The organism is Streptosporangium vulgare (assembly GCF_042428775.1).
Lineage (GTDB): Bacteria > Actinomycetota > Actinomycetes > Streptosporangiales > Streptosporangiaceae > Streptosporangium > Streptosporangium vulgare.
In genome coordinates this window covers 170,987-218,132 of the sequence record NZ_JBHMBS010000014.1, presented here as the reverse complement: position 1 = coordinate 218,132, position 47,146 = coordinate 170,987, and the positions used below count along the sequence as shown (strand labels likewise).

Below are 47,146 nucleotides of genomic sequence, written 5' to 3'. Positions count from 1 at the left end.
GCCGATGGTACTGCACCGGGGACGGTGTGGGAGAGTAGGTCACCGCCGGACAATCTTTTGAGGGCCCCCACCTTTCGGTGGGGGCCTTCGTGTTTTCGTGGTGTCACGAGGGGCTTTTGATGTCACGAGGGAAGGGCCTCCACCGCTGGTGGGGGCCCTTTTCGCGTTGGCCGTCAGGTCGCTCGTTTCGCGTCATCCCTCAGGCGGCTCACCGGCACATGAGTCTTCCCGCCGCCGTGATCGCCTGCCCGGCCGCCGGGGAGTTGAGCTGCACCACCACCTGGCGTCGGCCGTCCTCGCTGCTCATCGCGACCCCCGAGTATCCGTAGATCATCCCGGAGTGGTTCCACACCCGGGTGCCGCACGGCAGCCTGTCGGCGAAGATGCCCAGGCCTTCCGCGCGCTTCAGCGCGTCCCCCTCGGGTAATCGCCTCGGCGCCGACCCCTTGGGTTCACCGCCGGACACGGCCCGCTTCCCGCCGAACAGTGCCTCGTAGAAGGCACCCACGTCCCCAGCGGTCGACACCAGCCCGCCCGCGGACCAGAAGATCGAGGAGTTCACGACCGTCGCTCCGGGACCGTCGCCCTGCCTGCCCGTGGCGAGCCCGGGTGGTCGTAGATCTCGTGGTAGTTCGGTGTCGCGCAGTTTCAGGGGCTCGGTGACGCGCTCGCGGAGCGCCTCCGCGTAACTCTGGCCGGTGACCTTCTCGATGATGAGACCGAGAAGGATGAAGTTGCCGTTGGAGTAGCGGTTCACCCCGCTCTTTCCCGGCCTGCCGCCGTAGCCGAGCAGTTCTCGCGGTGGCCAGTGGCGTGCGTACATGCCGCCGTCGACGATGGCGTCCGTGAAGCGGGAGTCGGTGAGATAGTCCGGTATCCCGCTGGTGTGGTTGAGCAGTTGCTCCACGGTGACCCGGTCGGCCCCGGGAAGGACGCCGGGGAGCAGCTTGCCGAGCGTGTCGCGAAGGGCCAGCCGCCGCTCGCGTACCAGCTGGAGCGTGATCGCCGCGGTGAACGTCTTGGTGATGCTGGCGATCCGGAAGCGGTGGTCGACCCGCATCGGGGTGCGCGTCGCCGGGTCGGCGAACCCGGCGGCGGCCTCCTGGATCTTTCCGTCGTCACGGACGTGTACGACGGCTCCGGAGGATCCGGCCGCCGCCACCAGGTCGTCCGCGATCACCTGGAGGGCGGAGGCCGAGGCGGCCGGGCCAGGTGTCGTCGGGGACCCGGGCCGCTCATCCAGGGAAGAGGACGAACTGGAGGAAGAGGGAGTCGGGGACGCGGGCGCGGGATTCGCCGACCGGGGAGAGGTCGATGAGGGAGAGGCCGGCGGGGCGGCGTTGGGAGCCGGGGTGCAGGCGGTCAGTGCGATCACCAGCGAGACGACTCCGAGTCCGGCCGCGCGCATTCGGCGTTTCCCTTCTCGTTCCTCGTGTTCCTCGCCGGGATCATCGCTTCTCCTTGAGCGCGGAAACCTCCGCCTCCGGGCGGGAAGGATGTCAAGACGCTACAAGCGGCGTGGCGAATGGGGAAGCCCGCCTGGTGGAGGCCCGGCTCTCCGGAGGAGGTCCGGTCCTCGGGGTGAGGTTCGGTTTTGGGAGGAGTCCGGTGTCGGTTGTCCCGGCCTCGCCGGTGGGCGAGATGTTCATCGGCCTGTTGTCGCCCGACGCGTCGGCTCGGTGTGTGACCCAACGCGTCACCCGAGATGTGTCGCCCGGTGTGCCATCCGAGACCTGCCCCGGAGAACGAGACCTGCCCCGGAGACGAGAGACATGCCTCCGGAGAGGTTGTCCTGGAGACGTGTCCCGCAGACATGTCACCCGAGACACACCGGCCGGCGCGTCCTCGATGCTTCTGCCGATTATGGGCGAAAGTTTTAGGTTCTTCAACCAAAGTGCCCCCGGATAGGCCCCTGACGGTTCGTGGCGAGGGGGCTCGCCCGTCGATCTGCGAGCTCGCAGGTCCGGTCCAGTTGGGCGTCGTGGAGGGGCGCCTGGGGGCGCTATCTGCTCATATCGTTACAAACCCAGCTTATTGCGACGTCCTGGAGGGCGGTCACCCCGCCTCACCAGGGAAGATCCCCCCGTCGGAGGGTCCCGGAGGCCCGGTGGACAGGGTCGTACGCGGGGGTGACTTTGGTCGCTGACCGTAGAAAGTTAAATTGATCATGACAAAAGTTCTTCCTAAAACGGCAGAAGACGCGTAACTTCCACGCCAAGTTCTCTGCACAACATCAAGAGGGCGTAGTGAGTCGGCCGGTGGCGTTCGTGGGCGGATCTCCTCGGAGAGGTGACCCGCCGGACGGGGCCCCGGTCTGCGGCGGAAGGAGTCGGCGGTCACTCGGCTGAGGTGTCGAGGACCACGAGGCTCCCTCCACCCACACGAAGGTAGGAAAGCATGAGTGCACACCAAGAAGAGACCGACGAGGTCGCGGGCGCGCTGCGCCGCAGGCTCGGGCTGAACCGCCGTCAGTTCCTCGCGGCCACGACAGGAGTCACCGCGGTGGCCGCCGTCTCGGCGGTGGGCCCGCTCGCGTCGGCCGCGTACGCCTCCCCCGGTGGCGACCAGGAGCGCGGTCAGGGCCACGGTCACGGCGACAGGAACGCCCTGGTGCCCGAGGCCAAGCGGGGCATCATCCTCTACACCGTCCGCGACGTGATCTCCCGCGACCCGGCGGCGAACACGAGCCTGCCGGCCGGCTTCCGGCGCGTGTTCGAGGAGCTCTCGCGGATCGGCTACAAGCAGGTGGAGTTCGCCGGCTACCGCCAGCACGCGAACGCCGAGGGCGGGGCCGACCTGGAGACCGTCGAGGGGGCCAGGCTGCTGCGCCGGTGGCTCGACGACAACGGGCTCAAGGCCCAAGGCAACCACGGCTTCATCCCCGGCTCGTGGCCGCTCACCCAGGCCGACCTCGACCGCTTCAAGCTGACCCTGGAGATCGCCAACATCCTCGGCATGGAGCACGTGGGCACCGGCGGCGACCCGACCGGCAGCGCCTACAAGGCGGACTGGGACCTCGCCGCCCAGAAGTGGAACGGTCTCGGCTCGATCGCCTCGGCCGCCGGGCTCAAGCTGTACACGCACAACCACGACGCGGCGTACGGCTTCCTCCTCGACACGGGCCCGCTCGACGAGCTCGGCCGGCCCACCCGCTCGTCGGGCGTCCGGAAGCTGGAGTACTTCCTCGACATCACCAGCCGCAGGCACGTCTACCTCGAGATGGACATCTTCTGGGCGCACGTGGCGCAGTACAGGTTCCGCACGTACGTCGCGCGCAACGGCTCCACCCAGACCGACGTCTTCGACCCGCTGAAGCTCGTACGACAGAACGAGAAGCGGTTCCCGCTGTTCCACGCCAAGGACGGCAAGTCCAACACGGCGACCGGCAACGGCTACGACATGGTGCCGTTCGGCACCGGTGACATCGACTACCGCGCCTTCTTCTCCAAGCTGGACATCGAGAAGCGCCACAACCCGATGTACGAGCAGGACAACGCGCCCGGAGGGGCTGCGGAGCCGGGCCGCTCGCTCCAGTACGCCGACCTCAGCTACAAGAACCTGGCCGCCCTGCGCCGCCGCTGAGAGCGGCGGACGACAAGGCGGATCCCCCGGAGACCTCTCAGAAACCCCTCGAAGAGCACCCAGAAAAGAACCCGGAAACGGGTCCGGCGGATCGCCACGTGATCGAAGCCGTTGCCGCGGCACGCGTGGCGACCCGCCCTGTCCTGACACCCCCCTGAAGAAGAGGCTCAGGAAGTTGAAGAGTACCCGCGCCATGCTCGGTGGAGCACTGGCCGCCCTGTTGTTGCCCCTGGTGGTGCCCGGCACCGCCCCCGTCCAAGCCCAGGCCAACGTCCTGGACGCACCCACCGACTGGTCGAACTACGAGAAGATCACGCTGACCAAGAACGTCGGCGAGCCGATCGACCTGGCGGTCCTGCCCGACAAGCGGGTCCTGCACACCGCCCGCAACGGCGACATCCGGCTGACCGACGGCAGCACCGGCGTCACCAAGGTCATCAACACGATCCCCGTCTACGCGAACTCCGAGGACGGTCTCCAGACGATCGCGATCGACCCGAAGTTCGCCGAGAACAAGTGGGTCTACGTCTACTACGCGCCCAAGACGATGACGGCGCCGTACCCGGAGACGACCCCCACCGGTTCGGCGCCCAACTCGCTGCCCGCGGGCGCGAACGAGTCGTACTGGAACCAGTGGAAGGGCTACAACCAGCTGTCGCGGTTCAAGTGGACCGGTGACGCGCTGGACCTCTCCACCGAGCAGGTCATCATCAAGGTCGAGACGCAGCGCGGGCAGTGCTGCCACGTCGCGGGCGACATGGACTGGGACGCCGCGGGCAACCTTTACCTCGTCACCGGTGACAACACCCCCGCGGGCACGCCCGGGGCCAACGGCATGGCGCCCAACAACGACGCGCCCGGGATGAACCCCGGGTTCGACGCGCGGCGCGGCGCGGGCAACAGCAACGACCTGCGCGGCAAGATCCTGCGGATCTCGGTGAAGGAGGACGGCACCTACACCGTCCCGGCCGGCAACCTGTTCCCGCCGGGAACGGCCAAGACGCGCCCCGAGATCTTCGTGACGGGCGTGCGGAACGCCTTCCGGATGGACGTCGACGACGTGACCGGCACGGTCTCCTGGGGCGACTACGGTCCCGACGCCGGAGCGGCCGACCCCGCCCGCGGGCCCCTGGGCTACGTCGAGTGGAACGTCACCCCCATCGACAAGCCGATGAACAGCGGCTGGCCCTACTGCACCGGGAACAACTTCAACTACAACGACTGGAACTTCGCGACCTCGACGCCGCGCGCGTGGTTCGACTGCGCGGGAGGGCCGACGAACACCTCCCGTTGGAACACCGGCGTCGACAAGCTGCCGGCCGCGACCCCCGCGGACCTCTACTACGGTGACAACGCCACCCACCAGCCCGCGGAGTGGGCCGGGCTCACCGACTTCGAGCCGGCGGGCGGCCAGGGGCCGATGGGCGGTCCCGTCTACCACTACGACGCGGCGAACCCGTCGACGACGAAGTTCCCGGCGTACTGGGACAAGAAGTTCTTCTTCGGCGAGTTCTCCCAGGACTACCTCGCGGCGTTCACCGTGACGGGTTCGGACGGGCCGGTGACCAAGCTCGAACACTTCCTGCCCAACAGCGCGCTGACCACGGCGGCGATGCCGATCACCGACAGCCCGATGGACATCGAGTTCGGTCCCGACGGATCGCTCTACGTGCTCGACTACGGCGACGGCTTCTTCCGCGCCAACCCCGACGCGGGCCTGTACCGCATCGACTACGCCGAGGGGAACAAGGCGCCGCAGGCGAAGATCGTCGCCAAGCCGGTATCGGGCAGCGCCGCGCCGCTCACCGTCGCGTTCAGCGCGGAGACGTCGACCGACGCCGAGCCGGGCGCGCTGAAGTACGAGTGGGACTTCGACGGCAACGGCAGCTTCGACGCCACCGGCGTGACGGCCTCGCACACCTACCCGGCGCTCGGGCAGTACGCCGCCAGGCTCCGCGTGACCGACGCGCAGGGCAAGTTCGGGCTCACCTCGACCGAGATCACCGTGGGCAACACCGCGCCCGAGGTGACCATCCAGACACCGGGCAACGGCTCCTTCTTCAACTGGGGCGACGCGGTGCCGTTCCAGATCAAGGTCTCCGACAAGGAGGACGGCGACAACCCGGTGTGCAGCCGGGTGCAGTGGACCTTCGGCCTCGGCCACGACGCGCACGCCCACCCCGAGACCCTCGGTTCGGGATGCTCGGGCGCCTGGCCGACCCCCGCCGACGCCCCCGAGCACGGCGAGACCGAGAACATCTTCGGCGTCGTCGTCGTGAGCTACCGGGACAACGGCGCCGGTGACATCCCCGGGGCGCTCGGCGACGCCACGCTCATCCTCAACCCCAAGGACCTGCAGGCCGAGCACGCGGACACCAGCAGCGGCGTCACCAGGACGGAGGACGAGAGCGCGTCCGGCCTGGCGAAGGTCACCTCGTTCGACGCCGGTGACTGGATCGCGTACGACCCGGTGAACTTCGCCGGAGTCACCGGTGTGAAGACCCGCGCCTCCGGGGCGGGAACGCTGTCCCTGCGCTGGAACTCGGAGACGGCGGCGCCGTTCGCCACCGTCACCGTGCCCGCCGGATCGGGCTGGCAGACCGTGGACACCTCGCTCACCGGTGCCCCGGCGGGCAGTGGGAAGCTCTACGTCACCTCGACCGGCGGCGTGGAGGTCGACGGGTTCACCTTCCAGGGCGACGGGGTCTCCGACGAGACGCCTCCGACCGTGTCGGCCACGCTCGCCCCGGCGGCGCCGGGCGGGGAGAACGGCTGGTACACCGGCAACGTCACGCTGACGGTCACCGCGACCGACAACGGCACGGTGTCGAGCCGCCAGTACTCGCTCAACGGCGGCACGACGTGGCTGAACGCCAACAACCCGGTCACCCTGACCGCCGACGGGACGGCCACCGTGAGCTACCGGGCGACCGACAACGCGGGCAACGTCTCGCCGGTCGGTACCGTCACGGCGAAGATCGACAAGACCGCCCCGGTCCTGTCCGTGAGCGGGGTGGAGCCTGGCAAGTACGGTGACTCCGCTTCCATCACGCCCGTCTTCTCTGCGGCCGACGCGACGTCGGGGGTGGCGAGCGTGACGGCGGCCATCGGCGACCTGCAGGTGGTCTCCGGCAAGCCGCTCGCCCTGTGGGAGCTGGCGCTCGGCGCGCACACGCTGACCGTCACCGCGAAGGACAAGGCGGGTCACGTCACGAAGCAGACCGTCGCGTTCGAGGTCACGACCTCTGTCGCCGACGTGAAGAGGCTCATCGACCTCTTCGAGGCGGCCGGGCAGCTGTCGGCCTCCGGCGCCGCGAAGCTCCAGGACAAGATCTCCAAGGTCATGGTGTCCGAGGACAAGGAGCGCGAGCGCGACAAGAAGAAGATCGTCAAGAAGCTTGAGCGCTTCATCGAAGCGGTCAACGACCCGAAGGTCGTCTCCAACCCGGCGGTGAAGGCCACGCTCCTGCGTGACGCCAACGCCCTGATCGCGCAGTTTAGCGCTCCGGCCGCCGGATAACGCCGACGCGCTGATGCCGACACGTTGACGGCGACGCGCTGACGACGACGCGGGGGGAGAGCCTGACAAGCTCTCCCCCCGCGCTCGTTTCCGGGACCCGGTGGTGTGCCGGGAGGCTCGTGGCCACGTCGCCCGGGACCGGGATCCCGGACCCGGGGTGGTACGTCCGGGTGCCGGGGGATTCCGGAGCCTAGGGCTTGGGGTCCGGGGCCGGATCCGTCCGGTGGGCTCCGTGGGGGGCGAGGTCGAGATCCTTGATCCTGGGGTCGCCCTCGTCGGCGAAGTAGTGGTCGGGCTGGGTGGTGTCGACACCCTCGACTGTCTTCATGGCGCGGGCGATGACCGTGCCGAGCGCGGCGACGGCCAGGTTGACCGCGAGCGCGAGGACGCCCGCGTAGATCGTCATCTTGGTGTCCAGGCCCAGCTTCTCCAGCGGGAACGCGGACCCGGCGAAGTGCAGCTTGCCGGTGACCGGATTGCCGATGTTGTAGAGCAGGAGCATCCCGGCCCCCATGCCGGCGACCCATCCGGCGATCAGGCCGCTGCGGTGGAACCAGCGGGTGTAGAGGCCGAGCGCCACCGACGGGAGCGTCTGCAGGATGATGACGCCGCCGATGAGCTGCAGGTCGATGGAGAAGCCGGTATCGAGGAACAGGATGCACAGCACCGCGCCGACCTTGACGAGCAGTGAGGTGATCTTGGAGACGCGGGCCTCGTCGGCGTCGCTCGCGTGCGGCTTCAGGTACTCCTTGTAGATGTTGCGGGTGAACAGGTTCGCCGCGGCGATCGACATGATGGCCGCCGGGACCAGCGCGCCGATGCCGATCGCGGCGTACGCGACGCCGGTGAACCAGTCGGGGAACATCTTGTCGAACAGCTGCGGCACGATCGTGTTGTTGTCGGTGCCGATGGGCTTGATCCCGGCCGCGATGGCCATGAAGCCGAGCAGCGCGATCAGGCCGAGCAGCAGGCTGTAGGCGGGCAGCGCCGACATGTTCCGCTTGATCACGTCGCGGTTCCTGGACGCGAGCACGCCGGTGATGCTGTGCGGGTAGAGGAACAGCGCGAGCGCCGAGCCCAGGGCCAGCGTGACGTACTGCAGCTGGTTGTTCGCGTTGAGCAGGTTGCCGTCTCCGGGCGCGGGGCTGGCGTCGAACTTGGCCTGGGCGGCGTCGAAGATGCCCGACCAGCCGCCCTCGATCTGGGCGGGGATCGCGAAGATCGCCACCAGGATCACGATGTAGATCAGCGTGTCCTTGACGAACGCGATCAGCGCGGGGGCACGCAGGCCCGACTGGTAGGTGTACGCGGCGAGGATCGCGAACGCGATGATGATCGGCAGGTGGCCGGTCACGCCCATCGACTTCAGCACGGCCTCGATGCCGACGAGCTGGAGCGCGATGTAGGGCATCGTCGCGACGATGCCGGTGATCGCGATCAGCAGCGCCAGCGTGGGGGAGCCGAACCTGGCCCGGACGAAGTCGGCCGGGGTCACGAAGCCGTGCACGTGCGAGACCGACCAGAGGCGGATCAGCACCAGGAAGACGATCGGGTAGACCACGATCGTGTAGGGCACCGCGAAGAAGCCCATCGCGCCCGCGCCCCAGAGCAGGGCGGGCACGGCCACGAAGGTGTAGGCGGTGTAGAGGTCGCCGCCGACCAGGAACCAGGTGACCCACGAGCCGAAGTTGCGGCCGCCGAGTCCCCACTCGTCGAGGCTCGCCAGGTTCTCCGGGCGGCGCCAGCGCGCGGCCACGAATCCCATGCCGCTGACCAGCAGGAACAGTGCGGAGAAGATGATGATCTCTGTCAGGTGAGCGTCCATCGGGTCACCGCCGCCGCTTCGTCATCCGGTACACGATCGTGGTGCACGTGACACCGACCGCGATGAAGGCGAGCTGGAGCCAGTAGAACAGCGGGAAGCCGAAAAGCCGGGGCTCATCGGAATTGTAGAGAAACGGGAGCAAAGGTAGGATGATCGGTACGATGAGCAGCCAGTTCCATGGGCTGCGATCGCTCCGGTTCCCGTTTGGAGTGGTCAACACGGTCTCCTTGAGCTGGAGAAGGGACGTCCGGGCAGGATCGTCCCCTTCGGCTGACCGGCAGCGTAATTACACGGCCGTTTCATTCAGGTCACCGAGCGCCTAGCGGCACGGGTGGCGCGACGAACGGTAGCCCGGCTCCGTGATTGAGGTTTTTGTCCAGGTCGCGGGCGTCATGCCTTCCGAGCGGACCCACTTCGCCGACGAGCTCCCGCCGGTCACCGAATCCCCGGCGCGGCTTCCTTGACAAGGTCGAGCAAGCTCTCGTAAAGGCGTGTCGCGTGAGGGCGTGTCACGTGGTGGGAGGTGCGGCACACGGTGACGTGGTGGGAGGCGCGGCACACGGTGCGGGACCTGTCGCGCAGCACGGGGTCTGTCGCGCAGCGCGGGACATGTTCATGGCGCGGGGTCTGTCGCATGGTGTTGTGGGGCTTGCTCATGGCGTGGGGTCTGTCGCGCGGCGCGGGACGTGTTCATGGCGCGAGGTTTGTCAGATAGCGCGGGACATGTTCGCGGCGCGCCGGTCCGCCGGTCCGCCGATCTGACGGCGCGTGGGCTCAGACGGTCCTGTCGGCGGCGGTCCTCGGCTCGTGCCGTACGTCCTCCGGCAGGCCGAGGTCCCTGGTCCAGGCGGCGAACTCCACCAGGATGCCGTCGGGGTCCTTGAAGTAGATCGACCGGACGAACACGCCCTCTCCCATGGCGGGCGCTATCCCGAACTCGCTGTCGTCGTGGTTGAGGATCACCCCGACGTCCACGCCCTTGGCGATGAGCTTGTCGCGGTACTCCTCGATCCGGTCCGGGGCGACGTCGAGGGCGATGTGGTTCATCGAGCCGACCGCGGAGAGCAGCTCACCCCGGTCGGGCAGGTTCTTCGGCGCCGAGACGCCGGGAACGCCCTCGGGCGCGTCGGGGAACCAGAAGAACGCCAGCGCGTTGCCGCCGCCGCAGTCGAAGAAGAAGTGCTGCCCCCAGCCCATCGGCAGCTCGATCGTCTTGATCAGGGGCATGCCCAGGACGCCGGAGTAGAAGTCGACCGTCTGCTTCATGTCCGAGCACACCAGTGCGAGGTGGTTGATCCCGCGCAGCTCGAACTCGGTGTTGTCCGCCATGTTCTCCTCGCTTCCTCCGGTAATGAACTGCTTATCACAGGGGGCGGCGGGGGGCGGCACGACCGGCCCCGGTGGTCACCAGGCGACCTTCAGTGACGACAGGCCGTACACGAAGCTGAAGGAACGGAAGTGCGCCTCGGGTTCGACCTCGCGCAGTTCGGGGAAGCGCCTGAGCAACGCGGGGAAGGCGACGCGCATCTCCATCCGCGCCAGCGGCGCCCCCAGGCAGTGGTGCACGCCGTGACCGAAGGCCAGGTGGCCGGGCGCCCCCCGGGCGATGTCCAGCGTCTCCGGGTCGGACAGGAACGCGGGGTCGCGGTTGGCGCCGAGCAGCGCGCATATCACCGGCTCGCCGGGCCCGATCTCCTGCCCGGCGATCTCGGCCTTCGTGGTGGTCGTCCTGAAGGTGCTGGAGTGGACGACGCTGAGCCAGCGCAGCAGCTCCTCCACGGCGGCGTCGACGCGATCGGGCTCCTTCTTGAGCAGCTCCAGCTGGTCGGGGTGGCGCAGCAGGGCCAGGGTGCCCAGCCCGAGCATGTTGGAGGTGGTCTCGTGACCGGCCACCAGCAGCAGGCCGCCGATGCCGATGAGCTCGTCCGTCGTCAGGTCGCCGTGCTCGCGCACCAGCGTGCCGAGCAGTTCCTCACCCGGGTCGGCCTGGGCACGGGCGACCAGCTCGGCCATGTAGGCGCGCGACTCCAACTGCGCCGCCCTGCGCTCCTCGGTGGACGCCGACACGTCGAGCAACCGGGCGGTCCTGCGCTGGAAGCCCACCCTGTCGGCGTACGGCACGCCCAGCAGCTCGCAGATCACCAGGGAGGGGATCGGCAGCGCGAACGACGACACCAGGTCGGCGGGGGATCCCGCGCGCTCCATCGCGTCCAGGTGGTCTTCGACGATGCACATGATCCGCGGTTCCAGCCGGCGTATCCGGCGCAGGGTGAACTCCGGTGTGAGAATCCGGCGCAGCCGGGTGTGCTCGGGAGGATCGAAGGCGAGCAGGTTGCCCGCGCGGAGCGTGGCGATCTCCTCCGCGCTGCTCCGGACACCGGGCAGCTGGAAGGTGATCGTCTGGGCGCTGCTGAACCGCTCCGCGTCGCCCAGCACCGCGCGCACGTCCTCGTAGCGGGTCACCAGCCAGGCGTCGATGCCCGGCGGCGTCCTGACGAGCCTCACGCCCTCCCCGTCCCGCAGCGCCTCCAGCTCCGGATCGGGATCGAAACCCGCTCGCCGCATGTGCGGCGGCAGCGCCGGAGACTCGCTCATGGGACCCCCTGGATGACTCGCCGTTCTGACTTCTCTTCTTGACTACTCCGAAAAAACGCTAGCAACCCATCGATTACGCGCATAGGACCCCGGTGGCCGTCCGAGGTCCGTGTCGTGCCGCTGACCAGCAGCTACTCGCCTCGGCTCGCGCTGTCTCGCGCCGTCCTGCCTCGGGTCGCTTCGGCGGCGTCGTGTGCGACGGAGCCCTCGGCCTGGGACCGGAACGCCCGCCGCGAAAACATGACAGTAGATGTCCTGTTTTCGCGGCACGCTCGCCTCATGACAAGAACGCTGGAAGGAAAGGTCGCCCTGGTCGCGGGGGCGACGAGGGGGACCGGCCGGGGAATCGCGGTGGAGCTGGGCGCGGCCGGCGCCACGGTCTACTGCACCGGCAGGAGCACGCGGGAGCGGCGCTCGGAGATGAACCGGCCGGAGACCATCGAGGAGACGGCCGAGCTGGTGACCCGCGGGGGCGGACACGGCATCGCGGTCCGGGTGGACCATCTGGACCCGGAGCAGGTGCGCGGCCTGGTGGAACGGATCAGGAAAGAGCAGGGCAGGCTCGACATCCTCGTCAACGACGTCTGGGGCTCCGACCCGCTCACCGAGTGGCACGTCCCCGTCTGGAAGCACTCCCTCGACGACGGCCTGCGCATCCTCCGGCTCGCGGTGGACACCCACCTCATCACCAGCCACCACGCCCTGCCCCTGCTGGTCGAGAATCCCGGGGGCATGGTGATCGAGGTGACCGACGGCACCCTGGAGTACAACACCGTCAACTACCGGCTCTCGGCCTTCTACGACCTGGCCAAGATCTCGGTGAACCGCCTGGCGTTCAGCCAGGCCCACGAGCTACGCCCGTACGGCTGCGCCGCGATCTCACTGACCCCCGGCTGGCTCAGGTCGGAGAGCATGCTGGAGACCTTCGGCGTCACCGAGGAGAACTGGCAGGACGCCACCGCGAAACAGCCGCACTTCGTGATCTCCGAGACGCCCGCCTACACCGGCCGCGCGGTCGTCGCCCTCGCCGGCGACGAGGACCGGATGCGCTGGTCGGGCCAGTCGGTGTCCAGCGGGCAGCTCGCCCAGGTGTACGGCTTCACCGACGTCGACGGCAGCAGGCCCGACGCCTGGCGCTACATCGAGGAGGTCGAGAGCAAGGGCAAACCCGCCGACGCCACCGGCTACCGCTGACCACCACCGGGACCGGTACCGGCATCACCGGGACCGGTCCCGATGGTGGCGCCTCAGACCAGGCCGGGCTAGGTCAGACCGGGATGGACCGGGGCAGACAGGGCCAGGTCAGACCGGGTTAGGCCGGGTCGGGACCGCCGACAGGGAAGGCCGGTCGAGACCCCGGCCGGGGTCAGCGGTCTGGCGTGCCGGTGCCGTCGGTGCCAGGGATGCCCAGGGGGTCGCCGGCGTCAGGGGGGCCCTGGGGGGCGGAGGGGGAGGCGTACAGGTCGCGCAGGCGGGTGGCCGCTTCGGCGAGGCGGGTACGGAGGCCGGGCGGGTCGACGACCTCGGCCTCCGGGCCGAAGCGGAGGATCTGGCTGTAGGCGACCTCCGGTGACTCGACGGGCAGGCGGAACGTGACCCACCCCTGCCCGTCGGGCTCACCGGCGGAGGCCAGGGCGGAGGCGAGGGCCGCGGGGTCGGCGACGGAGGGGAGCGCGCGACGCCCTGCCGGGCTGAGCCGTACGGTGACGTGCGTGGTGAGCAGGGAACCGGCGAACTGCGCCGCCCTCTCGCTCCAGAAGGCGGCCAGGTCGAAGGTCTCGTCGCGTTCGAAATGCAGGCCGGAGTGGATCTCGACCTCGTCGAAGCGGTCGACCCGGTAGATGGCGAACCGGGTCGCCAGATACCAGACCCCCGCCTTCAGCACGAGCCCGTACGGCTCCAGGCGCCGCGCCGCCCCGGCCTGCTCGGGCCGCCCGCTCTCCCCGGCCTGTCCGGTCGTCCCGGTTAGTCCGTCACGCTCTGTCCGCCCGTTACGTTCGGCCTGTTCGGTCTGTTCGGTCTGTTTCACCTGGCCGGTTCCTTCGGCCCGCCCGGTTTCCCGGGTTTCGCCGGGCCTGCCGGTCTGTTCGCCCGGCCGGGTGCGTGTGGCACGCCGGTAGAGGGCGGTGACCGGGTGGTCGCCCCACACCGCCCTGGCCAGGGGTGCCAGCGCCGCCGGCGGGGGCCGCTCGCTCGCGAACCAGCCGGGGGCGTCCAGGTGGAAGCGCTGAGCCGCGGTCGCGGGGGCGTCGCGGAGGCCGGGGGAGAGCGCGGCGGAGGCCTTCAGCCGTGCCGTGGCCGCCACCTCGCTCAGTCCCATCTCCCGCAGCGCCTCCGGTACGCCCGACAGGAACAGCGCCTCCGCCTCGGCGCGGTCCAGCCCGGTGAGGCGGGTGCGGTATCCGTCCAGCAGCCGGTAGCCCCCGCCTCGCCCGCGGTCGGCGTACACGGGCACTCCGGCCTCCGAGAGGGCGAGCACGTCACGGTGGACCGTCCGCTCGGACACCTCCAGCTCCCTGGAGAGCTCCGCCGCGGTCATCCCGCCCCGGGCCTGGAGCAGCAGCACCAACGACATCAACCTGGCCGCACGCACTCCCCGACCCTAGCCCCATCGCACCCGTGACCGTGGCCGGGCGGGAACAGGACGGGCCGGGACGACGTCGCGGGTGATGCTTGGAGGCGGCCGGGTGACCGGGGTGGAACGGGACCCGGCGCGGCCGAAACGGAGACCGCGCGGGCGGGGGTGGAACAGGATCCGGCGGCGGCGAAACAGAGACCGCGCGGGCGCGGCCGAAACGGGGATCGGCGGGGGCGAACCGGGGGCCGCGCGGGTGAGGGGAGGGTGAGGGGTGGAACGGAGCCGTGCGGGCGGGGCCCGACGGGGGTCAGGAAGGGACGAGGGGCAGCACGACCGCGGACGGGTGGGACGGGTCATGGAAGATCTCGTGGTCGGTCGTGACCATCGCGCTGCCCGTGCCCAGCGGCTCACCGGTGCCGAGGTTGCGGGCGATCCGGGGGTACGCGCCTCCGGCGACGTGCACGCGGATCCGGTGGCCGCGCCGGAAACGGTGCCCGATCGGCCACAGGTCCACCCGCACCCGGCGGATCCCGTCGTCCCCGGCGGGCGGATCACCGGGGACCAGGCGGCGCACGCCCTCGCACACGTTGTAGGAGGCGCCGTTCGGGTGCACGTCGCAGACCCGGACCACCACGTCGGCGTGTCCGGTGCCCGAGCGTACGTACAGGTCGGCGAAGACCGGGCCGATCATCTCCGTGTCCCGCCGCAGCTCGGGGCCGGTGTAGACGAGCACGTCCCGCCGGGCCTCCAGCCTGCGGTTGTCGCGCGGTTCCGAGTTGCCCAGCAGGACCGGGCCGCCCAGCGCGGGCGTCGGGTGCGCGGGGTCGTAGCGGAAGCGGTCGGGCTCGGCGTCGTCCGAACCGTCGGGGCCGTCGGGGCCGTCGGGGACGACAGGGGTGTCAGGGCCGCCGGGGTCGGCGGGCGCGTCGGGGGAGAGGGCGAAGCCGGGGCGCAGGCGCCAGCGCTGCTCCCGCACTCCGGGCACCGGCCAGTCGGAGTAGTCGCGCCACTCGTCCGCCCCCGTCACGTACAGCCTCACCGGCTGCTCGCGCAGCCCCGACGGGTCGCCGAGCAGGTGCGCGCGGAACCAGGCGAGCGCCTCGGCGTTGGCCACCCGGCCGTGCCGCACGTCCGCGTGGTACCAGGGGCCGATCGTCAGGTACGGGCGCCGCCCCGCGGCCCGCATCGCCGCGTAGTCCTTGACCTGCCAGGGCAGGAAGACGTCGTACCAGCCGCCGACCATGGTGACCGCGGCCTCCACCTCGCCCACGGAGGCGGAGAAGTCGCGCCTGCCCCAGTAGGCGGCGGGTTCGGCGTGGTGGGTGAGCAGGTCCTGGAAGAACGGCATGCCCCTGCCCGCCGACAGCGTGTCCAGCTCCCCGAGCGGGCGCCCCGACAGGGCCGCGCGACGTGTTCTGCGCGGGATGAACAGGGCGCTCGCCCCGCCGAACGGCCGCTCCATGGAGGCGGTCAGCGTGGTCCACATCAGCGACGACTCCAGCGCGAACGCCCCGCCCACGTAGGCGGCGTCCCGGAACTGGGAGGCGGTCACCGAGGTGGACATGGCCTTGAGGTCCGGCCCGGCGAACGGGGCGACGGCCCACTGCGCGTACCCCAGGTAGGAGGGGCCGTGCATGGCGAGGCTCCCGCCGTACCAGTCCTGGTCGCGCAGCCAGGCCAGGGTGGCCAGCCCGTCGTCGTGCTCGTCGCCGAGCGGGTCGAGCAGGCCGCCCGAGCCGAAACCGCCCCGGCAGCTCTGTATCACGACCTGGAACCCGTGCTTGGCGAACCCGCGCCCGAAGGTCCGCCCGAACATGCCGCGCCTTCCGTAGGGGGAGCGGACCAGGATCGTGGGCGGGCGCACGGCGCCGACCGGCGCGTAGTGGTCGGCCAGCAGGGTGACCCCGTCGAGCATCGGCACCGGCAGGTCGCGCTCGACCGTGACCCGGTGGACGGCCGCCCGCGGCCAAGTGATCATCCCCATGTGCTCTCCTCGTGCGGCCCCGTGATTGCCCACTGGTAACAGAACATGGCCCGCGATGGCCAGAGCCCGCCGGTGTGAGGCTCGCCATCCTCCGGTCCCCTCGACTCCTCCGATCCCGCCGGTTTCGTCGGTCCCAGCGTTTCCATCGGTCCCGCCCGTTCTGTTGGTTCCGCCGGTCCTGTTTCTCGCCGGGAACCACCAGGAATCACTAAAACCATCTGAAACAATCAGGAATCACCGGGAAACCCTGGAAGCGGGGCGTCCGGCGGGTCCTCTCCCGCCCGGGATCGCGGGGATTCCCACGGTCCCGGGCGGGCCGGGCCGGGTGTGGTGTCACGTTGCATGATCGCGGTCGCCGCCGGTACTCTGGCCACATGCGACACCCGATTACCCTTCAGTGGTGGCGCCGCTTCTGAGCGGCGCAGGTTTCGCATTCGCGAGCAGACAGGCGGCCGCCCGGGGAGGCGGCCTTTTCTGTGTCCGCTCCCTCAGGGCATCAGGGAAACAAGAGGGGCGATACCACAGTGGAGACGAGCCGATATACCACCGCCGGCGGCATAGGGGTCGAGGTCACCGCGTCCGACGTGCCCGAGACGGTGCTTGAGGACGTCGTCACGACGCTCGGCGAGCGCCGTGGCGGAGTGCTCTCCTCCGGGATGGAGTATCCCGGCCGCTACAGCCGATGGCACCTCGCCTACGTCGACCCCTGCCTGGAGATCGTGGCCAGGGGGCGCAGGATCTCCGCCCGCGCGCTGAACGCCCGGGGCAGGGTGGTCCTGCCCGCCATCGTGTCCTGCCTGCTGGCGGCGGGCAAGCCCGTCGAGGAGCCGACGGCAGACCTCGTCGAGGTCCACGTGGCCGAGTCCGAGGACATCCTCCCCGAGGAGATGCGCAGCCGCCGTCCCACGGTCTTCACCGCGATCCGCGAGGTCATCGCCGCGTTCAAGGGCGAGAACGAGCACCTGGGCCTGTACGGCTCCTTCGGCTACGACCTGGCCTTCCAGTTCGAGCCGATCAGGCAGGTCCTGACGCGGGCCGCCGACCAGCGCGACCTCGTGCTGCACCTGCCCGACCGGGTGATGGTGATCGACCGCAAGCGGGAGACCAGCAAGGAGTTCCGCTACGAGTTCACCGTGGACGGCGTCTCCACCCACGGGCTCGCCCGCGAGGGGGAGGTCGTGCCGCTCACCCCGCCGCCGTCCGAGCTCCCGGCCGACCCCGAGAAGGGCTCCTACGCCCAGGTGGTGGCCGCGGCCAAGGAGAAGTTCGTCCGAGGCGACCTGTTCGAGGTCGTCCCCGGCCAGGTCTTCCACGCGCCCTGCACCGACCCGGCCGCCTTCTACCGGGGGCTGCGCAAGGTCAATCCGGCGCCGTACGAGTTCCTGTTCAACCTCGGTGAGGGCGAGCACCTGGTCGGCGCCTCCCCGGAGATGTACGTCCGGGTCAGCGGCGACCGCGTCGAGACCTGTCCCATCTCCGGCACCATCGCCCGCGGCGGCAACCCCATCGAGGACGCCGACGCGATCCGGACCCTCCTGTCCAGCGTCAAGGAGGAGTCGGAGCTGACCATGTGCACCGACGTGGACCGCAACGACAAGTCCCGCATCTGCGTGCCGGGGACGGTCCAGGTGATCGGCCGCCGCCAGATCGAGATGTACTCCCGGCTCATCCACACCGTCGACCACATCGAGGGCCGGCTGCGTCCTGAGTTCGACGCCCTCGACGCCTTCCTCACCCACATGTGGGCCGTCACCGTCACCGGCGCCCCCAAGACCTGGGCGATGCAGTTCATCGAGGACCACGAGGCCACCACCCGGCGCTGGTACGGCGGGGCGGTCGGCTACATCGGCTTCGACGGCTCGATGAACACCGGCCTGACCCTGCGCACCGCGCAGATCCGCGGCGGGGTCGCCACCGTCAGGGCCGGGGCCACGCTGCTGTTCGACTCCGACCCCGAGGCCGAGGAGCGGGAGACCGAGCTCAAGGCCAGCGCCCTGCTGGGCGCCCTGGCGGCGGTCGGCGCGGCCCCGCAGGAGCGGGCCGAGGCGGTGGTGGCCGCCACGCCGCCGGGAGAGGGGATGAAGGTGCTGCTCGTCGACCACGAGGACTCCTTCGTCAACACCCTCGCCGACTACTTCCGCCAGCAGGGCGCCGAGGTCGTCACGCTCAGGCACGGCTTCCCCGTCACGATGATCGACGAGATCGCGCCCTCCCTGGTGGTGCTGTCGCCCGGCCCCGGCTGGCCCTCCGACTTCGGGCTGCCCGCCCTGGTCGGCGCCCTCTACGAGCGCGACCTGCCGGTGTTCGGCGTCTGCCTCGGCCTGCAGGGCATGGTGGAGCAGGCGGGCGGCACGCTCGAACTGCTCTCCTACCCCGAGCACGGCAAGCGCGGCCGGGTGCGGCGGCTGGGCGCCAGCGCCCTGCTCGACGGGCTCCCCGAGGAGTTCACCGCCGCGCGCTACCACTCGGTCCACGCCAAGGAGGCGGGCGTCGCCGGGTTCACCGCCACCGCGCTCACCCCTGACGGCGCGGTGATGGCGATCGAGGACGTGGAGCGACGCCGCTTCGCCGTGCAGTTCCACCCCGAGTCGATCCTCACCGCCGAGGGGGGCGCGGGAGCGAAGATCATCGCCAACGTTCTCCGGCTCTGCCGCAAGAGCGGGTAAAGAACCCGTGTTCCCCGCCCGGCGCTCACGCCGGGCGACCCTAGAGTTCTCCCCGTCGTGGTCGTGGAGATCGCCGGGCGTACCGGGCCGGGATCGGCCGGTACGCCCGGCGGCGGGGGGGGGGAGGAGCGGGCATGAGGTCGGACGGCGTGCTGCCCGTCGAGCTGCCCGACGCCGTACGGGAGGCGCTGCTGGCGCCGCTGATCGACCACAACTGCCGGGGCGTACGCCGCGACGACCTGACCCGGGCCAGGTTCGAGACGCTGCTCACCGACGCGGGAACCCCCGCGCCGCCGGGCACCACCCACTTCGACACCCCCGCGGGCGCCGCGGTCCGCCGCTGGTGCGCGCCCGTTCTCGGCCTCGCCCCGCACGTGCCGCCCGCCGTCTATCTGGCCCGCAGGTCGGAGCTCGGCGCGGCGGAGGTGAACCGGCGGCTGCTGGGCGCCGCGGGGATCTCCACCTTCCTGCTCGACGGGTCCGGCGACTCCGACGACTCCGAGGGTTTCGACGGCTCTGACGGCTTCGATGGCTCTGACGGCTCCGACGGCCTCCACGGTCCGATGGGACACGCGGACGGCGCGGACACCGTGCGGGTCGTCCACATCGAACGGGCCGAGGAGGAGGTCGCCGGGACCGCCGTCTCGGGGGTCTCCTACATCTCCGCCCTCGCCCAGAGACTCGCCGAGCGGGCCGTCCACGCCGTCGCCCTGAAGTCGGCCGCCGCCCACCGCTCCGGCCGGCCCCTCGATCCGGCCAGGCCGAGCCGGGGAGCGGTGATCGCGGCGGCCACCCGGCGGCTGGCCTGCCCGGGGGAGAGGCTCACCGACCAGGTGTTGCTGCGCCACCTGCTCTGGACCGCGGTCGACGTGGCCAGGGAGTACGGGCGGCCGCTGCAGTTCCACACCGGTCTCGCCCGCTACACCGGCGGTGCGCGCCCCGGTGCCCACCCGGGGCGCGGTGGCAGCCCCACCCTCGGCGGCCGCGGCGGCCACCAGATCTACGGAGGGCGCGGTCACGGCCGCCTCGCCGGAGGTTCCGGCCCCTCCGCAGGGCACGCCGGTTCCGGCTGGGGCCCGGACTCCGGCCCGCACGGCGCGGGCCCGGCACCGGTGACCGGCTTCATCGTGGCGGCGCAGCCGGTGGGCGTTCCCGTCGTCCTGCTGCACTCCCACCCGTTCCACCGCCAGGCCGCCCATCTGGCCGGTGCCCTCCCGCACGTCTACGTCGACGTGGGGGCGGCCCTGACCCGCAGCGCCACGGGGTCGGCCGCGGTCATGGCGGAGCTTTTGGAGCTCGTGCCGTTCCACAAGCAGCTGTTCGGTTCCGGCGGCCACGGCGTGGCCGAGACCTGCCATCTCGGCGCCCTGCACTACCGGCGCGGCCTGGCCGGGGCACTCGCCGCGCGGCTGGCCGACGGCGAGTGGAGCGCCGCGGACGCCGCCCGGGTGGCCCAGATGATCGGATCGGGAAACGCCCGCCGGATATACCGGTTGTGACGGTGACGGGTGCCGGGAGCCGGGACGGCTGAGCCTCCTGGAATAATGTGGCGACCGCTGGTGCGACGAGGGGGAGCAAGTTGACGGACGACGGGACAGAGGCACGTTTTCTCAACGACGTGACCGTGGAGTTGGTCAAGCACAGCGCCTCCGACACCGACGTGCTCTGGGCCGCGCGGGTGTCGACCGCCGGGGAGCAGTCCCTGGAGGAGGTCGGCAAGGACCCCGAGCGTTCCAAGGGGCTGCTCAACTTCCTGATGCGCGACCGGCACGGCAGCCCGTTCGAGCACAACTCGATGACCTTCCTCGTCAGCGCGCCGATCTTCGTCTTCCGCGAATTTCACCGCCACAGGGTTGGATGGTCATATAACGAGGAAAGTGGGCGTTATCGGGAGCTTCAGCCCAATTTTTATGTGCCGGGGCCGGAGCGGAAGCTGGTCCAGGAGGGCCGTCCGGGCAAGTACGTCTTCGCCGAGGGCAGTGCCGAGCAGCACAAGATCGTCACTGAGGTGATGGAGGCGTCGTACCGGCAGTCCTACGCCGCCTACCAGGAGATGCTGGAGGCCGGGATCGCCAGGGAGGTGGCGAGGGCGGTGCTGCCCGTCGGTCTCTTCTCGTCGATGTACGCCACCTGCAACGCGCGCTCGCTCATGCACTTCCTCTCCCTGCGCACCAAGAACGAGCAGGCCAGGGTGCCCTCGTTCCCGCAGCGCGAGATCGAGATGGTGGCGGAGAAGATGGAGGCGGCCTGGGCCGGGCTGATGCCCCTCACGCACGCGGCCTTCGTCGCCGCGGGCAGGGTCGCCCCCTAGCGTCCCGGTCCTTTCCGGGCGGCGGGATCGGACGTGCCGTCAGGGCCCGGGGGTGTCAGGTCTCGGCCACACCGGGTTCCGGGACCTCTGCCCGGCGAGGCGGTCCGCTTCGAATTCGCCGGCCGACGTCTTGCCGGGCGGCCCGGTGTTCGTTCGCGCGGGACGTCGTCCCCACGCCGGCGCTCACAGCCAGTCGTGTTCACGCGCGTACCGCGCCGCCTCGTGCCGGGTCCGGGTCTGGGTCTTCTGCATCGCGTTCGAGAGGTAGTTGCGTACCGTGCCCTCCGCCAGGTGGAGCCGGGCGGCGATGTCGGCGACCGAGTACCCTTCGCGGGTCGCTCGCAGCACGTCGATCTCGCGGTCGGTGAGCGGGCAGTCGTCGACGACGGCGAGGGCGGAGACATCCGGGTCGATCCATCGCCTGCCCTCGTGCAGGGTCGCGATGACCGAGACGATGTGCGCCGGCTCCGCGGACTTGCTGACGAAGCCCTGGACGCCGAGCCTCAGCGCCTTGCGCAGCACTCCGGGCCTGGCATGGCGGGTCAGCATGAGGATCACCTGTTCCGGTCGCGCGCGGCGGATCTCCGCGACGGCGTCGAGCCCGTCCATGCCGGGCATCTCCAGATCGATGACGAGCACGTCGGGCAGGTGCCGCAGTGTGGTCTCGACGGCCGCCTCACCCTCTTCCGCCTCGGCGAGCACGGTGATCTCGCCCTCGAGCGGGAGCAGCGCCGCCAGCGCCTTGCGGAGGAGTGCCTCGTCGTCGGCGAGCACCACGGTGGTCATCGGTAGTCCTTCCCGTTCCAAGGCCCTGTCCCAAGGCGTTCCAAGGCTTCGTTCCAAGGCCCCGTTCCAAAGGGCGGTGTTTCAAAAGGGCGGCGTCCGCTTCAGCGGGCGGTGTCCGAACGACCGTGCGGGAATGCCGCGGCCGTCAGGAACCGCCCGTCTTCCTGTTCCACCGTCAGCTCGCCTCCGTTGCCCGCCACGCGTTCCCTGAGCGTGGCGAGCCCCCGCAGCTCGGGAGGCGGAGCCTCCCGTGCGCCGTCGTTGACGATGGTGATGCCCGACTCCGACAGGGTGATGCGCACCTGTGCGGCCTGCGCGTGCCGCAGGATGTTGGTCGTCGTCTCCCGCAGGACCTGGCCGAGCAGCTCGCCCGCGTGCGCGTCGACCTCGGCCTCACGGTCGACGCGCACGCGGATGCCCGCGGCCTCGAAGAGGTTCTTCGCGTTCTCCAGCTCCGCGGACAGGTTGAGCCTCCGCTGCGCGTAGGCGAGCTCCTTGGTCTGGGTGATGGTGTCGCTGACCAGGGCGTGCACCTCGCGCAGTTCCTGCTCCACCCGTCCGGTGTCGCTGTGCACCAGCTTCTGGGCCAGCGCGATCTTCAGCTTCACCACGTGCAGCGTGTGGCCCTGGATATCGTGCAGATCGCTGGCGAAACGCATGCGCTCCCGGATGACGGCCAGCTCGGCTTCACGTTCGCGTGCCTCCTCCAGCTCCACCACGAGGCCGTAGAACCTCTGGTTGGGGAACATGAGGCCGGTCAGCACCGCGGTGGCGCCCGCGGGGACGATGACGTACGAGATCAGCACGTCGGAGAGAGGTTCCTGTGTCACCAGCAGCCTCGCCGCGCCCACCGCGGCGACGTAGGCGGTCACCGCCAGGGCGGCCCGGCCTCGGTGGCGCGGTAACTGGGGGACGGTCAGGGGACCCACGATCGAGATGCCGTAGAACGCCGTGTCGGTGCCCATCACCAGCGCTCCGAAGGCCCACACGGCCGCGGTGACGATCAGGCAGGGGAGCGCGACGCGGGAGACGTCGCGCGCCGCCCATCGTACGAAGGCCACCAGGGCCGCGACCACGCCCAGACCGAGGACGGCGGCCTGCCACCAGGTCTCGGCGTCCGTCGCCACCAGCAGCGCCCCCACGGCGGCGAGCAGCGGGAGGAACATGACGAGATTGAGCCTGCTCAGTCGTCCCCGCGTGGTCCCGGTGTAGTCGGACAGCGTGAGTGCCCCCGTCCGGGCCGGCCTCGCCGGGTCTCGCCCGGCCGCGGAGCCGTCGGGCCGATCGGCGGGGGCGCCGGAGCGCTCGCCACGGTGAGGACCGTGATCGTCCACCTCGGTCACTGTTCGCGCTCCGGCCACGACTCCACGCCGCCGGGCGGGAGAACGCCGCGCGGACCACGCGGCCCATGACCCGTGGCCCATGAGGAGGTACGCGGCCCATGGCCCATGAGGAGGGCGGTCATGTCGACCTTCAGCGGGACGCGCGGGGGTCTGGTGTCCATGGGTGGCTCTCCGGGGTCGAACAGGGCAGGGTATGTCAGTATTCTGCGGATTTCGTGGTGGCGTTAGTGACACTGCGTCATATGTTCACCCAAGAAATGTCATGGCGAGGTCATGACGTGGTCGCACTGCCCGGCGGGCGCGGCGGCTGCTGGGATCGGCCGCATGTCCTCCACACCAGTCATCGACGTTGAACGTCTGAACCTCACCTACGGCGACTTCCACGCCGTGAAGGACCTGTCCTTCCAGGTGGAGCGCGGGGAACTCTACGCGCTGCTCGGCACGAACGGGGCGGGCAAGACCTCGACCCTGGAGACCGTCGAAGGCCACCGCGCCGCAACCTCGGGCACCGTGCGGGTCTTCGGGAAGGACCCGCGCGACCGGCGCGCGGTGCGGCCCAGGATGGGCATCATGCTGCAGGAGAGCGGATTCTCGCCGGACCTGACGGTGAGGGAGTCGGTCCGGCTGATCGGAAAGCTCACGCGGCGCACCGACCGGGTCGAACGCGTGCTCGGCGCCGTCGACCTCACCCGCAAGGCCGGGACCAAGGTGTCCCAGCTCTCCGGCGGTGAGAAACGGCGCCTGGACTTCGCCACAGCCGTGTACGGAACGCCTGAGCTGATCTTCCTGGACGAGCCCACCACCGGTCTGGACATCCAGTCCCGGGACGATCTGTGGGACGTCGTGGACAGGCTGCGCGAAGACGGCTCCACCGTCGTTCTCACCACCCACTACCTGGAAGAGGCGCAGCAGCGCGCCGACCGCGTCGGCCTCATGCACAAGGGCGCCTTCCACCGGGAGGGGACCGTCTCCGAGCTGACGCGGATGCTGCCGGCCGCCATCCGCTTCTCCCTCGCGGCACCCGCACCCGCCCCCGCGCTACCGCTGCAGGCCACGCGCGGAAGTGACGGGAGGTTCCTCATCGAGACCTTCGGCCTGCAGAAGGACCTGCACACCTTGCTCCGCTGGGCGCAGGACCACGCGGTGGAGCTGCGGGAACTCCAGGCCGGGCCGACCCGGCTCGACGACGTCTTCCGTGCCCTCGGCGGCGACTAGACCACTCCCGGCCCTTCCCACGAACCCGGAACCCCCGAGGTACCGGGACTTCGAGGTACCGGAATCCCCGGGCCGCGCGAGGACGCGAGACCCGCGCGACGAGGAGAACCGGAAACCCCCGGGGTAACCGGAACCCCCAGGGAACCGGAGTCCGAGGAACCGGAACCCTCCCAAGGAAAACCCTCCCACGGAAAAGGACCTTCGCCATGCTCTCGATCGCTCTCAGTGAGCTGATCCAGATCTTCCGGAACCGGTTGGTTCTGGTCACCAGTCTCGTCATGCCCGCGGCGGTCAGCGCGGTCTTCGTCTACCAGCACGAGGGCTTCGCGGCCCTGGGCAGCCTCGGATACATCGCAGCGGTGATCATGTTCACCGTCGGGGCGTTCGGGCTCTACACCACCACGGTCACCACCCTGGCCTCACGCCGGCAGAACCTCTTCCTCAAGCGGCTGCGCTCCACCGCGGCGGGCGACGCAGGCATCCTCGCCGGGCTGCTCCTCCCGATCACCGTCATCTCGCTGGTCCAGGTGGCCGTGATCATGACAGTGCTGGCCGCGGTCACCGGCGAACCGGACAACGTCCTCCTTCTGACGGCCGCCGCCCTCTCGATGGTGGTCATGATGCTCGGCCTGGGCCTGGCCACGGCCGGAGTGACGAACTCCCCCGAGCACGCCCAGGTGACCACGCTGCCCGTCAGCCTCGGCACCATCGCCGTGACCAGCTGGGTAGGGCTCTCCGGCACCGGGGAGCTCACCCTGCTCAAGCGGCTGCTTCCGGGCGGCTCGGCCACCGAACTGGTCCTCAACGCCTGGAACGGCGGCGTTCCCGTCGCGGACTCCCTGATCCTCCTGGCGCCCACGCTGGGCTGGGTCGTCGTCGCCGTCGCGCTGGCCTCCCGGATCTTCCGCTGGGAGCCACGCCGATGACGGCCGGGATGACGGCCGAGGTGAAGGCCGGGATGACGGCGGAAGTGAAGGGGGTCGGCGAGGCCGCCCCGGCGCGTTCTCGGCCTCGGCCTCGCCCCAGCCCGCTGTCCTCCGGCTGCCGTCTCGCGGGTGGTCAGCTCGTGGTCTCCTGGCGGCGGGAGAGGGCGGGCAGGACGAAGATCTCGGCGCCCGGAGGCAGCGCGCAGTCGAGGCCGCCGAGGTGCCGGGCGTTCTCACCGCAGACGAACATGCTGATGTGGCGGCGGATGCACCCGTAGTCGTCGCGGAGCCGCTGCTCCAGGGACGGGTGCGTGCGGCGGAGCATGTCGAGGGCGGAGCCCAGCGTGGGGTGGCCGTCGTCGTGGTCGGCGATGGCGAAGACGCGGATCTCGGTGGTCTCGCCCGCCCAGTGCCGCAGCGTGGCGGGAAGCATGAAGGTCACGAGGGTGACTGGTCTGGCCATCGGCTCAGAGCACCGTGTCGCGAGGGGCGGGGCACGACAGGGGACCTGGACGGCGGGTGCCGTGGCGGGCCGGGGGGCGCGGACGGGCGTCGCCCCGGCTTCCGGGGGACCGCCTCCGGTGGAGGGGACCGGGGACGGCTTCGTGCGGGTGGACGGCTCCGGCCGGGGAACCGGACGGATGACGATGATGACGGACGGGGTCGTGCGGGTGGCGGTCGAGAGGTGGGCACGGGCTGGGAGGGGGGCCGTCGTGCATGACCATCTCCTTTCGGATTGGGCCTCATGCTGCCATGCCACGCGGTGTCCCGCCGTGCTCTATGAAATTTGCGCGATCGGTTCGGGTGGTTAGTCCCGATTGTCGTTCAGGGCTCGCCCTGCACGATGTCCCGATGGATGCGGGACAGCGGCATTCCACCCCGCTGGAGCCTGCGGACCGTCTCGTTGACCATGGCGGCCGGGCCGCAGACGTAGGCCTCGTGGTCGGCCCACGAGTGGAACCGCTCCATCACCTCGGCCACCTGGCCCCGCATGCCGTCGTACCCCGGTTCGCCGGAGACCACGGGCAGCACCCGCAGCCACGGGAAGGCCGACTCCATCCGCACCAGGTCGGTGAGGTCGTAGAGTTCGGCGGTGGTGCGGGCCCCGTGGAGCAGGTGGACGTTGGGGCGGCGCCCGGAGGCGATCACGTGCTCCAGGATCGCCTTGATCGGGGCGAGGCCGGTGCCACCCGCCACGCACAGGATGTCGTGCCCCGAGTCGGCGGGCACCATGGTGCCCATCGGCGGGCCCAGCGTCAGGGTGTCGCCGATCCGGGTGTGCTGGACCAGCGTGGTGGACACCCAGCCACCGGTGACCGCGCGGACGTGCAGGCGGACGGTGTTGTCATCCCTGGGCGCGTTCGCGATGGAGAACGTGCGCCAGACACGCGGCCAGCGCGCGGTCTGCACGTTGACGTACTGGCCGGGCGCGTACGGCAGGTGCTGGTCGAGCCGCAGGGTGATCACCGCGATGTCCGGCGTGCGGAGCTCGTGGTCGATCACCTCCGCCAGCCACCAGGCGGGTGACACCCCCGCGTCCGACTCGGCTGATTCGATCATGAGATTGGCGGCGGCGGTGTACGCGGCGACCCACGCCGCCTCTATCTCGTTGTCCCACGTCTCGGCGGCGAAGCGCCTGATCGTGGCGAGGAGCGCGTTGCCGACCGCGGTGTAGTGCTCGGCGAGGACCCCGTACTTGCGGTGGTCGCGGCCGAGCTGCCCGAGGAACGACGCCAGGCTGCCCGGGCTGTCCAGGCTCCAGACGATCCTGGTCAGCGCGCTGAACAGCCGTTCGCGCTGGACGTCCATCGCCGGGGGGAACATCGCCCGCAGGTGCGGGTTCTCGGCGAACAGGCGTCCGTAGAAGTACGCCGCGGCCTTGTCCGCGACGGGTTCGACGACGGCGAAACTTTCCTTGACAAGACGCGGATTCAAAGACATTTAACGAACCCACCCTAATTGACCGGCTCAAAGTCCGATCATGCAGATCCACCTCCCTGACGGCTCCGGGTGATGAGCGACCGGGGGCCCCGGCTCACCTGGTCACTCGAATTTTGAGTCTTCCATCACCATGTAGGCGTCACAACCGTTTCTCGGCAATATGGTGGGAAATCTAACTATCCGTAATTGGAAAGTTATTTTGTGTGGCCAATTAATTGAGGGTGAACGGAATAAGCGAATAATAATCACGTTCGATTTGAATGACAATCTTGCCGGCCGTAAGACTTGTGGTCATGGGGGAGTTCCGGGTCGCCGGTGGTGTGAACCGTCCCCGCGGTGAGAGTTGGGGGCTCCTGGCGAGACGACACTGATACCTCGGATGTGTGACATGACCGAAATGGAGTGCGTCATGATAGGGGAGCTGTTGCAGATGGGATCGGTGCTGTCCGAAACAGGTGGCGCCGCCTCGCGCACGCCCCCCTGGAGAACGCATGCCCCGACCCTTGATCGGTATCACCGCCTACCTCGAGGCCGCCCGCTGGGGCGACTGGGTGAGGGAGGCCATCCTGTCGCCCCCTTCCTACGCGCGGGCCGTCGAGAAGGCGGGTGGCGCCCCGGTGGTGCTGCCCCCGCTCAACCTCGGCGGGATCGACGACTACGTCCGCGGCCTGTCGGGCTTGATCCTCGCCGGAGGGGGTGAACTCGACCCCTCCCTCTACGGAGCCGCCCGCGAGGAGCGCGTCAGGGACCCCCAGCCGCACCGCGACCGCTTCGAACTGGCACTGGCCCGCGCCGCCGTCGAGGCCGACCTGCCGCTGCTCGCCTCGGGGCGCGGCATGCACGTCCTGAACGTCGCCCAGGGCGGGACCCTGATCCCCTGGCTTCCCGAGGCGGTCGACCACGACCGCCACGCCGCGGCCCAGGCGCACCGCATCCAGATCAGCGTCTCCAGCAGGCTCGGCAAGACGGTGGGTGACACGGCCGAGGTCACCGCGCCCCATCACCAGGCCGTCAAGCGGCTGGGCACCGGCCTGCTCGCCGTGGCCTGGGCCGACGACCAGATCGTCGAGGGGATCGAGCTGCAGGGGCACCGGTTCGGCGTCGGCGTGCAGTGGAACCCCGGACGCGCCGGGGACAACCGGCTCATCGAGGCCCTGGTCGAGGCGTCCCGGCGGTGACGTGCGGCGGTGCCGTACGGCAGTGACACCCGGCGGTGCCGTTCATGCCGCGCGGGTTCATGCCGCGCGGGTTCATGCCGCGCGAGTTCACGCCGCGCGAGTTCACGCCGCGCGAGTTCACGCCGTGCGGGTTCACGCCTTGCGGGTTCATGCCGTGCGGGGACCCGGCGGGTAAAGTGCCGATCATGCCGTTGCACCCGCAGGCCGAGGCCTACCTGAAACTCTTCCAGACCGACCTCGGCGTCCCTCTCTCCACGCTCACCCCCGACATGGTCGCCGAGCTGCGGACCCTGGACGCCTTCGCCGAGCAACGTGGCCCGATCATTCCCCTCCCGGTGGTCAGGGACGACGTCGTCGCGGGCGTACCGGTCCGTGTCTACCGGCCGGAGGAGGGCGACCGCCCCCTCCCCGTGATCGTCTACTTCCACGGCGGGGGGTGGGTCTTCGGGAGCGTCGAGCGCAACGACGCCCTCGGCCGCGACCTCGCGGTGCGCAACGGGGCGGTCGTGGTCTCGGTCGACTACCGGCTCGCGCCCCACCATCCCTTCCCCGCGGCGGCCGATGACGCGTGGAGCGTCGTCCAGGACGTCTTCGGCCGTCCCGGCGCCTACGGGGCCGATCCGGGGCGCGTCGCGGTCAGCGGTGACAGCGCCGGGGGCAACCTCGCGGCCGTGGTCGCCTGGCAGGCCAGGGACGCCGGGCTCGCGCTCGCCCATCAGCTGCTCGTCTACCCGGTGGCCGACGTGGCCATGGACACCGAGAGCTACCGCGCCTACGCCACCGGCTTCGGGCTCGGCGCGGACGAGATGGCGTGGTTCGTCGCGCAGTACGGCGGCGACCCGGCCGACCCCCGGCTGGCCCCGGCCCGGCTGGCCGACAAGTCCGGCCTGGCCCCGGCGACGGTGATCGTCGCCGAGTGCGACCCCCTCTGCGACGAGGGCGAGGCGTACGCCGCCCAGCTCGCCGCGGCCGGGGTGCCGGTCGAGGTCAGGAGGTACGAGGGGGCCATCCACGGCTTCTTCGGCCTGCCGGGCTTCTTCGACCAGGCGACAGAGGCGCGCGAGTACGCCGCGGCCCGTCTCGCGGAGGCCTTCCGGTAGACGGGTCCCTCCGATAGTCCGATAGGCGGGTCCCCTTCGGTGAGCGGAGCCCGCTCACGGGACGGTATCCGTGCCGCGGAGTCCGTCCGGGACGCCGCCCGGACCGGTACGGCGTGACCACCCGGCGGCACCCCGTCGGAAGCGCCCGTGCGGCGACGTCCGCGCGGAAGTGCCCGTGGCGGGAACGCCCGTGCGGAGGCGCCCGTGCGGAGGCGCCCGGTCAGAAGCGCCCGTGCAGGGCGGCCAGGCCGGGCTCGAAGACCTGGTGGACGACGAACTCCATCACCTTCGCCGCGTCGTCGGTCTCGAAGGTGGCCGACCACTCGACGAACGCCCGCCCGCTGTCGGTGACGGGGGCGACCCGGTAGAGCGCCCGGTAGTCACGGACCGGCAGCGGGCTCTCCAGGATCTCGTACGTCGCCGAGCGCGCGTCGTCGTCGAGGGTGAGCAGCCGCTCCCTGAAGGCCCCGGCAGGGCTCTCCAGCCTGCGTACCGCACCAGGCCGGGAGTCCCCGCCGTCCTCGACCTCGCAGCCGGTGATCCCCGGCAGCCACTCGGCCACGTTGCCGAAATCACGCAGGTACTCCCACACCTCGTCGGCGGAGGCGTTGATCACCGTGCTGGCGTACGCGGACATCGGTCACCCTTCGTGATGAGTCGTCGCCGACGGTAATGCCCGCGCGTGCCACGGGGTAATCAGGATCACCGGGTGATCGGGTCAGAAGCTCCTGGGCAGCCCGAGCACCTGGGTGGCCAGGTAGTTGAGCAGGAGTTCCTCGGTGACCGGGGCGACCTTGCCGATGCGGGCGCCGGTGAGCAGGTGGGCCACCGGGTACTCCAGGGAGTAGGCCATGCCGCCGTGCGTCTGGAAGGCGTGGTCCGCGGCCTCCCACGCGGCCTGCGAGGCGGACAGCTTGGCGATGTTGGCCTCGGTGGCGCAGGGCAGCTGCCTGTCGAACAGCCAGGCGGCCTTGTAGAGCATCAGCCTGGCCAGCTCGATCTTCGCCTTGACCTGGGCGAGGGGGAAGGCGATGGCCTGGTTGGCGCCGATCGGGCGGCCGAACACCTCGCGCTCCTTGGCGTACCGCACGGCCACCCGCAGCGCCACCTCGGCGCCGCCGAGCGCGGAGGCGGCGAGCAGGACGCGCTCGGGGTTGAGGATGTCCCACAGCACCAGCGCGCCCTGGTCGACCTCGCCGACCACGTTCCTCTCCGGGACCCGGAGGTCGTCGATGAAGACCATGTTGGACGGGGTGGTGTTGGCGCCCAGCTTCGGGATCGGCTGGAAGGACAGCTGCCCGGCGGCGACCGCCTCGGGGACGTTCACCAGGAAGACGGTGAGGCCGTTGGAGCGGGGCTTGGCCTCGGCGGCCGGGATGGTCCGGGTGACCAGGAGCATCCAGGTGGCGCGCTGCACGCCGGTGATCCAGATCTTCTGGCCCTTGACGACGAACTCCGCGCCGTCGCGGCGGGCGAAGGTGGAGATGCCCAGGGCGTTGGACCCGGCGTCGGGCTCGGTCAGCGCGAAGCAGGTCTCCAGCTCGCCGGTGGCCAGCTTGGGCAGCAGCTCGTCGCGCTGCCACGGGCTGCCGTGCCTGGACAGGGTCATCGCGCCGAAGCCGGGGGTGAGCACGTAGGTGAACGCCGAGCCGCCGGCCGAGCCCGAGGCCGACAGGGTCTCGGTGGCCACGGCCAGCTCCAGCAGGCCCTGCCCGCCTCCGCCGTACTCCTCGGGTACGGCCAGGCCGAGCCAGCCGCCCTTGGCCAGGTCCTGCCAGACCTCCTCGGGCCAGCGTTTCTCGCTCTCGCACCGCTGCCAGTAGTCCAGGTCGTAGCGGGCGCAGATGTCGCCGATGCCGCGTTGCACGGTGAGGGCGCTCTCGGGGAGGGTGAAGTCCACGATGATCAACTCCATTCTGGCTGCGGGCGCAATCGTAGAACGTAGTTCGGTATCTCGTGGCGTCCGGCCACCGTCCCGTGGGATCAGGCCCGCGACGGGCACGTGACCGGCATACGGCGGGGCGTGCGAACGGGCACGCGCCCGGGCATGCGGCGGGGCACGCGCCCGGGCACGCCGCGGGCGCGCGCCCGAACACGCGGCGGGCATGCCCACGACGGCGTTCACCCACCCCGGCCGCCGGTCCGCGGGTCAGGACTCCTCGGCGGACTCCAGCCGCGGCCTGCGCGCGTGGTAGACGAAGGCCGGTGGCACGTTGCCCCACACCGTCCGGCCGGGGACGACCTCCTCGAAGGTGTCGATCAGGCGCCTCCTGAAGCGCCGCGCGGGAGGAAGGCGCTTGGCGAAGCTGTAGGCGAAGGTGGTGAAGGCCGTGTGCGGGCCCATGATCCCGGTGACCGCGCCCAGCAGGCGGGCCTGTGTCTCCTCGGAGAACGCGGCCCAGGGGAGCCCGCTCACGATCGCGTCGGCCTGGGGCAGGCCGCGCTCCCGGAGCAGCTGGGGCAGCCGTGCCGCGTCGTCGACCACGACGTCCACTCCCGGATTCCTGGCGGCGAGGAACTCGGCCAGTTTCGGGTTGATCTCGACGGCGAGGTGGTGCCCCCGGCCGCCCAGCCGGCGCTGGATCTCCGCGGTGAACGCGCCCGTGCCGGGGCCGAGCTCGACGATCACGGGATCGCCCCGGTGCGGGATCGGCGAGGCCACCGCCTCGGCGAGCCGCCGCGAACTCGGCGCCACCGCTCCAACGGTGCCCGGCGAGCGGATCCACTGCCCCAGGAAGAGCGTGGTGTCATTGGTCATGGTTTGAAGGGTAGAGGGTGCGGGAGGGCGGGCCGTACGCCATTTGGCCGATCTTTGCGGCCTCAGGGAGGAGGGATCCTCCCCTCCCCGAGGATGACCGGGGAGGATGACCGGGCCCTGAGGATGACGGGGGCCTGAGGATGACCCGGGCCGGTGCGGGCCGGGCGCGGCCGGCCCGCGCCTCCTCTCGCGCCCGCCCGTACGCGAGGCGGGACCGCGGGTCGGCCGCGCCCGCATCCACCCGGCCGCATCCGACGCAGTAGTGTCACCATCAGGTACGGGGAGGGGGATCAGCCGGTGAATCCGGAAGCATCGGGGGCCGAGGACCGGATCTGGACGGTCCCCAACGCGTTGAGCCTGGCCAGGCTCCTGGGAGTGCCGGTTTTCCTGTGGCTGGTGCTGGGCCCGAAGGCGGACGGCTGGGCCGTCGCCCTGCTGATGCTGGCCGGGTTCTCCGACTGGCTCGACGGCAAGATCGCCCGCGCCTGGAACCAGACCAGCAGGCTCGGCCGCCTGCTCGACCCGCTGGCCGACCGCCTCTACATCCTGGCCACCCTGTTCGGCCTCGCCATGCGCGAGATCATCCCCTGGTGGCTGGCGCTGGCCATCCCGCTGCGCGACGTGATGCTGCTGGGCATCCCGCTCGTCCTGCGCCGCCTCGGGTACGGTCCCGCGCTGCCCGTGCACTTCCTCGGCAAGGCCGCCACGGCCAACCTGCTCTACGCCTTCCCACTGCTCTTCCTGGCCCACCACCCCTCCTGGTACGCCGAGGCGGCGGGGATCGTCGGCTGGTCCCTGGCGATCTGGGGCACAGGCCTGTACTGGTGGTCCGGAGTGCTGTATTGGGTACAGGTGCGTCAGCTGACAAGCGAGGCCAAACGCCTTAAGAGGTGATCTGTGAAGGCCGTCGTCATGGCGGGCGGGGAGGGGACACGGCTCCGGCCGATGACCGCGAACCAGCCCAAACCTCTCCTACCCGTGATCAATCGGCCGATCATGGAGCATGTGCTTCGCCTGCTCAAACGGCACGGCTTCACCGAGACGGTGGTCACCGTGCAGTTCCTGGCCGCCCTGGTCCGCAACTACTTCGGCGACGGCGACGAGCTCGGCATGAGCCTGTACTACGCCACCGAGGACACGCCGCTCGGCACCGCGGGCAGCGTGAAGAACGCCGCCGACCGGCTCCGTGACGACCGCTTCCTGGTCATCTCCGGCGACGCGCTGACCGACATCGACCTGACCGACATGATCCGCTTCCACCGCGAGAACGGCGCGATGGTCACGATCGGGCTCAAGCGCGTCCCCAACCCGCTGGAGTTCGGCATCGTGATCGTCGACGACCAGGGCAGGGTGGAGCGCTTCCTGGAGAAGCCGACCTGGGGCCAGGTCTTCTCCGACACCGCCAACACCGGCATCTACGTGATGGAGCCCGAGGTCCTCGACGAGATCGCGGCCGGGGGGTCCGTCGACTGGTCGGGCGACGTGTTCCCCAGGCTGCTGGAGCGCGGCGCCCCGCTGTACGGCTACGTGGCCGACGGCTACTGGGAGGACGTCGGCACCCACGAGAGCTACCTCAAGGCCCAGGCCGACGTCCTGTCCGGCCGGGTCAAGGTCGACATCGACGCCTTCGAGGTCTCGCCGGGCGTCTGGGTCGCCGAGGGGGCCTCGGTCGACGCCGACGCCGTCCTCAAGGGGCCCCTGTACGTCGGCGACTACGCCAAGGTCGAGGCGGGCGCCGAGCTGCGCGAGTACACCGTGCTGGGCAGCAACGCGGTGGTCAGGGAGGGGGCCTTCCTGCACCGCGCGGTCGTCCACGACAACGTCTACGTCGGCCCCAGCGCCCACCTGCGCGGCTGCGTGATCGGCAAGAACACCGACCTGATGACCGCCGCCAGGGTCGAGGAGGGCGCCGTCGTCGGCGACGAGTGCATCATCGAGGCCGAGGCGTACATCTCCTCCGGCGTCAAGATCTACCCGTTCAAGACCATCGAGGCCGGGGCGGTGATCAACAACAGCGTCATCTGGGAGCCGCGCGCCCAGCGCAACCTGTTCGGCCCCCGGGGGGTCTCGGGACTGGTCAACGTGGAGATCACCCCCGAGCTGTGCGTACGGCTGGCCAGCGCCTACGCCACCACCCTGAAGAAGGGCGCCTCGGTGATCACCTCCCGCGACTCCTCCCGCGCCGCGCGGGCGCTGAAGCGGGCCGTGATCAGCGCCCTGAACGCCAGCGCGATCAACGTGCTCGACCTGGAGGCGTCCCCGCTCCCGGTGGCCCGCTTCCACACCGCCAGGGAGAACGCCGTCGGCGGCATCGCGCTGCGCACCACCCCCGGTGATCCGCAGAGCGTCGACATCGTCTTCATGGACGAGCACGGCGCGGACCTGTCGCCGGCGGCCCAGCGCAAGCTGGACCGGGTCTTCTCCCGGCAGGAGTTCCGCCGCGCCTTCCCCGGGGAGATCGCCGAGCTGAGCTTCCCCGCCAGGGCGGTGGAGGACTACACGCACGAGCTGCTGCGCCTGGTCGACATCAGCGGGGTGCGCGACGCCGACATGAAGGTCGTGGTCGACTGCGCGGGAGGCACCTCCTCGCTGGTGCTGCCCAGCCTGCTGGGCCGGGTGGGGGTGGACGTGCTGACCGTCAACAACCGGCTGGACGACGCCTCGCCCACCGAGACCCTCGCCGAGCGCCGCCGTGACCTGCAACGCCTCTCGGAGCTCGTCAGCTCCTCCAGGGCGGCCTTCGGGGTGCGCTTCGACCCGGTGGGGGAGCGGGTCGCGCTGGTGGACGAGAAGGGCCAGCTGATCAGCGAGGAGCGCGCCCTGCTGGTGGTGCTCGACCTGGTCGCCGCCGAGCGGCGCGGCGGCAGGGTGGCGCTGCCGGTCACCACCACCCGGGTGGCCGAGCAGGTCTGCAGGTTCCACGGCGTCCAGGCCGAGTGGACCTCCACCGCGATCGACGCGCTCACCGCCGCCGCCAGGGGGCCAGAGATGATCTTCGCCGCCGACGGGCGCGGCGGTTTCATCGTGCCCGAGTTCGGGCCCACGGTGGACGGCCTGGCGGTGTTCCTGCGCCTGCTGGGCCTGGTCGCCAGGACCCGGCTCTCGCTCAGCCAGATCGACGCCAGGATCCCCGAGGCCAAGCTGCTGCGCCGGACCGTGCCGACCCCGTGGGCGGCCAAGGGCGCGGTGATGCGCTCGGTCATCGAGGCCGCCGAGCACTACCGCATCGACACCACCGACGGGGTGCGGGTCGTCGCAGAGGACGGCAGCTGGACCCTGGTGCTGCCCGACCCGACGGAGGCGGTCACCCATCTGTGGGCCGAGGGGTTCGACGTCGACTCCGCGCAGACCCTGATCGAGCACTGGGCGCGGGTGGTCGAGGAGGCAGCGGGTGGCTGACGGGACCCGGCCCCGGCCGGTGCGCCGCAGGCGCGGGGCGGGCATGGGGCGGGGGTTCCCCGCCGGGCCGGAGGCAGGGCCGGAAGCCGGGGAAGCCGGGCGGGAAAGGGCTCGGACGGGGGTCCCGGGCCGAGCGGTTGCCACAAACACAGCGCGGCGCCATGGACCGGAGACAGTGCCCCACTGTAACTTTGTCACCGACCGTACCCGCGGTTCAGCGTCAACCTTGACCTTCGCCCCTCATCACTGTAGGTTGCGGCATTCGCAGTCCGAGAAAACACTTGAGAAGCGAAGAAGCGAGGCGCGCATCACTGAGCACCGTTGCCGCGTCTTCGCGGTAGGAGGCCGAGCCGATCGATGCCGAGCGTCTACTGCACGCAGTGCGGTCATGCCAATCCTGAGGATGCCCGTTTCTGTTCACGATGCGGGTCGCCGCTTACCAAAGCCGAGACCCCCGGAGACAGCACATCGACGATTTCTCTCTCCGGGATCGAGGCCTACGAGGCGGAGACAGGTGAGACGCTTCTCGCCGAACGGCAGGCCGTCGAGCAGTTGCCCCCGGGCACCGCGCTGCTGGTCGCGATGCGCGGTCCCAACGCCGGCAGCCGGTTCCTGCTCGACAGCGACCTCACCACCGTGGGCCGCCACCCCGAGAGCGACATCTTCCTCGACGACATCACGGTCTCGCGGCGCCACGTCGAGTTCTACCGGCGCGGCGGCGGGGTCTTCACCGTCCGCGACGTCGGCAGCCTGAACGGCACGTACGTGAACCGTGAGCGGATCGAGGAGGTCCCGCTGTACGGCGGGGACGAGGTGCAGATCGGCAAGTTCCGCCTCGTCTTCCTCACCCGCGGCGCCGCTGGAGGATGATGAGCTCGCAGGCCGCTCGTGCGCACATGAGCATCGGGGAGGTGCTCGCTCTCCTGCAGGGCGAGTTCCCCGATGTCAGCATCTCCAAGATTCGTTTCCTGGAGGGCGAGGGGCTGATCGAGCCGGAGCGCAGTCCCTCCGGTTACCGCAAGTTCACCTACGCCGACGTCGAGCGGCTGCGTTACATCCTCAGCGAGCAGCGTGACCGCTACCTGCCGCTGCGCGTCATCAAGGATCATCTGGAGGCGGCCGACCGCGAGGAGCGTCCGGCCGCCCGGCCGCGCGCCGTCCCCGACGACGCGCCCCCGGAGGTCCGGCTCACCCGCGAGGAGCTGCTCGCCGCCGCCGAGCTCGACGAGGAGACCCTCGCCGAGCTGGAGGACTACGGCCTGCTCGCCGCGGTGGCCCGCTACTACGACGCCGAGGCGCTGGCCGTGGCCCGCAGCGTAGGGGCCCTCGCCGCCTTCGGCCTGCGGGCCCGCCATCTGCGGGCCGTCAAGGCCGCCGCCGAGCGCGAGGCGGGGCTGGTCGAGCAGGCCGTCGCCCCGCTCCTGCGCCGCCGTGGCCCCGGCGCCATCGACCAGGCCGACGAGACGGCCAGGGAGATCTCCGGCCTGCTGCTGGAATTGCACGCCTCTCTGCTGCGTTCCGGCGTTCGTGGGGCCCTGGGCCGGTGAGAACCTGACCAGGCACTCGTACCCCCACGAGTGTTACGTTGAACAAACCGGTCGGAATCCAGCGAAGACGGAGCAGCCCGTGTTGCAGATGGAGGTCGTGGGCGTTCGAGTTGAGATGCCCTCCAACCAGCCGATCGTCTTGCTGAAAGAGACGCATGGGGAGCGTTACCTACCTATCTGGATCGGCATGACGGAGGCCACGGCGATCGCCATGGCCCAGGCCGAGGAGCCACCGCCTCGGCCGCTCACCCATGACCTGTTCCGCGACGTGCTCGAAGGGCTCGGGGTCCGGCTGAGCACGGTCAACATCGTCGCCCTGCGCGACGGCATCTTCTTCGCGGATCTCGTGTTCTCCAACGGGGTCGAGGTGAGCGCGCGTCCCTCGGACTCGATCGCCTTGGCACTTCGCACCGGCGCACGTATCTTCGCGAGTGAGGACGTGGTCCGGGAGGCGGGGGTGATCATCCCCGACGACCAGGAGGACGAGGTGGAGAAGTTCAGGGAGTTCCTTGACACGATCACACCCGAGGACTTCGGCCGCGCGGGGTAGGAATTTCGGTGCATTTACGCTTCACGACGCGCCGGGTGGGGTCGTTGACTGGACTTGGCCCCAGTCCTACGGTGCAAGTGAAACCCGCGGCCGTGCGTAAACCCCCAGATCAGGCCGTGGGATGAGAGAAAGCCGGAGGTCCGCGTGGCGGTCAGCAGCGGCGAGGGTAGAAACGCCGATCAGGATGACCCGGAACGGCGCCAGTCGGCACGTCAGCGCGCGGGTGAAGAGGGTCTGCTGTTCGACGGGCAACCGGTGAAGGTGCCCGCCGACATCGGCTACCGCGGTCCCACGGCCTGTTCCGCGGCCGGCATCACCTACCGGCAACTCGACTACTGGGCGCGCACCGGCCTGGTCGAGCCCACCGTGCGAGCCGCCCACGGCTCCGGCTCCCAGCGGCTGTACGGCTTTCGCGACATCCTGGTCCTCAAGGTCGTCAAGCGGCTCCTCGACACCGGCGTCTCCCTCCAGCAGATCCGCATCGCCGTGCAGCACCTGCGCGACCGGGGCGTCAACGACCTGGCCGGGATCACCCTGATGAGCGACGGGGTGAGCGTCTACGAGTGCACCTCGCCCGACGAGGTCATCGACCTGCTCCAGGGCGGTCAGGGAGTCTTCGGCATAGCGCTGGGACGGGTGTGGCAGGAGGTGGAGGGCTCCCTCGCGGATCTACCGGGCGAACGTGCGGAGTCGAGCGACGGCCCTTTAGGAGATCATCAGGCCGATGAGCTGGCCCGCCGTCGCAGAGCACGACGAACCGGGTAAACTCGGACTTGCCACTGACCCTGTGCGGGAGAGACCCCGACCGCGATCGGGGCGCCGAAGGAGCAACCTCCCCGGAATCTCTCAGGCACCCGGTACCGCACGGACGAGGCAACTCTGGAAAGCAGGCGCGCCCGCCAGGCGCGACTCACCGACGGTGCAAGCCGCCCGACACGGGGCAGGTGAAGCTCTCAGGTCACGACCCCGCACGACGGTCGTGATGACAGAGGGGGAGACCAGGCATACGCCCGCGCCCAGCGCCGGTCTCCACCCCGTCCCGGGAGGCTTCACCATGACCGACCTGTCATCGCTCAGCGAACTCGGCTCCCCTCCGTTCGCGACCCGCCACATAGGGCCGGACGACGCCGGCCAGACCCGCATGCTGGAGGCGGTCGGATTCGCCTCCGTCGCCGACCTGGTCGCGGTGGCCGTACCCGAGGCGATCCGCTCCTCGGAGCGGCTGAGCCTGCCCCCGGCGGCCGGGGAGTCCGAGACCCTCGCCGAGCTGCGGGTCCTCGCCGGGCGCAACACCGTGCTCACCTCGATGATCGGCCTCGGCTACCACGACACGATCACCCCGGGCGTCATCCGCCGCAACCTCCTGGAGAACCCGGGCTGGTACACCGCGTACACGCCCTACCAGCCGGAGATCTCCCAGGGCCGGTTGGAGGCCCTGATCAACTTCCAGACCGTCGTCTCCGACCTGACCGCCCTCGACGTGGCCGGGGCCTCCCTGCTGGACGAGGCCACCGCCGCCGCCGAGGCGATGACCCTCGCCCGCCGCGCGGGCCGCGGCCCCTCGAAGGTGTTCGTGGTGGACGCCGACGCGCTGCCGCAGACCAAGGCGGTGCTGCGCACCCGCGCCGAGCCGCTCGGCATCGAGCTGGTCGAGAGCGACTTCACCGAGGAGCTTCCCGAGTGCTTCGGGGTGCTCGTGCAGTATCCCGGTGCCAGCGGCAGGGTCCGCGACTTCCGCGCCATCGCCGACGCCGCCCACGCGCGCGGCGCCCAGGTGGTCGCCGCCGCCGACCTGCTGGCCCTCACCCTCCTGGCCGCGCCCGGCGAGCTCGGCGCCGACATCGCGGTCGGCTCCTCGCAGCGCTTCGGCGTCCCCCTCGGCTTCGGCGGCCCGCACGCCGCCTACATGGCGGTCCGCGACGGCCTCCAGCGCCAGCTGCCGGGCCGCCTGGTGGGCGTCTCCCAGGACGCCGACCGGCGCCCCGCGTACCGGCTCGCGCTCCAGACCCGCGAGCAGCACATCCGCCGCGAGAAGGCCACCAGCAACATCTGCACCGCGCAGGTGCTGCTCGCCGTGATCGCCGGCATGTACGCCGTCTACCACGGCCCCGAGGGCCTGCGCAGGATCGGCCGGCGCACCCACCGGTACGCCGTCGTGCTCGCCGAGGGCCTGCGCCAGGGCGGCGTCGAGGTCGTGCACGACACCTTCTTCGACACCGTGCTCGCCAGGGTGCCCGGCCGGGCCGCGAAGGTCGTCGCCGCGGCCCGCGACAACGGGGTGAACCTGCGCCTGGTCGACGCCGACCACGTGGGCGTCACCTGCGACGAGAGGACCGAGCTCCTCCACCTGGAGCAGGTCCTGGCCGCCTTCGAGGTCAGCGGCGCCGTGCTCGCCGACCTCGACGCCGCCGCGCACGACGCGCTGCCCGCCGCGCTGGCCCGGGTCAGCGACTACCTGACCCACCCGGTCTTCCACAGCCACCGCTCCGAGACGGCGATGCTGCGCTACCTGCGCAGGCTCCAGGACAAGGACATCGCGCTCGACCGGTCGATGATCCCGCTGGGCTCCTGCACCATGAAGCTCAACGCGACCACCGAGATGGAGCCGATCACCTGGCCGGAGTTCGCCGGGCTGCACCCCTACGCGCCCGAGGACCAGGCCGCGGGCTACATCGAGCTGATCGGGGAGCTGGAGCGCTGGCTGGCCGAGGTGACCGGCTACGACGCCGTGTCGCTCCAGCCGAACGCCGGCTCCCAGGGCGAGTTCGCCGGGCTCCTGGCGATCCGCGCCTACCACACCGCGCGCGGCGAGTCGGGCCGCGACGTCTGCCTGATCCCCTCGTCCGCCCACGGCACCAACGCCGCGAGCGCCGTGATGGCGGGCATGCGCGTGGCCGTGGTCGCCTGTGACGACCAGGGCAACGTGGACGTCGACGACCTCGTCGCGAAGATCGAGAAGCACCGCGAGCAGCTTGCCGCGATCATGGTGACCTACCCGTCCACGCACGGCGTGTACGAGGAGACGATCGTCCGGATCTGCGAGCTGGTGCACGAGGCCGGCGGGCAGGTCTACGTCGACGGCGCCAATCTCAACGCGCTGGTCGGCCTGGCCAGGCCGGGGGAGTTCGGGGCGGACGTCTCCCACCTGAACCTGCACAAGACCTTCTGCATCCCGCACGGCGGCGGCGGCCCCGGCGTCGGCCCGGTCGCGGTCCGCGCCCACCTGGCCGACTACCTGCCCGGCCACCCGCTGCGCGAGGGTACCGCGGTCGGCCCGGTCTCGGCCGCGCCGTACGGCTCCGCGGGCATCCTGCCCATCTCCTGGGCCTACATCCGGATGATGGGCGCCGACGGCCTGAAGGCGGCCACCGAGCAGGCCATCCTGTCGGCCAACTACCTGGCCCGCAGGCTCAGCCCCCACTACCCGGTCCTCTACACCGGCCGCGGCGGCCTCGTCGCCCACGAGTGCATCGTGGACCTGCGCCAGATCACCAAGGAGACCGGGGTGACGGTCGACGACGTGGCCAAGCGCCTCATCGACTACGGCTTCCACGCCCCGACCATGTCCTTCCCGGTGGCCGGCACGCTGATGATCGAGCCGACCGAGAGCGAGGACCTGGCCGAGCTCGACCGGTTCTGCGAGGCGATGATCGCGATCCGCGAGGAGATCGCGAAGGTCGCCTCCGGGGCGTACGACAGGACCGACAACCCGCTGCGCAACGCCCCGCACACGGCCGACAGCCTCGTCGCCGACGAGTGGGGCCACCCCTACGGCCGGACCGAGGCGGCCTACCCGCTGCCGTCGGTGCGCGAGGGCAAGTACTGGTCGCCGGTCCGCCGCATCGACCAGGCCTACGGCGACCGCAACCTGGTCTGCTCCTGCCCTCCCCTGGAGGCGTACGAGGACTGATCGCCGAGGGGAGCGGGAAGCCCGCGCGAACCGCGATATTCGCGGGGAATGCGACAGGACGGAGGGCGCCCCGAGTCGTTAGGCTCGGGGCGTCTCCGTATCCGGAAGGATCCTGCATGCCTGAGGTGGACACCCGTCCCTTGGACACCGCGCGAAGACTGGCCGAGTCGGGGGACCTCGACGGCGCCGCCGCGATCTTCGCCGAGCTGGTCGCCGATCCCGGCGAGCCCGACCGGGCCCAGGCGGCGGTGGGGCTCGCGGTGGTACTGGAGGAGAGCGGGGACGTGGCGGGCTCGCGCGCGGCCGCGCGCACCGCGCTGGCGACCGGGCACCCGGAGTTCGCCGCCCAGGCCGCCTGCCTGCTCGCGGGAAGCTTCGAGCGGGAGGGCCTGGCCGACCAGGCCCGCGCCGCCTGGCAGGCCGCGCTGGGCGTGGGCCACCCCGACTACGTCCCGCTGGCGCACATGGCCCTCGCCAGGCTCGCCACGGGCGAGCAGGAGGCCGAGCGGTCGCTGCGTGACGCGCTGGCCACCGGCGACCCGGAGATCGCTCCTCGTGCCGCCCAGCGGCTGGCGGAGGTGTTCCTGGAGGAGGGGGAGCCGGGGGAGGCCGCCCAGGTGCTCCTGGAGGCGCTCGCGGTGCCCGACGCGGCCGAGGTGCCGAGGCTGCGGGTGATGCTCGGCATCGCCCATCTGGAGCTGGCGTGCGCGGAGTTCTCCGGTGCGATCGAGGAGGGCGGCGACGTCGAGACCGGCGCGCTGGCGATCGAGCTCCTGGCCCGCACGCTCCCGCTCAGGGGACGTGACGAGGACGCCGAGCGCGTGTGGCGCTACGGCCTGGACAGCGCCGACGAGGATCTCGCCGGTGAGGTCCGCCTCCGCCTCGACCGGGACCTCTGACCTGCCTCTGGCCTCTGGGGCGCGGCGCGCGCCGGTCCCGCGCGCGGGCGTCGTGGTGCTCGTCGTGCCCGTGGGAGACGTCACACGGGCACCGGGTGGTTGTGGGGTGTCCGTGGGGCCTCTGTGGGCACCGGCACCCGGGCACCGGCCGTCCGGCCTCCCGCGAAGCCGCGGGGCTTCCCGGAGGGTGTCAGTCGCGCTCCCGCCAGCGGCTCAGGGCGTGGGCGAAGTTGATCGCCACGATCCCGCCCCAGGCCAGCAGCAGCCCGGCGGTGCCCGCGTTCTGCGCCGCGATGGCGGTCAGCGGGATCCCGATGCCCATCGAGCCGAGGGCGATCGGGATCGAGCCGTTCGAGCTCTTGCGTGACTTGGCCATCGGCGCCCCGGCGGCGTGCATCTCGGCGCGCACCCGGTGGGCGATGGTCGCGTCGAGACGTGACACGAACGACTCGATGAGGGCGGTCTCGTACTCGGGGCCGAGGTCGCGGCGGGCCTCGACGGTGGCGCGCATGTCCTGGCGGATATCTTGGTAGTCCTGCACGCCTCGATTGTTCCTTCCGGCCGGTCGCCGGGCATCAGCCGATAGGAGGAGATCCGTGTCCACCTCCGACTCCACCCCCCTCACCGGGGCGTCCACGCCGGGGCTCCGGCTCGCGGCCCGCGCGGTCGCGCCCATGGAGATCGCGACCCCGCACGGCCCGGCGCTGGTGGAGGTCGACGAGGTGGCCGGCCCGCGCTTCCTGCTGGTGCTCACCCACGGCTCGGCCGGGGGAGTGGACGCCCCGGACCTGCTCGCCGTACGGGACGCCGCGACGGCGGTCGGCGGGACGGTCGCGCGGGTGCTCCAGCCGTTCCGGATGCGCGGGGCCCGCGCGCCGGGGTCGGCGGTCAAGCAGGACGAGGCGTGGGAGACGCTGGTGGCCGACCTGCGCGGGCGCTACCCGGGGCTGCCGCTGGCGCAGGGCGGGCGGAGCAACGGGGCCCGGGTCGCGTGCCGCACGGCCGGGAGGGTCGGGGCCCGCGCGGTCGTCGCGCTGGCGTTCCCGCTGCACCCGCCGGGGAAGCCGGAGCGGTCACGCGCCGGGGAGCTGCGCGCGGCGGGGGTGGACGTGCTGGTGGTGAACGGAGACCGTGACCCGTTCGGCGTGCCCGAGGCGGCGGACGCCGCGCGCCTGGTGGTGCTGCCGGGAGAGGGTCACGACCTCGGGAGGAATCCCGTCAGGGTGGGCGAGGTGGTCGCCGAGTGGCTCGACACGAGGATGCGGCCGGGCTCGGTGGACCCGCTCAGCGTGACCGGTCGGGTGTGACGAGCCTCAGACGACGCCGGCCAGCGGCCGGTGCGGCTCGATGACGGCACCGTCCGGGAGGAGCTCGCCGGTGTCGTCGAACAACACCACACCGTTGCAGAGCAGGCTCCAGCCCTGCTCAGGGTGGGCCGCCATGGTGCGGGCGGCTTCGCGGTCCAGCGCGTCGGCGGACGGACAGGACGGCTCGTGCGGGCACATCGGCGTGCCTCCGGATCTCTCGTGTCGGCTCGCCCGGTCACACCGGGCACGGGTGGGCATCGGACATCCGGCGGCACCGTCACCGATGGGTCTCCGTTCCCACGTATGACGGGGACGAGCATCTGAATGTTGATATGTGGCCGTGCGGCCCTAACAGAACGAGGGCCGCACATCAAGCAGATCAAGTGTGCGATCGATCGCACCTCGGCGACATAGCCCGTTAGGACTGTTTGGGAACTGGTATCGGGTCAGTCCGTCAGGGCTTTGTCAGGGGATGTGACCTATAACACAGGATGCCTCATATAAGGATATTCGACCAAGTGCGACACGCCGCCCGGCGGGTAAACGATCGGTTACAAGTTGCTGACGTGTGTCGATCGGGGTTTTCAAACCCCCGGTCGGCCCCTTACCGGGTCCGGGGCGCGCCCAGACCGGCCAGGAGGGCGTCCAGTCCGTGTTCGAAGTCGGCGTCCGCCGCCGGGCTGCCGCCTCCCCTGGAGGGGGGACGCCAGGGCTCGTCCTCGTCGCCCGAGGGCTCGGCCCAGCCCGACTGCTGCACCTCCACCGCCACCGCGCCGAAGACGTAGGCCCGCAGGGCCCGCACCGCCCCCGCGGGGTCGGCCAGGCCCGCGTCGGCCAGCTGGTCGGTCTGCTCCCTGATGGCGACGGCCGCCCTGCCCCTCGGCGGCTTGGTCAGGGCGAGGGCCAGCACCCCGGGATGCTCCCTCAGCGCGGCCCGGCTCGCCCGGCACCAGGCCCTCGCGCTCTCCTGCCAGCTCTCGCCGGGCTCGGCGTGGACGGTGGTGACGTGCTCGGCCAGCGCGTCCATCAGGGCGTCCTTGCCGCGCGGCAGGTGGTGGTAGATGGCCATCGCCTCCACCTGGAGCGCGTCGCCCAGCCGCCGCATCGTCAGGCGCCGGAGCCCCTGACCGTCGGCGATGTGGAGGGCGGCGTCGATGATGCGCTCCCTGGAGAGCGGGACGGGCGGTCGCTTGGCAGGCATGGGAGGCATCCTGCCACCGTCACCTTACTGCGTAAAGGACGGCGCGCCGGACAGGACGAACATCCGGCCCGCGAGACCACCGGGCGGCGAGCCGGTCCGCTGGGGTCCGGCTGAGTGTGTGGGGTGGGGACGGACCGCGTAGGCTACGAGCGGTGATCTGCCGGAGGAGACCCGGCGACCGGCGAGAGAGGGAAGAAGATGGCGTTTTTCCGACCGCGCGTGAGCCGGGAGGCGGAGGTTCGTCACCACGCTGACCAGGAGGTCGGGAAGAGCTTCCCCGAGCTCCTGCGGAAGGCGCGCGAGGCCGAGGCCGAGGTACGCCGGGCACAGGCCGCCGCGGCCCCCGTGCAGGAGCTGCGAGCCGCCGGGCTCGCCTTCGACAGGGCGCTCACCGAGGCCCTGCGCGCGGCCGAGGCCAACCAGCGCGCGACGTTCGGGATCAGGTCGTACGACGACCGGATCCGCCGCCGCAAGGGCAGGGCCACCCCGAAGGGCGCCGAGTGGACCGCCGAGGTCAACCGCCTGCGCACCCTCCGCGAGCAGAACCGGCTGACGGGCATCCCCAGGGTCCCGCGTCCGGTCACCGCCTCCGCCCGCTGATCTCCGTTCCCGCTCCTCACCCCCGGTCCGCACCGGGGTCTTCGCTCGTGGGCGCCGGGGCGCGGGGCTGATCCGCCCCCGGCCCTCCCGCCGGCCTTCGCCCGCGGACCCGGTTCGAACGGCCTCTCGCCGCCCGTCACACGTTCCGTGACGGGCGGTCTCGCCGTTCCGGAACGGGCCCCGCGCGGGCGCCCGCCCGCACCTCGTGCCGGATCCGTCCTCGCGGCCACCCATCCGTGTGCCGTACTCCCGTCCGCGCTGTCCAGGCCCCGCGTCCGTCGGTCCGGGGCCGCCGTGTACGCCGGTCCGGGTTCGTGTACGCCGGCTTCGGGCCCTCGCGTACGCCGGAACGCTAGGCGGGCGGCGTGCGCGGCCGAGACGGAGGGGGGCCGCCGCCCGCGGACGGCGGTCAGGGGCGTCCCGTGGCGGCGGCTCCGGGGCCTTTGGTGCCCATGACGAGGCCACCGTCCCGGGAAGCCCGGGAGGCCGGAGATGGTTCCTGCCCGCCGATCACGCTCACCTCGCTGATGATTCCGGTTCGCCCTGCCTTCCTCGCCTTGGCTGTCGAGAGCGTGACGGGTGAGGAGTGAAAGGTGATCCGGCCCCTGGTGATCGGCATCTTGACATTGCCGCCAATGGGGTGAATTTTAGGTTAGGCTTCCCTAAGAAGACGTTTTGCCCTGTGGTCTCTCCGGCCACTCGTCCAACACCGTGACCAGGCGCCTCGCTGAGGTGCACGCATCTATGCCATTTTCGCCTGCCTTTTCCGTGCCCGGACGGTCCTCGCGTCCGGCGGGGAAACGGCGGTCGCCGCCCCTGGGCGCGCCGGTGGGAAACCCCCGCGCCGCCCGTGCGGACGGCCGGCGCCGGACGGGAGTTCCGGTGCCGGGCGAATCCGCGGAGCCGGGTTCGCCGCCCGGCACGATCATGCTGGAGGTATCCGATGACCAACCCCTTCGACGACGAGAGCGCGTCCTTCGTGGTGCTGGTGAACGCCGAGGGGCAGCACTCGCTGTGGCCCGCGTTCGCCGACGTCCCCCCGGGCTGGGAGATCGTCCACGGTGAGGACTCCCGCGCCGGCTGCCTGGCCTACGTCGAAGGCTCCTGGACCGACATGCGCCCCAGGAGCCTCGTCGCCGAGATGGGTGGCTGACACCCCCAGGACCTTCGAGGGTCCGGTACGGGAACCGTCGCCCCGGTCCCGTGCCCGGCCCCTCGGGGAGGGGCGCTCCGCGCTCCTGCCGGTCTCTGCGGGGGGCACTCCCCGCGAGGGCCGGAACACGGCGAAGGGCGCCACCGCGGACCGGGAGGTCTCGCGATGGCGCCCTTCGGAACTTCAGGACTTCGGAACTTCAGGACTTCGGAACTTCAGGACTTCGGAACTTCAGGACTTCGGAACTTCAGGACTTCGGAACTTCAGGACCG

General features: G+C 70.8%; 38 protein-coding genes and 1 riboswitch. Of the genes, 21 read left to right on the top strand and 17 right to left on the bottom strand.

Features of this window, described 5'->3' with window-relative positions; genetic code table 11:
- Nucleotides 1-208: 208 nt before the first annotated feature.
- On the bottom strand, nt 209-1,180 hold the full coding sequence (locus ACFFRH_RS27560) for a serine hydrolase domain-containing protein (protein WP_386160624.1): 972 nt from the start codon (nt 1,178-1,180) through the stop codon (nt 209-211).
- Between the two features lie 1,217 nt (nt 1,181-2,397).
- On the opposite strand from ACFFRH_RS27560, the gene ACFFRH_RS27555 reads away from it, so the two are divergent.
- Together ACFFRH_RS27555 and ACFFRH_RS27550 are read left to right on the top strand one after the other, a co-directional pair.
- Nucleotides 2,398-3,582: a sugar phosphate isomerase/epimerase family protein gene (locus tag ACFFRH_RS27555; RefSeq protein WP_386160622.1), complete on the top strand. Its 1,185-nt coding sequence runs from the start codon at nt 2,398-2,400 to the stop codon at nt 3,580-3,582.
- Between the two features lie 175 nt (nt 3,583-3,757).
- Entirely contained in the window at nt 3,758-7,102 is a 3,345-nt protein-coding gene (locus ACFFRH_RS27550; protein WP_386160620.1) for a PQQ-dependent sugar dehydrogenase, read from the top strand.
- A gap of 190 nt (nt 7,103-7,292) precedes the next feature.
- On the opposite strand, the gene mctP is transcribed toward ACFFRH_RS27550, so the two are convergent.
- The 4 genes from mctP to ACFFRH_RS27530 all read right to left on the bottom strand — a co-directional run bounded on the left by mctP (nt 7,293) and on the right by ACFFRH_RS27530 (nt 11,522).
- A complete protein-coding gene (gene mctP / locus ACFFRH_RS27545; RefSeq protein ID WP_386160618.1) occupies nt 7,293-8,927 on the bottom strand; it encodes a monocarboxylate uptake permease MctP in 1,635 nt (544 codons plus the stop codon).
- A gap of 4 nt (nt 8,928-8,931) precedes the next feature.
- Entirely contained in the window at nt 8,932-9,144 is a 213-nt protein-coding gene (locus ACFFRH_RS27540) for a DUF3311 domain-containing protein (RefSeq protein ID WP_386160616.1), read from the bottom strand.
- A gap of 557 nt (nt 9,145-9,701) precedes the next feature.
- Nucleotides 9,702-10,256, bottom strand: a complete 555-nt coding sequence (locus ACFFRH_RS27535; RefSeq protein WP_386160614.1) for a VOC family protein — start codon at nt 10,254-10,256, stop codon at nt 9,702-9,704.
- A gap of 75 nt (nt 10,257-10,331) precedes the next feature.
- Entirely contained in the window at nt 10,332-11,522 is a 1,191-nt protein-coding gene (locus ACFFRH_RS27530) for a cytochrome P450 (RefSeq protein WP_386160612.1), read from the bottom strand.
- 279 nt (nt 11,523-11,801) lie between these two features.
- Here ACFFRH_RS27530 and ACFFRH_RS27525 point away from each other — a divergent pair, with 279 nt between their 5' ends.
- Entirely contained in the window at nt 11,802-12,716 is a 915-nt protein-coding gene (locus tag ACFFRH_RS27525; protein WP_386160610.1) for an SDR family oxidoreductase, read from the top strand.
- 172 nt (nt 12,717-12,888) lie between these two features.
- Here ACFFRH_RS27525 and ACFFRH_RS27520 read toward each other — a convergent pair whose 3' ends face one another.
- Nucleotides 12,889-14,115 (bottom strand): helix-turn-helix transcriptional regulator, encoded by a 1,227-nt coding sequence (locus tag ACFFRH_RS27520; RefSeq protein WP_386160608.1) that lies wholly within the window; start codon nt 14,113-14,115, stop codon nt 12,889-12,891.
- A 292-nt stretch (nt 14,116-14,407) separates the two neighbouring features.
- Nucleotides 14,408-16,084 carry a CocE/NonD family hydrolase gene (locus ACFFRH_RS27515; protein WP_386160606.1) on the bottom strand — a complete coding sequence of 559 codons (1,677 nt, stop codon included), beginning with the start codon at nt 16,082-16,084 and terminating at the stop codon, nt 14,408-14,410.
- Nucleotides 16,085-16,608: 524 nt separating this feature from the next.
- Between ACFFRH_RS27515 and ACFFRH_RS27510 the strand changes: the two genes are divergently transcribed.
- From ACFFRH_RS27510 to thyX, 3 genes are all read left to right on the top strand, one after another.
- Complete coding sequence (locus ACFFRH_RS27510; protein ID WP_386160604.1) at nt 16,609-18,750, top strand: anthranilate synthase component I; 2,142 nt, start codon at nt 16,609-16,611, stop codon at nt 18,748-18,750.
- A 134-nt stretch (nt 18,751-18,884) separates the two neighbouring features.
- On the top strand, nt 18,885-20,249 hold the full coding sequence (locus ACFFRH_RS27505; RefSeq protein WP_386160603.1) for an amidohydrolase: 1,365 nt from the start codon (nt 18,885-18,887) through the stop codon (nt 20,247-20,249).
- Between the two features lie 119 nt (nt 20,250-20,368).
- Nucleotides 20,369-21,061 carry an FAD-dependent thymidylate synthase gene (gene thyX / locus ACFFRH_RS27500; RefSeq protein WP_386160600.1) on the top strand — a complete coding sequence of 231 codons (693 nt, stop codon included), beginning with the start codon at nt 20,369-20,371 and terminating at the stop codon, nt 21,059-21,061.
- 183 nt (nt 21,062-21,244) lie between these two features.
- Here the strand turns inward: thyX and ACFFRH_RS27495 are convergent, their stop codons facing one another.
- Nucleotides 21,245-21,847 (bottom strand): response regulator, encoded by a 603-nt coding sequence (locus tag ACFFRH_RS27495; protein ID WP_386160598.1) that lies wholly within the window; start codon nt 21,845-21,847, stop codon nt 21,245-21,247.
- Between the two features lie 101 nt (nt 21,848-21,948).
- Nucleotides 21,949-23,181 carry a histidine kinase gene (locus ACFFRH_RS27490; protein ID WP_386160596.1) on the bottom strand — a complete coding sequence of 411 codons (1,233 nt, stop codon included), beginning with the start codon at nt 23,179-23,181 and terminating at the stop codon, nt 21,949-21,951.
- A gap of 333 nt (nt 23,182-23,514) precedes the next feature.
- On the opposite strand from ACFFRH_RS27490, the gene ACFFRH_RS27485 reads away from it, so the two are divergent.
- Both ACFFRH_RS27485 and ACFFRH_RS27480 read left to right on the top strand, forming a co-directional pair.
- The gene (locus ACFFRH_RS27485; protein WP_386160594.1) at nt 23,515-24,405 is read left to right on the top strand and encodes an ABC transporter ATP-binding protein; all 891 of its coding nucleotides are present in this window, start codon (nt 23,515-23,517) and stop codon (nt 24,403-24,405) included.
- Nucleotides 24,406-24,611: 206 nt separating this feature from the next.
- Entirely contained in the window at nt 24,612-25,331 is a 720-nt protein-coding gene (locus ACFFRH_RS27480) for an ABC transporter permease (RefSeq protein ID WP_386160592.1), read from the top strand.
- 133 nt (nt 25,332-25,464) lie between these two features.
- Here ACFFRH_RS27480 and ACFFRH_RS27475 read toward each other — a convergent pair whose 3' ends face one another.
- Together ACFFRH_RS27475 and ACFFRH_RS27470 are read right to left on the bottom strand one after the other, a co-directional pair.
- Nucleotides 25,465-25,794 (bottom strand): ubiquitin family protein, encoded by a 330-nt coding sequence (locus ACFFRH_RS27475; protein WP_350977370.1) that lies wholly within the window; start codon nt 25,792-25,794, stop codon nt 25,465-25,467.
- Nucleotides 25,795-26,156: 362 nt separating this feature from the next.
- Nucleotides 26,157-27,272: a globin domain-containing protein gene (locus ACFFRH_RS27470; RefSeq protein WP_386160589.1), complete on the bottom strand. Its 1,116-nt coding sequence runs from the start codon at nt 27,270-27,272 to the stop codon at nt 26,157-26,159.
- Nucleotides 27,273-27,763: 491 nt separating this feature from the next.
- On the opposite strand from ACFFRH_RS27470, the gene ACFFRH_RS27465 reads away from it, so the two are divergent.
- Nucleotides 27,764-28,450 carry a gamma-glutamyl-gamma-aminobutyrate hydrolase family protein gene (locus ACFFRH_RS27465; protein WP_386160587.1) on the top strand — a complete coding sequence of 229 codons (687 nt, stop codon included), beginning with the start codon at nt 27,764-27,766 and terminating at the stop codon, nt 28,448-28,450.
- A gap of 185 nt (nt 28,451-28,635) precedes the next feature.
- Nucleotides 28,636-29,550 (top strand): alpha/beta hydrolase, encoded by a 915-nt coding sequence (locus tag ACFFRH_RS27460; protein ID WP_386160585.1) that lies wholly within the window; start codon nt 28,636-28,638, stop codon nt 29,548-29,550.
- Between the two features lie 220 nt (nt 29,551-29,770).
- Here ACFFRH_RS27460 and ACFFRH_RS27455 read toward each other — a convergent pair whose 3' ends face one another.
- The 3 genes from ACFFRH_RS27455 to ACFFRH_RS27445 all read right to left on the bottom strand — a co-directional run bounded on the left by ACFFRH_RS27455 (nt 29,771) and on the right by ACFFRH_RS27445 (nt 32,308).
- Nucleotides 29,771-30,187: an SRPBCC family protein gene (locus ACFFRH_RS27455; RefSeq protein WP_386160583.1), complete on the bottom strand. Its 417-nt coding sequence runs from the start codon at nt 30,185-30,187 to the stop codon at nt 29,771-29,773.
- An 81-nt stretch (nt 30,188-30,268) separates the two neighbouring features.
- Nucleotides 30,269-31,450 (bottom strand): acyl-CoA dehydrogenase family protein, encoded by a 1,182-nt coding sequence (locus ACFFRH_RS27450; RefSeq protein WP_386160581.1) that lies wholly within the window; start codon nt 31,448-31,450, stop codon nt 30,269-30,271.
- A 249-nt stretch (nt 31,451-31,699) separates the two neighbouring features.
- On the bottom strand, nt 31,700-32,308 hold the full coding sequence (locus tag ACFFRH_RS27445) for a class I SAM-dependent methyltransferase (RefSeq protein WP_344749148.1): 609 nt from the start codon (nt 32,306-32,308) through the stop codon (nt 31,700-31,702).
- A gap of 297 nt (nt 32,309-32,605) precedes the next feature.
- On the opposite strand from ACFFRH_RS27445, the gene clsA reads away from it, so the two are divergent.
- The 8 genes from clsA to ACFFRH_RS27405 all read left to right on the top strand — a co-directional run bounded on the left by clsA (nt 32,606) and on the right by ACFFRH_RS27405 (nt 42,613).
- Complete coding sequence (gene clsA, locus ACFFRH_RS27440) at nt 32,606-33,202, top strand: cardiolipin synthase ClsA (RefSeq protein WP_344749149.1); 597 nt, start codon at nt 32,606-32,608, stop codon at nt 33,200-33,202.
- Nucleotides 33,203-33,205: 3 nt separating this feature from the next.
- Nucleotides 33,206-35,707, top strand: coding sequence for a sugar phosphate nucleotidyltransferase (locus ACFFRH_RS27435; protein ID WP_344749150.1), 2,502 nt, complete (start codon nt 33,206-33,208; stop codon nt 35,705-35,707).
- A 357-nt stretch (nt 35,708-36,064) separates the two neighbouring features.
- A complete protein-coding gene (locus ACFFRH_RS27430) occupies nt 36,065-36,577 on the top strand; it encodes a double zinc ribbon and FHA domain-containing protein (RefSeq protein ID WP_329079681.1) in 513 nt (170 codons plus the stop codon).
- A 26-nt stretch (nt 36,578-36,603) separates the two neighbouring features.
- Nucleotides 36,604-37,254, top strand: a complete 651-nt coding sequence (gene ftsR, locus ACFFRH_RS27425) for a transcriptional regulator FtsR (RefSeq protein WP_425581855.1) — start codon at nt 36,604-36,606, stop codon at nt 37,252-37,254.
- A 79-nt stretch (nt 37,255-37,333) separates the two neighbouring features.
- Nucleotides 37,334-37,804 carry a bifunctional nuclease family protein gene (locus ACFFRH_RS27420; protein WP_326639501.1) on the top strand — a complete coding sequence of 157 codons (471 nt, stop codon included), beginning with the start codon at nt 37,334-37,336 and terminating at the stop codon, nt 37,802-37,804.
- Nucleotides 37,805-37,948: 144 nt separating this feature from the next.
- Nucleotides 37,949-38,569 (top strand): MerR family transcriptional regulator, encoded by a 621-nt coding sequence (locus ACFFRH_RS27415; protein ID WP_386160576.1) that lies wholly within the window; start codon nt 37,949-37,951, stop codon nt 38,567-38,569.
- Between the two features lie 15 nt (nt 38,570-38,584).
- Nucleotides 38,585-38,677: riboswitch (glycine riboswitch) on the top strand.
- A gap of 181 nt (nt 38,678-38,858) precedes the next feature.
- Nucleotides 38,859-41,714, top strand: coding sequence for an aminomethyl-transferring glycine dehydrogenase (gcvP, locus tag ACFFRH_RS27410; RefSeq protein ID WP_386160574.1), 2,856 nt, complete (start codon nt 38,859-38,861; stop codon nt 41,712-41,714).
- 116 nt (nt 41,715-41,830) lie between these two features.
- Nucleotides 41,831-42,613 carry a tetratricopeptide repeat protein gene (locus ACFFRH_RS27405; RefSeq protein ID WP_344749154.1) on the top strand — a complete coding sequence of 261 codons (783 nt, stop codon included), beginning with the start codon at nt 41,831-41,833 and terminating at the stop codon, nt 42,611-42,613.
- Nucleotides 42,614-42,803: 190 nt separating this feature from the next.
- On the opposite strand, the gene ACFFRH_RS27400 is transcribed toward ACFFRH_RS27405, so the two are convergent.
- Nucleotides 42,804-43,154 carry a hypothetical protein gene (locus ACFFRH_RS27400; protein WP_344749155.1) on the bottom strand — a complete coding sequence of 117 codons (351 nt, stop codon included), beginning with the start codon at nt 43,152-43,154 and terminating at the stop codon, nt 42,804-42,806.
- Between the two features lie 133 nt (nt 43,155-43,287).
- On the opposite strand from ACFFRH_RS27400, the gene ACFFRH_RS27395 reads away from it, so the two are divergent.
- Nucleotides 43,288-43,920, top strand: coding sequence for an alpha/beta hydrolase family protein (locus ACFFRH_RS27395; protein WP_344749166.1), 633 nt, complete (start codon nt 43,288-43,290; stop codon nt 43,918-43,920).
- A 6-nt stretch (nt 43,921-43,926) separates the two neighbouring features.
- Here the strand turns inward: ACFFRH_RS27395 and ACFFRH_RS27390 are convergent, their stop codons facing one another.
- Nucleotides 43,927-44,118, bottom strand: coding sequence for a DUF5999 family protein (locus tag ACFFRH_RS27390; RefSeq protein ID WP_329094021.1), 192 nt, complete (start codon nt 44,116-44,118; stop codon nt 43,927-43,929).
- Between the two features lie 406 nt (nt 44,119-44,524).
- Nucleotides 44,525-45,121, bottom strand: a complete 597-nt coding sequence (locus ACFFRH_RS27385) for a TetR/AcrR family transcriptional regulator C-terminal domain-containing protein (RefSeq protein WP_344749156.1) — start codon at nt 45,119-45,121, stop codon at nt 44,525-44,527.
- A 198-nt stretch (nt 45,122-45,319) separates the two neighbouring features.
- On the opposite strand from ACFFRH_RS27385, the gene ACFFRH_RS27380 reads away from it, so the two are divergent.
- Nucleotides 45,320-45,721, top strand: coding sequence for a hypothetical protein (locus ACFFRH_RS27380; protein ID WP_344749157.1), 402 nt, complete (start codon nt 45,320-45,322; stop codon nt 45,719-45,721).
- 943 nt (nt 45,722-46,664) lie between these two features.
- Nucleotides 46,665-46,874 carry an MbtH family protein gene (locus tag ACFFRH_RS27375; RefSeq protein ID WP_344749158.1) on the top strand — a complete coding sequence of 70 codons (210 nt, stop codon included), beginning with the start codon at nt 46,665-46,667 and terminating at the stop codon, nt 46,872-46,874.
- Nucleotides 46,875-47,146 lie beyond the last annotated feature (272 nt).

What these genes read in the sequence shown, in the direction of transcription:
- ACFFRH_RS27380 (WP_344749157.1), top strand. Translation starts at nt 45,320, where the DNA reads ATGGCGTTTTTCCGACCGCGCGTGAGCCGGGAGGCGGAGGTTCGTCAC.
- ACFFRH_RS27460 (WP_386160585.1), top strand. Translation starts at nt 28,636, where the DNA reads ATGCCGTTGCACCCGCAGGCCGAGGCCTACCTGAAACTCTTCCAGACC.
- ACFFRH_RS27445 (WP_344749148.1), bottom strand. Translation starts at nt 32,308, where the DNA reads ATGACCAATGACACCACGCTCTTCCTGGGGCAGTGGATCCGCTCGCCG.
- ACFFRH_RS27480 (WP_386160592.1), top strand. Translation starts at nt 24,612, where the DNA reads ATGCTCTCGATCGCTCTCAGTGAGCTGATCCAGATCTTCCGGAACCGG.
- ACFFRH_RS27385 (WP_344749156.1), bottom strand. Translation starts at nt 45,121, where the DNA reads ATGCCTGCCAAGCGACCGCCCGTCCCGCTCTCCAGGGAGCGCATCATC.
- ACFFRH_RS27405 (WP_344749154.1), top strand. Translation starts at nt 41,831, where the DNA reads ATGCCTGAGGTGGACACCCGTCCCTTGGACACCGCGCGAAGACTGGCC.
- ACFFRH_RS27465 (WP_386160587.1), top strand. Translation starts at nt 27,764, where the DNA reads ATGCCCCGACCCTTGATCGGTATCACCGCCTACCTCGAGGCCGCCCGC.
- ACFFRH_RS27495 (WP_386160598.1), bottom strand. Translation starts at nt 21,847, where the DNA reads ATGACCACCGTGGTGCTCGCCGACGACGAGGCACTCCTCCGCAAGGCG.
- gcvP (WP_386160574.1), top strand. Translation starts at nt 38,859, where the DNA reads ATGACCGACCTGTCATCGCTCAGCGAACTCGGCTCCCCTCCGTTCGCG.
- ACFFRH_RS27555 (WP_386160622.1), top strand. Translation starts at nt 2,398, where the DNA reads ATGAGTGCACACCAAGAAGAGACCGACGAGGTCGCGGGCGCGCTGCGC.
- ACFFRH_RS27515 (WP_386160606.1), bottom strand. Translation starts at nt 16,084, where the DNA reads ATGGGGATGATCACTTGGCCGCGGGCGGCCGTCCACCGGGTCACGGTC.
- ACFFRH_RS27375 (WP_344749158.1), top strand. Translation starts at nt 46,665, where the DNA reads ATGACCAACCCCTTCGACGACGAGAGCGCGTCCTTCGTGGTGCTGGTG.
- ACFFRH_RS27535 (WP_386160614.1), bottom strand. Translation starts at nt 10,256, where the DNA reads ATGGCGGACAACACCGAGTTCGAGCTGCGCGGGATCAACCACCTCGCA.
- mctP (WP_386160618.1), bottom strand. Translation starts at nt 8,927, where the DNA reads ATGGACGCTCACCTGACAGAGATCATCATCTTCTCCGCACTGTTCCTG.
- ftsR (WP_425581855.1), top strand. Translation starts at nt 36,604, where the DNA reads ATGAGCATCGGGGAGGTGCTCGCTCTCCTGCAGGGCGAGTTCCCCGAT.
- ACFFRH_RS27475 (WP_350977370.1), bottom strand. Translation starts at nt 25,794, where the DNA reads ATGGCCAGACCAGTCACCCTCGTGACCTTCATGCTTCCCGCCACGCTG.
- ACFFRH_RS27470 (WP_386160589.1), bottom strand. Translation starts at nt 27,272, where the DNA reads ATGTCTTTGAATCCGCGTCTTGTCAAGGAAAGTTTCGCCGTCGTCGAA.
- ACFFRH_RS27485 (WP_386160594.1), top strand. Translation starts at nt 23,515, where the DNA reads ATGTCCTCCACACCAGTCATCGACGTTGAACGTCTGAACCTCACCTAC.
- ACFFRH_RS27430 (WP_329079681.1), top strand. Translation starts at nt 36,065, where the DNA reads ATGCCGAGCGTCTACTGCACGCAGTGCGGTCATGCCAATCCTGAGGAT.
- ACFFRH_RS27455 (WP_386160583.1), bottom strand. Translation starts at nt 30,187, where the DNA reads ATGTCCGCGTACGCCAGCACGGTGATCAACGCCTCCGCCGACGAGGTG.
- ACFFRH_RS27395 (WP_344749166.1), top strand. Translation starts at nt 43,288, where the DNA reads ATGGAGATCGCGACCCCGCACGGCCCGGCGCTGGTGGAGGTCGACGAG.
- ACFFRH_RS27530 (WP_386160612.1), bottom strand. Translation starts at nt 11,522, where the DNA reads ATGAGCGAGTCTCCGGCGCTGCCGCCGCACATGCGGCGAGCGGGTTTC.
- ACFFRH_RS27390 (WP_329094021.1), bottom strand. Translation starts at nt 44,118, where the DNA reads ATGTGCCCGCACGAGCCGTCCTGTCCGTCCGCCGACGCGCTGGACCGC.
- ACFFRH_RS27525 (WP_386160610.1), top strand. Translation starts at nt 11,802, where the DNA reads ATGACAAGAACGCTGGAAGGAAAGGTCGCCCTGGTCGCGGGGGCGACG.
- ACFFRH_RS27505 (WP_386160603.1), top strand. Translation starts at nt 18,885, where the DNA reads ATGAGGTCGGACGGCGTGCTGCCCGTCGAGCTGCCCGACGCCGTACGG.